Raw genomic sequence first — 55,507 nt, 5'->3', positions numbered from 1 at the left:
GTCTCGCCGGGTGGCTCGCCATCACGCTCGTTGCTGCGCATGCCGTGCGCTCGGCCGCGGCGCTGGCGAATATCGGCGGCAACATGACCTTTGCCGATTTCAACAATCTCCAGGCCATGATGGTGCTGGTGCTGGTGTTCCTGGCGATGTCGTGGAATTTCGGATTCCTCCTGATGGCCATCGATCGCCTGCGCGGCGAAGTCGCCGAACTCGCACTGGTCGACGATCTCACCGGCGTCGCCAATCGCCGCCATCTGGTGCAGCGTCTCACCGAGGAATGCGCGCTGGCGCGCCGCACGCAAAAGCCGTTCGCGCTGCTGGCGATTGATCTCGACGGCTTCAAGGAAATCAATGACGGCCACGGCCACGCCGCCGGCGACGATTGCCTGCGTCACTTCACGGTGATGACCCAGAGCAAGCTGCGCCCCGGCGATCTCCTGGCGCGTTCCGGCGGCGACGAGTTCAGCATCATCCTGCCGGCGACGACGCTGCATGAAGCGGCAAACATCGCGCGCCGCATTCTGGATGTGTGCCGCATCGACGCCGCAGGCTGTGCGCCCGGCGAGATTCCGATTGCGGCGTCCATCGGCGTGGCGCAGTGGCACCCGCAGGTCGGGCAGTATCCGGAGCGACTGATCGCGGCGGCGGACCAGGCGCTCTATGCCGCCAAGAACGACGGCAAGAACCGCTTCGCCCTCTGCGATCTCGAAGCGCCGTCGATGGTGCCGGCTCTCAACATGGACGAAGCCATCGACCGCGCCCGCAAGCTGGCCTAGGCCGAGCCGCTTGAATCGGCAAGTCACCGGGTCTGCAATTACAGGTTGACGATCTGTCGTGAATCGCGCGACGGTGCTCCCTTCAGTATCTGACGGGAGTTCGACATGGCCCTCAAAAAGCTGAGCGAGTTGCGCACCGACAAGAGGCCGACGCTCCAGGAGCTAGCTGGCTTTCCCATCATGGTCAGTTGGTTCAGTCCCGGGTTGCTTCTTAAACTTCTCGGCAGGGTCATCGTTGCGGATGTCTTTGGCCAATATGCCGACCGGCGACTGATCGAGGCCGCGCTTGATACGGCGGAAAAGGATTTGGCAAGCGGCGACGATATTTCGGCGTCTCTGGTTCCCGATGCGGAAGGGGCCATCTGGATCGATTTTGTTGCCGACATCGGTGATGGCTTCGACTCGACTTACGCCGTCGCGTATCTGCTCGCGCAACAGAAGCTCACGCTGGCGGGGAACGTTCTGCCAAGAGGATCCGCACTCATCATGGGCGGTGATGAGGTCTATCCGACAGCGACGCGTGACGAATACAACGTCAAGACTCGCGCGCCCTATCAGTTCGCGTTTCCCAAACAGGGCAGCATGGCATCAAGACCCAAGGTGCTTGCCATTCCGGGAAATCACGATTGGTATGATGGACTGGTGAATTTCCTTGCATTTTTCTGCCGGGAGAAGTCGTCCTCCATCGGCAATTGGCAAACCGTTCAACGCCGAAGCTATTTCGGCGTGAAGCTGTCCAGCCAGGCATGGATATGGGGAATCGACATCGCTCTGGTTGCCGATATGGATCAGCCGCAGGCTGATTATTTTGTCGCGATCGCAAAGGCGATGCCGCAGAACGCCATTGTGATTTTGTGCAGTGCTGAACCAGGTTGGTATGGTGCCGAACAAAAGACACCCTCGTTCCGAACGCTGAGCTATGCGGCGTGGATCGCCGAGAATGCCGGGAAATCAATCAGGATATCGCTGGTGCTCTCCGGCGACTCGCATCACTACAGTCGATATTCCAGCGATTTCGGCACGCAATATATCACGGCTGGTGGAGGTGGAGCCTTCCTGCACGGGACACATCATCTCCCCGACACGATCCATGCCAAATGGCTTCGCCAGGATGACGCGACATTGTCATTGCGGCGATGCTATCCTTCGAAAGAAGAAAGCAAAAAGCTGGTCACTGGAAACCTCAAATTTTCCGTTCTTAATCGCGGCTTCTCGTTATTTCTCGGAACGATCTATGGCGCTTTGGGGTTCACGCTCTCCCTGGTGCCGCGCTGCGATCTGGCCGTGATCCTGTTCGCTATCCTTGGGGCAGGTTTTATCGGCTATTCCGGCTATCAAGCCATGTTCTCCAGAAAAGTAGTTCTTCTGTCATTGCTCCATGCCGCGTTTCATTTTGCAGCCATGCTGGGGTTGACGTGGCTTTGGGTAAAGTTCGATGCGGCGCTGTTCTCCTTTCATACGGCCGGGCCCTGGTGGGCTTGGCTGATTGAAATGAGCGTGTTGATGGCTGTCATAGGAGGCGGGTTGGCGGGACTGATATTCGGGATCAATTTGATGCTCACCTGCCGCTACGCCGACATGAATCACAATGACGCATTCAGCGCGATGAGGCTCAACTCATTCCGCAATTTTCTACGGATCAGAATTCTGGGTAATCAAGTGACTGTCTATCCCGTTGGGCTCGACCAGGTGCCACGTCGTTCCGACTGGCGGGACAATCCCGATCCTGAGAGCAAGGCCACAACGTCATACTTCGTTCCGAACGAGGAGTTCAAACCGATCCTTTTGGAGCCCGCGATTGTCATCCAGGGTTTTGACGTCGACCCAGCGGCCACGGCCGTTAAACAGCCGTCGGAATTGCCAAAGGTGTAGCGCCAGCGTCTGACCGTCGTGAAGGTAGGCGAGCCAGCGGGAACCTCAGTTCATCGTCTTGTCGTGGGTGATGTCGATGATCGCGCCGGGCAGGCGGACGGGGCGGCCATGTCCGTCCAGCGTGCAACTGCCGCGCGCGAGAACCCAGCTGATCCGGTCGTTCTTGATCAGGCGACACTCGCACTCAAAGATGCCGCCTGATCGCATCGCGGCCGCGACCGCCGCGTGCACCCGGTCAACGTCATCGGGATGGACCGCCGCGAGATAGGCCATGTTCGGCAGACCGCGCGCGGCCGTTTCGGGATCGACATTGAAGAAGCGGGCAGCCCCGGCATCGAGATAATTGCGGTCGTTGCTGATGTCCCAATCCCAGAAACCGGCGATCAGTTCACGGGCGGCGAGCCGGCGCGGCATCGGCATCTCGAACGCGTCGTCTTCGGCCGTGGTCTGGTAGGCCTCTGCTGCCGCGAGCCGTAGGATGTAGGAGAGAAATTCGTGCTTCCGCTCCCGGGCGAAGCTTGCAATATCGAGGCACACGTCACCCAAGGGTCGTCGCATCGCTCATCCCCACCCGTTCCCGGCGGGGGCAGAATATAGCGGGCTCCTTGCAATTCAACCGGTGGTTGGAGAATTTCTGCGCAGCAAATATGGGGATCGCGGTGGATCGCCCGATGAGGCGTGACGCGATGCCGCTTGCAGAGTTGGCGCCTGTCCCCCATGTCATGGCCATGATGAGCACAGGTCAATCAACCACTTACGACGCCGGCCGCCCGCGCAAACCGGCGTCCGCGCATGGTCCGATCATCGATCAGGATGGTTTTGAGGTTCGGCCCGAGCAACTTCGGCCGGATCTGCAGGGCTTTCGGTTCGACTTCGGAGTGGGCGCCAATCCGTTTGCCAATCTCACGCGCGAGCAACGGCTGGCGCGGCTGGATGCGCTGGCGAAACTGCTCGACGTCGCCTTCATCGTACCGGGCACCAAGATCCGCTACGGCATCGATGGTCTGATCGGCTTGATTCCGATCGTGGGCGACATCATCACCACGGCGATCTCGCTATGGGTGGTGCGCGAGGCGCGGGCGCTCGGTGCGCCGTGGCATCTCACGGCGCGGATGCTGGGCAATGTTGCGGTGGACGGCGCTGTCGGCATCGTGCCGTTTATCGGCGATGCGTTCGACGTGATGTTCCGGGCCAATGTCCGCAACGTCAGAATGCTGCGCAAGTGGCTCGAAAAACAGCCCAGACTCTAGTTCAGAGTCCGGGCTGCGATCGTCTCAATTCGTAAAGCTCAAGCTGCGTCGGCGTCGTCGGTCGCAGGCTCCTCGGCGCGCACGCGGCGCTCCAGCGGGAAGTCCTGGCTCTCATAGAGCGAGCGGATGCCGCTCTGGTCGAAACGCGCTTCCTCGACCTGCAGATAGGCGCCGTTCAGCGAGTCAGCCGGCAGCTCCTCGATCGCGAACTGGACGGCGGCGGCGGCCGTATCGAAACGACGATAGGCGAAACCGGCACGCTTTTTCTTGCGGATCGCGGCGGGGAAGAGTTCGGCTGCGGTGTTGTAGCTGAAAGCTGCCATGGTCGGGGACCTCATCTGAATACGCAACGAAACGACGCTTCATTCGCAATGCAGCCGATCCGGCGGCGCGCGGAACATCATTTCAGGACAGACCCCAATATAAGCACGTTTTGGCCGATTGCGACACCTGCGATACAGCATGATGAATCGCCGTGCGCAGACGGTATTGCCGTAATAGCTTTGTGATTTAAAGAGCTTAGCGCGCGCTTAAGGCATGGGCAGCGGCGCGCGCGGCGCAATATTTGCCTATTGTCCGGTCACGTCCGGCAGCGGCACGATTTTCAGGGGGGTGGTATAGGGCTCGACCCGCAGTGCCTCAGTCGACATAAGCCCCACTTGCCGCAAAGGCGCCTGCTCCAGCGCCCCGGCCTCAGCCTTGCGCACGGCGTATTGCCAGGCCGTCAGCGTACCCTTCTGGACCAGATGCTTGGCGACGCCGCCGGCGTTCTTGGCTTCGAAAGTGGAAAGCTGGTCATCGTTAATGCCGATGATGATCTCGTCCTTGGCCGTGATCACCTTGAACAGCGACACCTTGTCGGTCGCCAGTGCGGGGTGGGACACCAAGCTTTCGAGAATGAGACCCGCAAGGGCAATGCCGAGCAACAAACGGTTTGAACGGGTAGACATCTTGGTACTTTCTTATTCTTCTTCGCGAACGTGCATGCCGCTGAGGCATGTTCAAGTAACAGGCAATAGGCGAAGCCGCTTACGGACAAGTATTGGACAGAAATGCCCCGCGAGACTTCGATGAGTCGCACGGGGCACTGAAACAGTTCGATACCGGATACGTATTTATTTAGGCTGAAGTTTCAAGGCCGCAGAGTTGATGCAGTATCGCAATCCCGTGGGTCCGGGGCCGTCGTCGAACACATGTCCGAGATGACCATTGCACTTGGAGCACAGCACTTCCGTGCGGATCATGCCGTGGGTCACATCGCGTTCTTCGTCGATATGACTTTCTCGTGAGGGCTGCGTGAAGCTCGGCCAGCCGCAGCCGGAATCGAACTTGGCGTCGGACTCGAATAGCGTCTGGCCGCAGCCGGCACAGACGAAGGTGCCCGGCGTATGGTCATGTTCGTACTCGCCGGTGAACGGACGCTCCGTCGCCTTTTCGCGCAGTACCGCATACTGCATCGGGGTCAGTTCGCGGCGCCATTCGGCTTCGCTCTTTTCGACCTTGCCGGATGTGGTCTTGGTATCGGTCATTTGTTCTCCTTCCCGATCGGCCGTGGCCGCGAATGCTCAGGTCAGTTTGTGACCTTCGACGCACTCACCAGCGTCGGCTTCTCGATATAGTTCTGGGCAAAGATCTTCTTCAGGTTCTCGACCTTCGGAATATCGTTATAGGCAATATAGGGCTGGTTCGGGTGCAGCGTCAGGTAGTCCTGATGATAAGCTTCCGCCGGATAGAAGGCTTCAAGCATTCCGAGCTTGGTGACGATCGGCTTCTTGTAGACCTTCGCGGCATTGAGCTGGGCGATATACGCTTCTGCCACCTTCTTCTGCTCCGGCGTCGTTGCGAAAATTTCCGACCGATATTGCGTTCCCGAATCCGGGCCCTGGCGATTCAGCTGGGTCGGGTCGTGTGCCACCGAGAAATAGATCTGCAGGATCTTGCCGTAGCTGATCTTCTGCGGGTCGTATTTGATCTCAACCGCTTCGGCGTGCCCGGTGGAGCCGGTGCTCACCGCTGTGTAATTGGCCGAGCTCTTGGAGCCGCCGGCATAGCCGGACACAGCGTTAACGACGCCTGCCGTGTGCTGGAACACGCCCTGGACGCCCCAGAAGCACCCACCCGCAATCACCGCAGTCTGAATGCCGGTCGCGGCCGGCGTGTCCGCTGCGGGTGCGGGAATGATGACAGCCTCTTCGGCAGCAAAAGTGGGGGCCACGATGGCGGTTGAAATCGCCAATGCGCTGGCAAAGGCGCAGAGCGAGAGGCGGCTGAACAGGGAGCGGCGCATAGCAGGTCCTCTTGGATGATCGATGGCCGGATATCGGCAGTCTAGACCGGAGCCCGCGGTTCGCAATCGGCATTTCCGGTCGGCACATCGGAGATACGGAGAAGGATCTCGCGTGTTACGCGAGACCGCACACGAGTTCGTGAGGATCTGGATGGCAGGAAAAAGCCGCGGAACATGCGTCCCGCGGCTTTCTGATTGACTATGCGTTAACCGCCTATGGGCAGGGATAACGATTGCCGTCGTTGTTCAGATAAGTGCCTGACGCCGGATCGTAGGAACGATAGCGCTGCGCGCAATAGGCTGCGTTCTGCTGAGCTGCCGCGTTGGCCTGGCTAGCCGCAATCGCGCCCCCGATGATGGCGCCTGCTGCGAGGCCGCCGACGACGGCACCAGCGCTGGGTCCGCGGCGATAGTAGCCAGGACCGTAGCCGTAGCGTGGGCCATAACCGTAGCGGCGATAATACTGCACGTTCTCGGTGGCCGACGGTACGGCACTGGCGAGGCCGGGCTGACTAAGCAGTGGCGCTGATGTTGCCGGCGCCGAAAACGCCAACGCACTCGCACCGATCATCGTGGCCATCGTCAGGATTTTTGCGGGATGCATATCGAGCTCCTTATTATGCGTAAGTGGCCCAAACGTTCGGGCGGGCATCTTGTTCCACGAGGCCTGGTGAGCCGAGACGCGTCAGATCAGCGCATGCGATTGATAGCAAAATACGCGCGTTAAACCACGATGCTCAAGCGCTTCGCGGCACGGGTGATGCCGGTGTAGAGCCAGCGGGCGCGGCTCTCCTGAAATGCAAAGCTCTCGTCGAACAGAACGACGTCGTCCCATTGTGAGCCCTGGCTCTTGTGCACGGTCAGCACGTAGCCGTAGTCGAATTCATCGTAAGGCTTGCGTTGCTCCCATGGCAGCGTCTCAACACCGCCGGAGAAACAGTCCGCGCGCACCGAGACCTTGGTGACCTTGCCGCCGAAATCCTCATCCGGCGAAATCCGCATGGTGATGATCTGCGACTTCGAGGCAGCGCGCGCCTTCACACGCCACAGACCGCCGTTGAACAGCACCTTCTTGCGATTGTTGCGCAGGCAGACCAGCTTGTCATTGGCCACCGGCAACAGGTCCTCGATGCCAAGTTTCTGCCGCACGCGCATATTGTACGCGCGGCGCGTGTTGTTACGGCCGACCAACACCTGATCGGCGGCCATCACGCGGTCCGGATCGAGTGCCTTGCGCGACACGATTTCGCTCAGACCGTATTGCCCGGGCTGTAGCGACCGACCCTCGCGGACGTCCATCGACATGCGCACGATCGGATCGTGCTCGGCCTGACGATGCACTTCGGTCAACATTACGTCGGGCTCGGTCTCGGTGAAGAAGCCGCCACCCTGGATCGGAGGCAACTGCGCGGGATCGCCGAGCACCAGCAGAGGGCAGTCGAATGACAGGAGATCGCGGCCGAGTTCGGCGTCCACCATGGAGCATTCGTCAATGACGATCAGCTTGGCCTTCGAGGCCGGTGCATCGTCCCACAGTTCGAAATTCGGCTGCTCCTCGCCGCTCTCGCGGGCGCGATAGATCAGCGAGTGAATCGTGGACGCGCCGTCGCAGCCCTTGTTGCGCATCACCAGCGCAGCCTTGCCGGTAAAGGCTGCGAATTTCACCTCGCCGTCGACATTGTCGGCGACGTGCCGCGCCAATGTCGTCTTGCCGGTACCGGCAAAGCCGAACAGCCGGAACACCTGCGGTGTGCCGTTGCGGCCTGGCTTCGCCTTCAGCCAGTCGTCGACGGCTTTCAGCGCGGCATCCTGATGCGGGGTAAAGGTCGGCATTGCGTCTCTGGAAAGCGGTGCGCAGCCATTTTGCCGCGACTCAGCGGGGAAAGCTAACCATTCGGGCGTCTGACGCAAGCCGGAGACCCCCAAGTTGTGTGCGCCAACGTGGCCGGTTGCTCATTGTCGTTCCATGACGCAGTTATTAGGCTGCTTGAGCCCAGGGAGCCCATTTTTGGAACGCAGACTGCTTCAGATCGCACTGGCGATTGTCGGCCTCGTGGCCATCCTGTTCGGCCTGACCGGCGTGCTGTTCGGCACCAGCCTCTCAGGCGTCAGGCTCGGCGTGACGATGGAAGGCTATGTGCGCTTCATCAAGGGCGTGCTGGTGGCGGTCGGGCTGATCTACTGGTCGGCGATCCCGCAGATCGAAAAACGCTTTGAGCGGATTTCGATCGTGACCTTCATCCTCGTGTTCGGCGCTGCCGCGCGTCTACTGGCCGTGCTCAGTCATGGCTTTCCGACCGTGGGACTCCTGATCAGTCTGATCGGCGAACTCGTGGTCGTCCCGATGATCTGGCTGTGGCTCCGCCATCTCGTGCGGCGGGGTGCGGTCGCATGAAGCGGATCGGCATTGGGATCGTCTATGTGATCGGCGCGATTTCGATCGGTTATCTCGCGCTCTACGCCTATGCGATGTTCACCCGGCAGGAGCTGACGCCGGGTGATCCGATCAAGATTTTTCGCAAGCAGGACGCGCCGAGCTATTCGCAGGGCGCGTCGTTGTCGTTCTTCGCGTAATTACATCGCGCCCATGGCCGCACGATAGTCGCCGGCGCCTGCTCCCGCCGGTGTGATCGGCAACCCGCCATCGGCATATTCGTTGAGCTTGTTGCGCAGCGTGCGGATCGAGATGCCGAGAATGTTGGCCGCATGGGTGCGGTTGCCGAGGCAATGCTTCAGCGTCTCCAGGATCAGATCGCGCTCGACGTCGGCTACGGTGCGGCCGACCAGCGCGCGGGTGACCGTTTCGGCGGCCATGGTTGCATGCGCGACGGCAGGCGGGGTCTTGGCGAGGTCGAGACGATCGCCATCCGGGGTCAGGATGGCATCCGCGCCGATCTCGTCGCCGTTGGCCATCAGCACCGAACGGTGGATCGTGTTTTCGAGTTCACGGACGTTGCCCTGCCAGCGATTGGCGGTGAGCACGCGCCGCGCCTCGGCGGAGATCGGACGCACCGGAACGCCATTGGCGTCGGCATATTTCTTGGCGAAATGTTGCGCCAGTTCGAGAATGTCGGCCGGGCGATCGCGCAGCGGCGGGATCTTCAGGTTCACGACGTTGAGGCGGAACAGCAGATCTTCGCGGAACGTGCCTTCGCGTACGGCGTCGGACAGGTTGCGGTTCGAGGTTGCGATGATGCGAATGTCCACCGGCACCGGCTTGGTGCCGCCGACGCGGTCGATGACGCGCTCCTGAATGGCGCGCAGCAGCTTCGACTGCAGCCGCACGTCCATTTCCGAGATTTCGTCCAGCAAGAGCGTGCCGCCGGTGGCTTCCTCGAATTTACCGATACGGCGTGCGATCGCGCCGGTGAAGGCACCCTTCTCGTGGCCGAACAGTTCGGACTCCAGGAGATGCTCGGGGATTGCAGCGCAGTTGATGCTGATGAACGGCTTCTTGGCGCGGTTGGAGCGGGTGTGGACGTAGCGCGCCAGCACTTCCTTGCCGGTGCCCGATTCGCCCGTGATCATCACCGACGCATCGGAGCCGGCGATCTGCTGTGCCAGCTTGACCACCTTGCCCATCATCTCGTCGCGATAGATCAGGTCGCGGGAGTCGTTGGCGACGGCGGCCAGAACGGCGGCGATCAGTTCCGGATCTGGCGGCAGCGGGATGTATTCTTTGGCGCCGGCATGGATCGCCGCCACCGCAGCGCGGGCATCGGTGGTGATGCCGCAGGCGACGATCGGTACATGGATGTGTTCGGCTTCCAGCCGCATCACGAGGTCGCGGATGTCGAGGGCGACATCCACCAGCAGGAGATCCGCGCCCTTGCCGCCGCGCAACACGCCCATCGCCTGATCGTGGCCTTCGGCATGAACCACGGAGGCGCCGTTATCCATGGCGATCTTGGTGGCGGTGGTGAGTTGGCCCTTGAGGGTACCAACGATGAGAAGCCGCATGGTGATCTCCTGTTATATCCTGGTCGCACCTTTGAGGCGCCGTTTATCCCGAATTAGCTGCGTTCAGCCTTGATGATTTCAGTCATGGTGACGCCGAGCTTTTCTTCGACGAGAACGACTTCGCCGCGCGCCACCAGGCGGTTGTTCACGTAGATGTCGATCGCTTCGCCAACGCGGCGGTCGAGTTCGAGCACGGTGCCGGGCCCGAGCTTCAGCAATTCGCCCACACCCATCTTGGAGCGGCCGAGCACGGCCGAGACCTGGACTGGAACGTCGAAAACCGCTTCGAGATCGGCGGCAATACGCGTGACCTGTTCTTCGTCAGCATAGCCCACGTCCCCCATTGCGCCGGGATCGGTGGCATTGAGATCGGGAAGCGGCACCTGTGGATCGCTCATATTCTAGTCCTCACAGCCCTGTCAGGCCTGATTGCGCGACGCCATGTAGCGTCCGACGAGTTCGTTGATCTTGGCGTCGATGGTTGCGCGCTCCAGCACGACGCCGCCATCCGCCCATTCGATTTTGCAGTCGCCGTTCTCGATATCCGGCTCGGCGAGGATGACGAGGCGACCGGCGAAGCCGCTTTGTTTGGCCTGTTTCTCGATGCGTTCGCGTGCTTCGTCATAGAGCTGGTCGTTGATGCGCACCACGAGATGCGGCGTCGACACCAGATTCTTGAAACAGTCGTGGACCAGGGCCATGACTTCGGTGAGCGGCTCAACGGCGATCAATTCACTGCAGAGTTTGCGTGCCACCGACACCGCGACATCGACAGCTTCGGTTTCCATCTTTTCTTCGATGGCCCCGAAGCGCGACGAGATCGAGGAGATCGCAACACCGATCTGTTCCAGCGCCAATGCGGCGCGACGGTCGCTTTCAGCCTTGGCTTCGCGCTGGGCCGCATCGAATCCGGCGCGATAGGCCTGGGCTTCGGCGTTGGCAACCTTCTCCGCGATCTCGGCGGGCGTGATCGCGGGCGCACGCGTCTTGTCGGGCGCTGCGAAGTCCATATCGAACAGAAATTTTGCGGGGGCGGCCATCAATACACCAGCTCGTCGTCGGCGCGGTTCTTGGTCAGCACGATTTCGCCCTTGGCGGCGAGATCCTTGGCGAGATTGACGAGTAGTGCCTGGGCCTCGTCGACGTCGCGCAGACGGACCGGGCCGAGCGCGGCCATATCGTCGGTCAGCATCTTGGCGGCGCGGGACGACATATTGCCCATGAAGAAGGCGCGAACTTCCTCGTTGGCGCTCTTCAGTGCGATACCCAGCTTGTCCTTGTCGATGCTGCGCATCAGGGTCTGTGCCGAGCCGGCATCGAGCTTGATGAGGTCGTCGAAGGTAAACATCAGCGCCTTGATGCGCTCGGCCGCCTCGCGATTGTCTTCTTCCAGCGAGGTGATAAAGCGCGTTTCGGTCTGGCGGTCGAAGTTATTGAAGATTTCCGCCATGACTTCGTGCGCATCGCGACGACGGGTCTGCGAGAGGTTCGACATGAACTCGACGCGCAGCGTCTGTTCGACGCGCTCGATGACTTCTTTCTGCACCGCTTCCATCTTGAGCATGCGGTTGATGACGTCGAGTGCGAGATCCTCGGGCAGGATGCCGAGCACGCGTGCCGCATGCTCTGGCTTCAGCTTCGACAGCACCACAGCGACGGTCTGCGGATATTCGTTCTTCAGGTAGTTAGCGAGAACCTCTTCCTGCACGTTGGAGAGCTTTTCCCACATGTTGCGGCCGGCGGGGCCGCGGATTTCTTCCATGATACCGCTGACGCGCTCGGACGGCAGATACTGGGTCAGCAGACGCTCGGTGGCATCGAAAGTGCCCATCAGGGCGCCGGAGGCGGACATCCGTGACACGAATTCGAGCAGCAGATCTTCGACCGTCTCCGGCTCGATGGTGCCGAGCGATGACATGTGGAGTGAAAGCTCGCGCACTTCGTCGTCGTCGAGCTGCGCCCAGACCTTCCCACCATATTGTTCACCCAGCGCCAGCATCAGGATGGCTGCGCGCTTCGGGCCGCTCAGTGGCTTTGCTGGCGCACGGCCGCCTTGGCGCTGTGCGAGCGATGCTACGACGCTGGCGATGTCGCTGCTGTTATCGCCGGTGGTTTGCGGAACGGATGCCATTCAGATCACGCCGGTTCCTGCAGCCATGCGCGAACAATGGCTGCGGTTTCGTTGGGGTTACGATCGGCCAGTTCGCCCACGCGATGCACGGATTGCGCGTGGACCTGACCCTGGATGGTGGCGACGTCGATCATGTTGGGGCCGCTGGCGGGAATGACGGTCTGTCCGTCAGCGCTGAGGGCGACACCGTCGGGAAGAACGAGAGCGTTGGCTGCAGGGAGCGCCGGCACGGGCTCAGAGGCGAGGACGCGGCGGACCAGCGGGCGGATGACCATGAACATCACGACCAGACCGAGCAGCATCATGACCGCGAGTTCGATGACGTGCATCACGTCATCCTTGGTGAATTGCATCATGCCGAGCAGACCGGTCGGCTCCGGCGTCGGAACGACAGTTGGGCCCTCGGCGAATTTCAGGTTGACGACCTCGACCTGATCGCCGCGCTTCTGGTCGAAGCCAATGGCCGAACGGACCAGCGCTGCGATGCGATCGAGTTCTTCCTTGGGGCGTTGGGCGTAGACCTGCTCGCCCTTCTCGTTCTTGCTGTAGCTGCCGTCGACCAGTACCGCGACCGAGATGCGATTGACACGGCCTGCTTCGGTAACTTCGGTCTTGGTGACGCGGGAGATTTCGTAATTGTTGGTTTCTTCCGACTTCTTGCTTTGATCCTTCGCCGTCCCCGTGTTGCCGGCCGCCTGATTGCCTGGCAGTTCGTTGTTGACGGTGACTTGGCCATCCCGCTCGCCGACGGCGGAGGATTCTTCGCGGCTCTGGCTGGAGCGCAAGACCCGGCCTTCCGGGTCGAATTTGTCGGAGGTCTGCGTGACCTTGTTGTAGTCGAAGTCGGCTGTGAGCTGGACCCGGGCCCGGCCTGCGCCCACCACCGAGGAAACGATCGCTTCGACCTGGCTCCGCATCCGCTTTTCGAAGCCGGCGCGGCGTTCGTCGCCGGTGGCGCCTTCCATGGTCGCGTCGGCGGCGCCGTCGGCGAGCAGTTGTCCCGCTTCGTCGACGATCGAAACCCGGGCCGGCTTCAGGCCGTTGACGGCCGAGGCGACGACATGGCGGATCGCCCGGACCTGCTGCGGGTCGAGGGCGCCGCGGACGCGGACGACGATCGAGGCCGAAGGCTCGGGAGCTTCGCGGGAGAACAGGGGGCGTTCCGGCAGGACGAGGTGAACGCGGGCGAACTGTACCCGGTCGATCGCCCGGATGGTTCGCGCCAATTCACCTTCGAGGGCGCGTAAGTGATTGATATTTTGGACAAAGCTTGTTGTTCCGAGAGCGTCCGACTTGTCGAAGATCTCGTAGCCGACGCCGCCACCCTTGGGCAGGCCGCCTTCGGCCAGCTTCATGCGCAGGCGAGTCACCTTGTCCTTCGGCACCATGATGGCGGCACCGTCGTTCTTCAGCTCATAGGGGATGGCCTGGCGTTCCAGGTCCTTGATGATCGCCGAGGAGTCCTCGACGCTCAGGTCCGTGAACAGGGTGGTCATCTGCGGCGTGGTGACCCGCATGATGACGAAAGCAAAGAAGCCGATGAGTGCGGCGGTCACCGCAACCATCGCCATCAGGCGCGCCGCGCCGAGACCCTTAAGGAAACTTAGAAGACTCTGCACGAACCAGCCCCTGAGATTCGGCCTCAAAGACCGACTGGGCAAATTTTGCCGGGGTATGGTTTCGATATGGTTAACGGCGGTTAACGGGTGGCAAAAATATGGCCAAATGACGAAAACCGGCTTCCCATGAGGGAGCCGGTTTTCATCGAATTGGAGATATTAACGATTCGTTTACTGACGATACTGCTGGATGCGGGTGGTCCGCAGTCCTGCCAGACCGTGCTGGTCGATCGAGAACTGCCAGGAGAGGAATTCGTCGACTGTCAGCGTATAGCGGCTGCAGGCTTCCTCAAGGGACAGAAGGCCACCGCGGACGGCGGCGACAACTTCGGCTTTGCGGCGGATGACCCACCGTTTGGTTCCGGGCGCGGGCAGATCCGCAATTGTTAACGGACTGCCGTCAGGCCCGATGACGTATTTGACCCTCGGGCGATGGGGTTCTGTCATGGCGTACTCACAAACTCTCAACCACTGAACTCACTTCAACAATCTACGCCCAGCGACTTAAAATTTGCCTAAGCCTACAACTCCAATGCGAATAGAACTGGATTTGGTTCGAAATAATCGTCACGAGGAGATGATGCGGCGCAGCGTCAGGTTGTTTGTGTGGTTGGCGTCGAGGGAGTCGTTGGCGCCGTCGTCGGACGCACCACACGCTTGATCTTGTCGACGGTATAGTTGGTGCCGTTGATCGAGAGCAGGGCGGGGCTCGCTGACAGATCGACGGAATCGACAACGCCCTGGACTTCCGTGGAGATGGCGACGTCGCGACCGTTGTCGTCCTTGCCCGTTGCCGTCAGCGTATAGGCCCCTTCGGGATACTGAACGCCGTCATTGCCTTTGCCATCCCATACGAAAGTGCCGTTGCCGGACTTCAACGTATACTTGCCGGTGTAGACAACGTTACCAGCTGAATTCGTAATGTTGACGGTGGCTGTAGAGTCTTTGTCGGCGAGCAGATTCCATGTCGCCGACGTCTTGAATTGCGCCGTGCTGCCATCGACGGCGACGTTGTTGCCGACATAGATAAGCGCCTGCGTCGCTTCCGTAGCTTTGCCAAGATCGACCAGGGCTTTCAACTGATCGTTCGACTTGAGCTGCTGTTCGACGCCCGCGAACTGCACCAGCTGCTGCGTGAACTGGTTGGTATCGAGCGGATCGAGCGGGTTCTGATTCTGCAGCTGCGTCGTCAGCAGTGTCAGGAAGGTCTGGAAATTATCGGCAATGCCGGTCGTCGTCGAGCCGGAGCTGCTGCTCGAGTTCGATACCGGTGTGGTACCGGATACGACAGGGGGTGGAGTCGTTGCGTCAACTGCCATGGTTCACTCCTCAGATACTGATATCGACGCCGCTGCTGGATCCCAGCATGCGGCCATAACCGCGGCCCGCAGCAATCGCAGGCACGGACTCGTCTTCATGGATCACAAGGCGCTGGGCATTGCGGCCCGAATTCTCGCCACTATTTTGTTGCTGGCCTTGCGACTGATCGCGCAGGCTGAATTGTAGTCCGCTGTCGTTGGTCTTGAGGCCGGCCTGTTCGAGTGCGCGCTGCAGTTGCGGTGCATCCTGGCGCAGCATGGTCAGGGTTTCCGGCTTCTCGACGGTGAGATGCGAGGTGACATTGCCATGCTTGTCGACTTCAAGCCGGACATCGATACGGCCGAGCTCGGCAGGGTCGAGCCGGATGTCGAAGCTGCTCTTTCCCGATTTGGCGTTCTGCGCGATCTCGACGGCGACGCCGTTCAGAGGCACTGGCGCGTTGGTTGCGACCGTGGCGGTCAATTGCGGGGTCGCAGCGGCAATCGGCGTCGGTGTGGTCTGCAACGGTTGCTGCTGCAAGCTATTGGTGGTCGGCGCAGCTACATCCGGTATTGCAGCCTGGGCGGTGTGTTCGGTACGACGCTCATGGGCAGCGCCAGCCGCAGGCTTTGCAGCTTCCGGTGCAACGGCGGTCGGGTCGGTTGCTACGCCATCGACGGGTTTGTCGCCCGGCTTGGCGTCCTTGCCGACTGTTGCCGCTGCGGCCGCGTCGACTGGCTGCGTGGACGTCGTCGTGGCCGCCTTCGTCTTGTCTTCTGATTTGACCTCAGCCGTTGATCCCGTTGTGGCATCGGCTGCGCTGGTCTTCTTCGTGCCGGCTTTGCCGCCCGCGGGCGTCGCGGATGCGATTAGTGCCGCGAAATTCGCTTCGGCTTCCGGGGGCGTCGTTGCAGGCGCCGCTTCGGTATCAGCCGTTGCAGCTTCGGTCACTGCCGTCTGGGCTTTCAAAACGGCTGCAGCGATGGCGAGAGGCTGTGCAACGCCGGTGGTTTCTGGCGCTGTCGGAGCTACTGCAACATCGGTCGTGGCCACGGGCACGGGGATCGCAACGGCGACGGCGGCGACCGCGACGGGCTTCTCGGTTGAGCCCGTTGCATCGACATCGGTCGTTGCGGTCTTGTCGGTATCCTTGGACGAGGCGTCCTTGGTGTCGGTCTTGTCGCCCGTCTTCGCGTCGGCCTTGGAATCGGCCTTCGTGTCGCTCGGGTCGCTCTTCTTTGCCTTGCGGGAGTCCTGCGCGGCATCGGCTGCCTGGGTGTCGCGGTCACGTGCATTGGCGGCCGCGGTGTCGGCGCGATCGTCGGACTGCCGTGTGCGGTCATTGCTCGAGGAGCGCGTGTCGTCGCGCCGTGCGGGTGCTGGCAGATCAGGCTGGGCTGCCGCGGTGCGGTCGCTATTAGCGCTGGCAACGGTGTTGCTGTCGACCAGCGAGCCGAAGCTGTCGGCATCCGACCGCTGATCGTCGCGGGACGAATTCGATCGTGCGTTCTGAAACGAGACGTTTGAGACGATATCGGACGTGACGCTAACCACGGGCGGCCTTTCCAGAAGAGTTCTATCCTCCTTTCAGCAAGGACCGGGCCACCTCTCGTTTTATAAAAATATCTATATAAATCAGTATGTTGTAATTCGGATGGAACCTCCGTGGGGACCGTCGCGGCATTATCTTTTCTGCCCGGCGGCAAGAATTGCCGTTTCCGGCGAGGCGCCGTGATTGATTGAGCGCAAGGCGGCCTATATTAAAGTGCCATATCCCAACCCATTGTCGGACCGACCTTAAGTTCCGGGATTTGGCTCCGTTTTCCTGATCGCGACGGTTTGCAGCCAGCGCGGTCGCATCAGTGACCGAAACCATGCTCAACAATCTCGATCTCGAAGGCCGTCCGCAGGACACCAGGGTCGTGGTCGCCATGTCCGGCGGCGTCGACTCTTCGGCGACGGCTGCGCTGTTGAAGTCGCAGGGCTACGACGTCGTCGGTATTACGCTACAACTCTATGATCACGGCGCCGCCACCCATCGCAAGGGCGCCTGCTGCGCCGGCCGTGACATCCATGATGCCCGCGACGTCGCCGAGCGGATCGGGATCCCGCATTATGTGCTGGATTACGAAAGCCGGTTCCGCGAGTCCGTCATCGACAATTTCGCCGCGAGCTATGCCTCCGGCGAAACGCCGGTGCCGTGCATCGAATGCAATCGTTCGGTCAAGTTCCGCGATCTGCTGGCGACCGCGCGCGATCTCGGCGCGCAGGCGCTGGCGACCGGGCATTACGTGGCCTCACGCCGCCTTGCTGACGGCTCGCGTGCCATGGTCTGCGCTGCCGATGCCGATCGCGACCAGAGCTATTTCCTGTTCGCGACTACGCAGGAACAGCTCGATTATCTCCGCTTTCCGCTCGGCGACATGAGCAAGCCGCAGACCCGCGAACTGGCCCGGCAGTTCGATCTGTCGGTCGCCGACAAGCAGGACAGCCAGGACATCTGCTTCGTGCCGTCCGGCCGCTACACTGACGTGATCGAGCGTCTGAAGCCGAATGCGCTCGAGCCGGGCGAGATCGTCGATATGGACGGCCATGTTATCGGCCGCCACGACGGCATTATCCATTTCACCATCGGTCAGCGCCGCGGCCTCGGTATTGCAGCGAGCGCGCCGCTCTATGTGATCAAACTCGATGCCGTCACCCGTCGCGTGGTGGTTGGCCCGCGTGAGGCCTTGCGGATGCACCGCATTGTGCTGCGCGACGTCAACTGGATCGGCGGCGGCACGCTCGATCGCGCCGTTGGCAATGGCCTCGAGCTGTTCGTCAAGGTTCGCTCGACCCGTGGACCACAGCCAGCCTGGTTGCGTGCTGTGAATGGCGGCTACGAGATCGAACTGGTCGGCGGCGAAGAGGGCGTGTCGCCCGGCCAAGCCTGTGTGTTCTACGACGCGCCGGACGGGCAGGCCCGCGTGCTCGGCGGCGGCTTCATCAAGAGCGCTGCGGCGAAAAGCCCTGTCAGCACCTCCCCCCGCGATGCTAATGTCCCCGCCGTCGCAGCGATGCGTGTGTAAGAGTTCAGGGTAGGGGCATGGCTGGCGATATCGACCGCGCGGGGGTCGCGAAGGCTTACGGGCGCTGGGCGCCGATTTACGATCTCGTTTTTGGCAAGGTGTTCGATAGCGGTCGGCAATCGACCATTATCGAGGCCGATCGCATTGGCGGCCGCATCCTTGATGTCGGCGTCGGCACGGGTCTGTCGCTGGTCGATTACGCCCGCACCACGAAGATTTGCGGCGTCGATATTTCCGAGCCGATGCTGCGCAAGGCGCATGAGCGCGTCCGCACCCACAATCTCACCAATGTCGAAACGCTGGCGGTTATGGATGCGAAGAACCTCGCATTCCCCGACAATCATTTCGATGCTGTGGTGGCGCAATATGTCATCACTGCCGTACCCGATCCGGAAGCGACGCTGGACGATTTCATCCGCGTGTTGAAACCAGGCGGCGAGCTCATTCTCGTCAATCACATCGGCGCTGAAAGCGGTCCGCGCAAGATTTTCGAACTGGCCTTTGCGCCGCTGGCGCGCCGTCTCGGCTGGCGACCGGAATTTCCGTGGAAGCGGCTGGTGGACTGGGCAACGGTCCATGGCGGGATCACACTGGCCGAGCGGCGGCCGATGCCGCCGATGGGGCATTTTTCGCTGATCCGCTACATTAAATCCTGACTGTGGAGCGCGGACCGGAACCTCCGTTCGCGCCCGCGGTTGGCTCCGGATGCAGATCAAACAGTCGCTCGTCATCGCAGGTCTAGTCATCGCCGGTTCCAGCGCCACCTTCGCGCAGGCGCCGCCGACGCCTGCCACGCCTCCCGCACAGACCGCGCCGCCATCGGCAGAGCGCGCAAATGCCAATTGTGCACCCACACAAACGACCCCACAGGGGACGATTGCTCCGAGCGGTACGACGACCGGCCAGAGCCCGGAGCCGTTGGGCGATAAACTCGCGAAATCAGATGGCGTTCTGTGCCCGCCGAGCAATGTCGATCCCGCGATGCGGGCACGCGCGCCGAATTCGGATAGCAGCAATACGCCGGTGATTCCCCCGCCCGGCAGTCCCGGTGGCGATCAAAGCGTTCGGCCGAAGTAAGCCTTAACGAGTTCGTCAGGCGCGCGGCACGGACACAGGCCGCGCGTCACGCGTTTGAGCTGCGAGACGGATACCGGCGTTAGCCGCACCAAATCCCTGATAGTTGCGGCGCTCGACAATCTCGAAGAAGAAGCGCTCATCGAAGCTCGGCGTGTAGATCTGGAAGAATTCGCCGTCGCCTTCGCGATCATACAGGATCTGGTTGTCGCGCAGCGCAGCCATCAGCTCGGCATCGAGCCCATATTTGGCTTCCACGTCATCGTAATAATTGTCGGGAATGCGCAGGAATTTGGCGCCGCGTTTGCGCATATCGGCCACAGCGGCAAAGATATTGTCGCACAAGAACGCGATATGTTGCACGCCGGAACCGAAGAACTCCGAGATGAAGCGGTTCGACAGCGTGCGCGTTGCGGATGATCCGTTCAGGATGATGCGCAGCGACTGATTGGCTGATATCAGCGCCTGGCTTTGCACGAGGCCGACCGGATCCGGAATTTCCATCTGCGGCAGGCGCTGCAGGTCGAGAATGCCGGTGTAGAACAACAGCCATGACAGCATCTCGTCATAGGGCATCGATTGCGAGATGTGATCGACGACGGATAGATGGTCTGTACCGGCATTGCTCTGCAGCGGCTCGAAATCTACGTCCCAGTTCTTGCCGGCCGCTTCCAGGAAATAGAGAAGACTTCCGCCGACGCCGTGGATCGCCGGGATTTCCAGTTCGCCCGGTCCGACTGGCTGATAGAACGTCCGCGCCTGCAAGGCTTCAGCACGCGCCATGGCCTGCTTGGTATTGCCGACGTCCAGTGCGATGGCGCACACGCCGGGGCCATGCGTCACGTAATGTGAATGCGCGAAACCGTCCGGCTCTGAATTGATCACGAGTTCGATGGCGCCCTGCGACCAGCGTTCGACGTCCTTGCTGCGATGCGCGCCGGTCTTGTGAAAGCCAAGCTGGCTGAGCAGCGTCGCAAGGTCTGTCGCCTTGGTCTCATTGACGGCGAATTCGATGAAGCCGACGCCGCGGGTCGATGTCTTCGGCTGCAGGGCGTCGGCCGGTGTCTTTGCCAGTTGATCCTGCAACAGGATCAGTGAGCGCAATCCGTCAGTGGCTGTGCGAACAGCAGAGCCTGCGCGGAACTGGTCGTTGAAAATCTCGAGGGACCACGCGCCGCTATAGCCGGTGGCTTGCACCGCTTCCATGAACTCAGCCACGGGCAGGTCGCCCTGACCGGGAAAGCAGCGAAAATGCCGGCTCCAGGACAAGACATCGAGGCCCAGCTTCGGCGCGTCGGCGAGCTGCACCAGAAAGATCTTGTCCGCCGGGATGGATGCAATGGCACTGACGGGAAATGCCGGGGCCAGTGCATGGAAGCTATCGAGGATCACGCCGATGGACGGGTGATTGGCGCGGCGCACGATCTCCCAGGCATCGCGATAGTCGTTGACATGGGCGCCCCAGGCCAAGGCCTCGAAGCCGACACGCATGCCATGCTGCGCGGCGAGGTCTCCAAGCTCACGAAAATCCGCTGCGGCGCGGTCGATACCGCCGAGCGAGGCCGGCGAGATGTTGCTGCAGATCAGCATCAAGTCCGTCTGCAACTCTTTCATCAGGTCGAACTTGCGCGCCGCGCGCGCGAAGTTGCGGCTGCGCTGCGGCTCCGGCATGCCCTCGAAGTCGCGGAAGGGCTGGAAAGCGCAGATGGTCAGGCCGAGGTCGCGGCACATCTGGCCGACATCCCGCGGGCTTCCGTTGAAAGAGAGAAGGTCCGCTTCGAAGATCTCGACCTCGTCGAAGCCGGCAGCAGCGATGGCGCGGAGTTTTTCGTCCAGTGCGCCTGATAGCGAGACGGTGGCGATTGAGAGCTTGGTCATGCAGCCTGCTCCACGATCTGGCCGGGCGAGACGCGCATGCCGGTGCGCGCTGCTTGCTGTACGGCTTCAACAACAGCGAGCGTACCCATGGCATCCTCGACGGTAATAAAGGGCGCTTCGCGACGGGCGATGATGGCGAGGAAATGCCGGAGCTGTTCGGCCAGCGGATCGTCATTCGCCGCGACAAGATCGGTGCGGGCGAGCGGCGTGAACCAGCCGCTGGCATCGGGATAGGACCACAGCTCCATGGTCGGCACGGAGAGCGAGCCCTTGGTGCCGGCAAACAGATAGCAGGGCTGGTTTTCGCGGGCGTAGGCGGTGTTTTCGCCGGACGACAATTCCCAGCTCCATGGCGCCGGTGTGGCATCGGACACCGTCACCGTGCCGAGCGCGCCATTGGCGAATCTCAGCAGCAGCGCCGCAGTATCTTCGACCGCGAAGCCGCGCGCTTTGTTCGAGGTCAGCGCCTGCACGTGGACGATCTCGCCGCAGATGAAGCGTAGATTGTCGAGGTCATGCACCAGGTTGATCAGGACCGGACCGCCACCCGGCTCGCGTCGCCAGGCGACGTCGAAATAATCGTCGGGCTTCTTCAGCAGCCACAGCCCGACCACGGCGGTGAGTTGACCGATCTGCCCGGCAGCAATCGCGTCACGTATCGCCTTGATGCGTGGATTGTGACGGCGATGATGGCCGACCAGCACCGGCACGCCGGAACGCCTGGTAGCCCGAAGCAACTCCTGCGCCGCCATCACGGTGTCGGTGACCGGCTTTTCCACCAGCGCCGGGATGCCGTGTTCGATGCAGTCCAGCGCCATCGCCAGATGCAGCGCGTTCGGGGAAGCGACAATCAGGCCGTCGGGCTGCGCTTCTTCAAGCAGTTCGCGATGGTCGGCATACCAGTCGATGCCGCGCGCCGACGCGAATGCTTTCGCTTCGGGCGAGGGGTCGGCGATCCCCGCGACGACGCAATCCCTTGAGGCCTCGATCAGCTCGACATGCTTGCGGCCGATCGCACCTGCGCCCGCCACGCCGATCCGCATCGTGCTCATGCCGCGGTCTCCGTCATGGCGCCGCCGAGGAACAACTGTCCGATACGGGGGTCGTTGAGCACGCGGTCGGCCTTGTCCATCAGACGGGTCTGGCCGAGCTCCAGCACGATGCCGAAATCGGAAATCTCCAGTGCCGAGCGTGCATTCTGCTCGATCATCAGGATCGAGACGCCGCGGTCACGCAGCTCCTTCAGAATATTGAACGTTTGCAACACCATCAGCGGCGACAGCCCGATGGAAGGTTCATCGATCAGCACCAGCTGCGGATTGAGCAAGAGGCCGCGGGCGATTTCGAGCTGCTTCTGCTCGCCGCCGGATAGCGTCGAGGCCTGTTGCTTCGCCTTGGTGCGCAACACTGGGAATTTATCGAGCGCAGCCTCGATGCGCGCGGGCAGGTCGGTAATGTCGCGGCCGGCGGCGACGGCACCAAGTTCGATATTGTGACGGACCGTGAGTTCCGGGAAGATGTTGCGGCCTTGCGGGACATAGCAGATGCCTGCCGTCAGCAGTGCGCGCTGGCTGAGACCGGTAACGTCCTTGCCCTTGAATACGACTTTGCCTTCGCGCAGCTTCAGCAGACCGAAGATCGCCTTGAACACCGTGGACTTGCCGGCGCCGTTTGGCCCGATGACGGTGGTGATGGACCCAGCCGGCACCGAGAAGGTGGTGCCATTCAAGATCGTCATCTTGCCGTAGCCGCCGACAAGGTTCTGAACGTCCAGGATTGCATCGCTCATGGCACTATCCTCAATGTCCAAGATAGGCTTCGATCACGGCAGGATTGGCGCGGATTTCGTCCGGTCGTCCCACCGCAAGAACCTTGCCTTCGGCCATCACCATCACGCGTGTGCAGAGCGACATCACGAATTCCATGTTGTGCTCGATGACAACGAAAGTGGCGCGCTTCTCCCGGTTGATCGCCGCGAGGCGATCCTTGAGATCCGCGAGCATGGTCAGGTTGACGCCGCCGGCAGGCTCGTCGAGCAGCACCAGCCGCGGTCCGCCCATGAAGGCCATTGCTGCATCGAGTAGCTTCTGTTGGCCGTAGGAGAGGCCACCTGCAGGCTCGTTGGCGAGATGGTCGAGCTTGAAGAAGCCGATCATCTGGTTGGCAGCCTCGGTCAGTCCGGCGTCGGACGGGCCGATCAGGCGTGACAGCATGTTGCCCTGATGCTCCTGCCCGGCAAGGATCAGGTTCTCGCGCACCGAGAGCTTTGGGAATACCTGCAGGAGCTGGAAGGTGCGGCTGACGCCAAGGCCGTTCAGATCTGAAGGTCGCATACCGGTGACCACCTTGCCGTCGACCTTCACTTCCCCGGCGCTCGGCGTGAGCTGGCCGAGAATGCAGTTGAACAGCGTGGATTTGCCGCAGCCATTGGGGCCGATCAGGCCGAGGATTTCGCCTTCCTGGACATCGAACGACACTCCGTTGACGGCGTTGATGCCGCCAAAGCTCTTGCGGATATTGCTGACTTCGAGAACCACGCTCATGGCGTCACCTCCAGCTTGGCCTTCGCAACGGCGCGCTGGGCCGAGGCCGCCTTTGTCCGGCGTTCAGAGATGAAACGGTCGAGGATGCCGAGAATGCCAGTAGGTGAGTAGATCAGCAGCAGAATCACCGCGATGGCATAAAGCATGAGGTAGTAGCCCTGCGTGAAGCGCAGCCATTCAGGCAGCAACACGGCGATCATCGCGCCAAGGAACGGCCCGAAGAAGAAACCGGAGCCGCCGACGATCACCATCATCAGGAGGTCGAGTGACAACGACAGATGGAACGGCACGGGATCGACATATTGGGTCAGCGGCGCATAGAGCGTGCCGGCGACACCGCCGAGTGCGGAGCCGATAGCAAAGGCCATCAGCGTATAGCGCCGTGTGTCGATGCCGAGCGAGAGAGCACGCACGGGATTTTCGCGCAGTGCGATGAAAGCACGGCCCCAAGGCGAACGGATCAGCCACCAGACGGCTAGCGAGACGATGCCGAGAGAGCCCAGGCAGACATAATAGAACGGCAACGGCCGCCGCGTCGGATAGCCGAAGAGTTCGGGGCGAGGGATGTTGCTGATGCCGTAAATGCCCTTGGTCAGCCAGTCCTCGTTGCGGAAAACAAGGAAGGCCAGCGTCGAAAAGGCGAGGGTGACAAAAGCCAGATAGTGGTGCTGTACGCGCAGGGCTGGATAGCCGAGGATCCAGCCGATAACGAAACACAGCACGATGGCGACGCCGAGCGCTCCAATCAGCGGCATGCCGCTGGTGGTCATGATCGCCGCGGTATAGGCGCCGATGCCGACAAAGGCGCCCTGCGCCAGCGAGACCTGCCCTGCATAGCCCAGCGTCAGATTGAGCCCCATGGCGGCGATGGTCATCACGGCCCACTGGCTCAGGATGAACAGACCGTAGCGGTTGAAATTCATCGGAACGATGATCAGCGCGGCAATGACAACGATGCCGAAGCCGATCTTGAGGGTCTTCGCCGCGGTCATACGGTGCGCTCCTCGGGCCGGCCGAGCATGCCCTGCGGCCGAAACAGAATGATCGCGATCAGCAGAACCAATGGCACGGCGGCGCGATACTGGGTGGAGACATAGGCGGCTGACAGATTGTCGACGACGCCGATCAGCAGGCCGCCGGCAATGGCGCCGCGAACCTGGTTGAAGCCGCCGACAATGGCGGCGATGAATGCGGCCTGGCCAAGCACTTCGCCGTTGGAGAACTTGGCGAGATAGATCGGCGTGATGAGCAGCGAGGCCAGCGCGACCAGAAACGCGTTGATCAGGAAGGTCAGCAGGATCATGCGTTCAACGGGCACGCCGATGATGCGCGCGACGGTCGGGTTTTGCGCGGCAGCCTGCATCTGGTGACCGATGGAGGTGCGGTTCAGCAGCGTCGTCAGGCCGAGCACAGCGAGAATCGCCAGCACCAGCACGCCAATGCTCTGCAGGGCGACGACGCGGCCGAAAATCGTGACGTCACCGCCCGGGATGATCGATGGAAATGGTGAGGCTTCGGCACTCCAGAATTGCTTGGCGGCTTCCTTGATGCCGATGGCCAGGGCCATGGTCGCAATCGCCAGCGGCAGCACGCCATGGCGCAGCATTGGATCGACCAGCAACATCTTGAAGCCGAGGCCCAGCAGCAGCAGCGACAGCGCGATGCCAATCAGGATCGCCAGCCAGAACGGTGCACCGGCATGCATCACCGCCAGCATCAGGAAGGCCGGCAGCATGACGAATTCGCCCTGCGCGAAATTGATGGTCTGTGAGGTCTGCCACAGCAGCGTGAAGCCGACGGCGACGATCGCGTAGATCGCCCCGGTGGCAAGACCTGCGATAAGGAGATCGAGAAGGTTGGACATGTGGTTCTCCAAATGGCCGGCAGCTAAAGCACCGGCCGCGCGCTCCCTCGCCCCGCTTGCGGGGAGAGGGCTGGGGTGAGGGGTTCTTGCAAGTAAAACACTTGCTCCCCCTCACCCGAAGCCTCGCTTCCGCTCGGCTCCGACCTCTCTCCGTAAGCGGGGAGAGGTTAAGTACGCGTGGCCTCAGTTACCGAGCTTTGGCAGCACCTGCTTGACGACCTGCTTGCCCTCGACGATCTCGACCAGGAAACCCTGTCTATCGATGTCGCCATTGGCGTCGAAGGTCGCGTCCATCAGGATGCCCGGCTCCTTGGCGGCGGTGATTGTGAAGCCGTGCAGGGCATCGGCGAAGCCCTTGGAATCGACCTTGCCCATCTTCTCGGTGGTGGCCTTGATCATGTAGATCGCGAGCCAGCCCTTGAGGCCGTTATGGTCTGGGACGTAGTTGTACTTCTTCACGAACTTGTCGCGGAACGCCTTGATCAGTTCGACCGGCGCGTCGGTGGTGAGGCCGACATGGCCGCGCGCGCCATTGGCCGCGTCGCCGGCGAGTTCGACGACCTTCTGTCCGACCAGCGTGGTTTCGCCGACCAGCGGCACAGTGATGCCCTGGCGTTTCAACTCCTTGAGTATGCGCGCGCTCTCTTCTTCGTTGACGTAAACGAAGACTGCATCCGGCGCTGCCGACTTGATCTTGTTGACATCGGCCGCGAAGTCGGCCTGGCCGGCTTCGGTGGAGAGATCGGCCGCGACTTTGATATTGTACTTGGCGAATTCCTTGCTGATGGAATCGCGCCCGCCTTTGCCGAAGTCGTTGTTGACCCAGACGATGGCGACAGACTTCGCTTTCAGTTCGTCATTGATGTATTTGGCGACCTTGGGCATGGACGACTGCTGACCAAACGACGTCCGGAACAGAAACTTGTTGCCGGCCTGGGTCAGTTCGGCGGCTTCGCCGCCCATGATCTGCGCGATGCCGGCTTCAGCCGCGAGCGGCGCAGTGACCTTCACCGAACCGGAATAGCCGGGCCCGAGCAGCACATAAGGCTCGGCGTCCAGTGCCTTCTGAACCTGGGCGCGGGCGACACCGGGGTTGGACTGCGAGTCTGCGTGGGTCACTTCCAACTTGCGGCCGAGTACACCGCCCTTGGAATTGATTTCTTCGATCGCGAGATCGATGCCGTTCTTCCAGTTGGTGCCGACGGTAGCGCCGCCGCCGGACAATTCGGCGACATTGGCGAGTTTAATAGGGGCTCCGGACTGCGCGATGGCAGCACCGGTCAATACAGTCGCGAGCAGGGCGCTCGCCAAAAACACTGGCTTCATGGAATCCTCCTGTTGCTATTGTTGTGTTTGTGGGCGCGGCCTTATGAGCGGCCGCTTCATTCAGGCTGCGTTTGGTGTCGGGTACCTTTTGACCATGACGGCGTCGAAAGCAATTCCCATTTCAGTCGGTGAAGGCGCAAATCCTGTAAACAACTCAAAGGCATCGGCGGCCTGGTAGATCGCCAGATCGCGGCCGGTCATGACCGGCGCGCCTTTGGCCTTGGCCGCGTTGAGCAGCGGCGTCCACAGCGGGGAGTACACCGCATCCGCAACCCACGCTTCCGCATGCAGCAGCGCATCGGGCACCGGCGTGCCGCGGTTGGGCAACATGCCGATGGGGGTGCCATTGACGATGCCGACTGCACCGCGAACGGCGTCATCGACGCTGTCCACCACGCGGATGCTTTGCCGGTTGTGGAGCAGGGAAACGAGATGCCGGGCCTTGGCCGTGTCCGTATCGAAAATCCGGATCTCCGAAACGCCGAGATCCGCCAATGCAAAGGCGATGGCCTTGCCGACGCCGCCGGTGCCGATGACCGCGACCGGGCCGTGGTTGGAATTGGCGACCAGTTGCTTGGCGGCCCGTGCAAAGCCCGTGGTGTCGGTGTTGTGGCCAGTCAGCCTGCCGTCGCGGACCACGACCGTGTTGACGGCGCCGATGGCCTTGGCCCCGGGCGAGAGCTCGTCGAGCAGATCGACCACGGCTTCCTTATAGGGGAAGGTCACGTTTATGCCGGCAAAACCGAGGCGACGGACGCCGTCCAGAACGGCGCGCAAATCGCCGCGGTCGGCACCGGCGATCTCGATCAGCTGATAGTAACAGCGTGCACCCATGGCGTCTGCGGCCCGCTCGTGCATCGCCGGTGACGCTGAATGCGCGATCGGCGCGCCGAGCAGGCCGGTGAGGAAACGTTGGCCCGTCGCCGGGGTATGGGGCGTCGAAGAGGTCATGAACGGATGGCCAATACTGTCAATCATCATCAGAAACAGGACAGAAGATAGCGCGGCGGCGATCTAACACAATTACCCTGTTATACAACAAACATAACATGATGTTATTTTTTACGGACGCGCGAGGCCGGCTTTGCAGCGGCAATCTTGTGAGAGCCGACTGCACGCATCTCGGTGCGCAGGCAGTCGATGAAATGCTCAATATGCAGTGACAGCGGCGCGCCGCGTTTCACCGCGACATAGGTATCGAACCGGGTGGGTTCGACGATGCGGATCACCTCGACGCCGGGATAGCCGCCATGGGCCACCGTGAACTGGTCGATAACCGCGATGCCCAACCCTGCCTTCACCAGGGCACAGACCGTGGTGCCAAATCTCGCCCGGATGGTGATGTCGTATTTGAGTTTATTGCGGGCGAAGATCTCCGCCATGATCCGACCGTAGGGATCATTGGGATCGATGCCGATGAGGGGATACCGGATGATCTCCTTGGCCGACACCTGCTTGCGACCTGCGAGTTCGTGTCCCTCCGGCACGATGCAGAACAATTCGCCGGATGCCAGTGGCATGAAATCGAGCCCGGGATGTTCGAGCCGATAACTCATGGCGACGCAGTCGCCGCGACCGAGCAGCAGATAGTCGATCGCCTCCTCAAGCTTCAGAATGTTGATGTCGATCCGTAGGCCGGGATAACGCCGCCGCACCTGTTCGATGGCGCGTGGCACCATCACCTGCGAGATACTGGGAACCGATCCGATGCGCAGTTCCGACAGCGTTCCATGGCCGATTTTGGAGATGATCTCGGTGAGATCGTCGACTTTCTTATAGACACCGTTGATCTGCTCGAAAATATTCTGCGCTTCAGGGGTCGGGAAGTAGCGTCCGTTCTGGCGCTGGAAGAAGCGGATGCCGAGCGACTTCTCGGTGTATTTGACCAGGCGGCTGATGCCGGGCGCGGACACATTCAGGAGTTTGGCAGCGCCGCCAATGGTGCCCGTCACCATGACGGCGCGGATCACTTCAACCTGGCGTAACGTCATCATGCGCAAGAACTCTCGTTATGCTGAATGGCGCGGATGGTGCGCCAGAATGCGCGCTCGTCTGCCCTGGATGGACATGGTCCGACCGCGTCCTGCGAACCGGGTAGCATCTTCCCGAGAGATTATCAGAACACATCTGAATTGATTCAATTTTTACCGACAGTTCGCAATCGAATTAACGCAAGTTGTAGGAGTGGATTGTAGAAGGGGCGCATTGGTCTATTTTCAGGTCAGCCCAGATTCGTCGTTTCCGCCGTTGAGGTCCTATGCGCGTCGCTGTCGTCCACGATTGGCTCTACACGCTGGGCGGTGCCGAGCAGGTGCTGCGCGAGATATTGCAGTGCTATCCGGAAGCGGACGTTTTCACGCTGTTCGATGTGCTGACGCCGGAAGATCGCGCCAAGATTGGCTTCAAGAAGGCGCGTACCAGCTTCTTGCAGAAGATGCCGTTCATCCGCAAACGTCATCGGTCATACTTGCCACTCATGCCGATCGCGATCGAGCAGTTCGATCTGTCAGGTTACGACCTGGTTATTTCCAGCAGCTATGCGGTGGCCAAGGGCGTGATCACCGGCCCGAACCAGCTTCATGTATCCTATGTGCATTCGCCGATGCGTTATGCGTGGGACTTGCAGCACGCTTATCTGAATGAAAGCGGTTACACCGCTGGCATCAAGAGCGCGTTGGCGCGGGCACTGCTGCACCGCATCCGGATCTGGGACGTGCGCACGGCCCACGGTCCGGACGCCATGCTGGCGAACTCCAATTTCGTCGCCAAGCGGATCAAGAAGGTCTATGGCCGCGACGCCAAGGTCATCTACCCGCCGGTGACCATGTCGAAGCTGCCGCCTGATCTGCCTACCGGAGACCACTTCCTCGCGGCAAGTCGTCTGGTGCCCTACAAGAAGATCGAAGCCGTGATCCAGGCCTTTGCCGAACTGCCGGATCAGAAGCTGATCGTCGCAGGCGACGGGCCGGATGCGGAGCGACTGAAGGCGATCGCCGGCCCGAACGTGACGTTTGTCGGCTTTGTCAGTGATGAGAAGCTGCGCGAATTGATGGCGACGGCGCGTGCCTTTGTCTTTGCCGCCGAGGAGGACTTCGGGATTATCGTTGTCGAAGCGGAATCCGAGGGTGCGCCGGTTCTGGCGTTCGGCCGGGGCGGCGCGCGCGAGACGGTTTCGGCCTCTCCTGAATTGCGCACCGGCATGTTTTTCGATTCCAACGAGCCGAAAGCGATTGCGGAATGCGTTCGTGCCTTCGTGGCGAATGAAAGCTCATTTTCGCGTGCTGACTGCCGGATGCAGGCCGAGAAATTCTCGGCCGAGCGTTTCCGCAACGAACTGATGTCATTTGTGAACGACCACATGCGGACATTCAGCGGTGAGCGGCGGCGCAATCGCGATGGCAGTTCGCCGGATGCGGCGGGCTTCAAGCGGCGTTGGAGCGATGCCAAGGATTCCGCCCGAAGCGAATAGGCATCTGCCGTTACGATGACGCCCGCGACGCGGGGCCTTTGTAATCCGGAAACCGCGACAGCATGGCGGTCTTCAGGAACTTGAAGTGCGAGATGCTGACTGTAAGGTCGCGCAACCGGCGCTGGCCGTTTGAAATTTCGGTCTCGAACAGGTCCAGGTGATCGCTGTCGAGCTTCTCCCGCGTCAGATACTCATCGTCCCCATTGCCGAAGGTCACGGCCGCGCGCGCCAGCACATCGTCGACGCGGCGGGTGAGGCCGGCCTGCTCGGCTTCGGCATTGCTGAGTGCGCTATCGAGGGCCGAAAGGACGTAATCCAGCCGCTTGCGATCAGTTTCGGCATCGCGTTCAGCCGAACGCGCCCTGAACTCACGCTCGCCGACAAGGCTGCGAAGATAGTTCTGGGCACGGGCCCGCAGGAACATCTGGAACATGCCGTATCCGGTCCAAGCGCGCGCGGCGGTATGCCGCGCAATGGCGCAGCTTGGCCGATTATGGTGATCAATCGGTTAAGAAATCGGATACGTGATCAGGCAGGCTTGCAGAACATCGCGATCGCCAACTCGATCCGCGTGTTGAGCATGCGCCGGTTGAGGCGATAGCTGTTATCCGCCATCAGCCTGAAGTGATCATTGGCGAACACGATTCCGAGCAGCATTTCGGAGACCTGCTTGATGGGCTGATCGCGCAGCTCGGAGCGGAGTGTCACGCGCTTAAGGGCCTCTACCACGTCCCGGGCGCCCAGTTCGAAGATGACCTCGGCGAAGATGCCGGCGATATCCGGGGAGAGCAGGCGCTCGCTGATGATCAGCCGATGCAGCGCGATCTCGTCGGGCGCCAGCGCTATATCGACAATTCGCTTCAGGGATAGCCTCAACTGGTCGATCGGCGTGCCTTTGGCTTCCGCGTGACCAAAGCGGACTTGCGGCAGGCTGCGCAGCAGCATCGCGCGGAACAGCTCGCTCTTGCTGGCGAACATCTTGTAGAGCGTTTTCTTCGACATGCCGGCGGCGCCAGCGATGTCATCCATGGTGGTCGCCGCGAAGCCCTTCAACGTGAAGGTGGCTTTGGCCACCGTGAGCAGATGCTCGGTGCGTTCGTCGGATGGTGAAGCCGAAGTGCTCGATGCGGCAGGACCCGCCGGCGGCAGACGCGTTGCCTGCGACAAAGTGCCATCGCGATTCTTCCTCGCACTTGCTGGTGCAACCATTGCGCATCGATCCTGTTAACCGAGGCCGTCTCACAAACGCTTGAGCAGCGACTTCCCCAGCAGTATAGCGCTTGACTTCCCGAAAGGAAACTACCAAGTTTCCTGCACGGAAACCGAAGAGTTTCCACATATTTCCAACGGCGACGTCGTCCGCGATTTGCGCGGATGCCGGACGCCGTTTTGCATTGGTGAACTGATGATGAGTCTTGGATTGGTGCGCCCTTTCGCCCTGGTTGGCCTGCTGGCGCTCGCGGGATGTGGCGAAGCGAAGAAGGAAGCTGCGACTCCGCCGGCGCCTGAAGTTGGCGTCCTGGTTCTGAAGACGCGGGAGGCGCCGGTCTCCACCGTGCTTCCCGGCCGGGTCAATGCCTATCAGGTCTCGGAAGTGCGGCCGCAGGTTACGGGAATCCTGCAGAAGCGAAACTTTGTCGAAGGTTCGGAAGTGAAAGCAGGCGATCTTCTCTATGAGATCGACCCGGTTCAATATCAGGCTGCGCTCGAAAGCGCGGAGGCTGCGGTTCTGAAGGCGCAAGCCAATCTCGTGAGCGTGCGGCTCAAGGCCGAGCGCAAGACGCAGTTGCTCAAGACCAATGCTGCCAGTCAGCAGGATGTCGACGATGCCGTCGCCACCTTCAAGCAGGGCGAAGCCGATCTTAAAGCTGCCGAGGCCAATCGCGATACCGCGGCAATCGCGCTTGACCGCACGAAGGTAACCGCCTCGATCTCAGGTCGCATCGGAAAGTCGTCGATCACGCCGGGTGCCTTGGTCACCGCGAGCCAGGCCAGTGCGCTGACCACGATCCAGCAACTCGATCCGATCTATGTGGATCTCGATCAATCGACCTCGGAAATGGAGCGGCTGCGCTCGCAGCTTCAGAGCGGCCGGTTGAAGCAGCCGGATGGTCGTGTCCAGATCGAGCTGTTGCTGGAGAACAGCAAGACTTACGACCAGAAGGGCAAATACAGCTTCACCGATTCCAGCGTGAATGAGGCGACCGGTTCGGTCAGCACCCGCGCCATCTTCGCAAATCCAAACCGGGCGCTATTGCCTGGCATGTATGTGCGTGCGCGCGTTGTAGCCGGTGTCGATCCCACTGCGATCATGATCCCGCAGCGTGCGGTGTCGCGTAATCCGCTCGGGCAAGCGACCGCCATGTTCGTCGACAAGGACGGCAAGGTCGAGCAGCGCATTATCGAAGTCGCTCAGGCGATCGGCAACAACTGGCTTGTCGAACGCGGCGCTGCCTCGGGTGATCGCGTGATCATCGACGGATTGCAGAAGGTCAAGCCGGGCGCCAATGCCCGGACTGTCGAGGTGACCGTCGATCCCGCCACCGGCCTGACCCTCAATCCCGGCAAGCAGGCTGACGCGGGCCCCGACGCTGCGCTCGCGGCCCGCAAGGAATAACGGGCATGTCGCATTTCTTCATCAAACGGCCGATCTTTGCCTGGGTCCTTGCGATCCTGATCATGTTCGGTGGCCTGCTGGCGATTCTCGGGCTGCCGATCGCCCAGTACCCGCAGATCGCACCGACGGTGATCACGATCTCCGCGACCTATCCGGGCGCCAATGCGCAAACGGCGGAGAACTCGGTGACCAAGGTCATCGAGCAGAACATGACTGGCGTCGACTATCTGCAATATATGTCGTCCTACTCGACCTCGACCGGCACCGTGCAGATCTCGATCACCTTCAGCAACGAGGCCAATCCCGACATCGCGCAGGTGCAGGTGCAGAACAAGCTGCAGCTTGCGATGCCGCTTCTGCCGCAGGTCGTGCAGCAGCAGGGCCTGCGCGTGGTGAAGTCGTCGTCGAGCTTCCTGATGGTTCTCGGCTTCGTCTCCGAGGACGGCAGCATGACCGCCAGCGACATCGCGGATTATGTGGCGAGTTCGATCAACGAACCGATCAGCCGCGTCTCCGGTGTGGGTCAGGTGCAGTTGTTCGGTGCCGAATATGCGATGCGGATCTGGCTCGATGCCGACAGGCTCGCAAAATACAATCTGATGCCAGGTGATGTGACCGCGGCCATTCAGGCGCAGAACACCCAGGTGACCGCCGGCCAGCTCGGCGGTCTCCCGGCGGTCGATGGACAGCAGCTCAATGCGACGATCACGTCACAGAGCCGGCTGCAGACCATCGAGCAATTCAACGACGTCATACTGCGGACCAGCACGTCTGGCCAGACGGTCCGCATCAAGGATGTCGCTCGCGTCGAGCTCGGCTCCAAGAGTTATGACGCCGTAGCGCGCTACAATGGCAAGCCGGCGGCGGGTATGGGCATCAGTCTGGCGACCGGCGCCAATGCGGTGGCGACGTCGGAGGGCGTGAAGGCACGCATCAATCAGCTCACGGTGAATATGCCGCCGGGGTTGAAGGTGATCTATCCCTATGACACGACGCCATTCGTGAAACTGTCGATCGAGAAGGTCGTTCACACGCTGTTCGAGGCGATCGTGCTGGTCTTTATCGTGATGTTTGTATTCCTGCAGAGCTGGCGGGCGACCATCATCCCGACTATTGCCGTGCCGGTGGTTCTGCTCGGCACCTTCGGCGTACTGTCGATTGCCGGATATTCCATCAACACGCTGACCATGTTCGCGATGGTGCTCGCCATCGGCCTGCTTGTCGACGACGCCATCGTCGTGGTGGAGAACGTCGAACGCGTGATGGAGGAAGAGGGCCTGTCGCCGCGTGAGGCGACCGAGAAGTCGATGCACGAGATCACCGGCGCACTGGTCGGCATCGGTGTCGTGCTGTCAGCGGTGTTCATTCCGATGGCCTTTTTCAGCGGCTCTGTCGGCATCATCTATCGGCAATTCGCACTCACCATCGTGTCGGCCATGGTGCTGTCGGTGCTGGTGGCGATGATCCTGACGCCGGCGTTGTGCGCGACGATTCTGAAAAAGCCCGAGAAGAGTCATGGCCAGAAGCGCGGTTTCTTCGGCTGGTTCAATCGCACTTTCGATCGCACCGCGAGTGGCTATGAAAAGACCACGGGCGCTGTGGTACGGCGGCCCGCCGCTGCCTTGATCGCTTTCGTCGCCGTTGTCGCCGGCATGGTGCTGCTATTCGTCCGGTTGCCGAGCTCGTTCCTTCCCGACGAAGACCAAGGCACGCTCATCTCGCTGATCCAGCTGCCGGTGGGCGCCACCGCCGGCCGCACGCTCGACGTGATCAAGCAGGTCGAGCACCAGTTCATGGAGAATGAGAAGGATACGGTGCAGGGCGTGTTTGCGGTGCGCGGCTTCAGCTTCGCCGGGCAAGGCCAGAATGTGGGCCTCGCATTCATCAGCCTGAAGCCGTTTGCGGAACGTGCGGATCACGCGAAGTCGGCACAGGCCATCGCCGGACGTGCGATGGCAGTTTTCTCGAAGATTCGTGATGCGATGGCCTTCACCGTGTTGCCGCCGTCGCTGCCGGGCTTCGGCAATGCCAGTGGCTTCGACTTCTATCTGCAGGACTCCGGCGGTGCCGGCCACGAGGAGCTGCTAAAGACCCGCAATCAATTGCTCGGACAGCTTGCAGGCGACAAGCGTGTCGCGCAGTCGCGGCCGAACGGACAGGATGATACGCCGCAATTCAATCTCGATATCGATCAGCCGAAAGCCACGGCGCTTGGCATCAACCTGACCGACCTCAACACGACGCTCTCGGCGGCGTGGGGCGGCTCTTATGTCAACGACTTCATCGACCGCGGCCGCGTGAAACAGGTCTACGTGCAGGGCGACGCGCCGTTCCGGATGGGGACGACCGATATCGGAAGATGGTATGTGCGCAACGGGTCGGGCTCGATGGTGCCGTTCACAGCTTTCGCGAGCGAGAGATGGAGCTACGGCTCGCCGCGCCTCGAGCGTTACAATGGCGTGGCGGCCGTGCAGATCCAGGGACAGGCGGCACCCGGCACCAGTTCGGGCACCGCGATGACCGCGGTCGACGAGCAGGTGAAGAAACTGCCGGCCGGCTACACGCATGAATGGACCGGACTGTCGTTTCAGGAGCGGTTGACCGGCAGCCAGACGCTTTATCTCTATGCGATTTCGGTACTGATCGTGTTCCTCTGCCTCGCGGCCCTCTATGAGAGCTGGTCGATCCCCTTCGCCGTGATGCTGTCCGTGCCGATCGGCATCCTTGGAGCGCTGGCGGCGGCCACGATGTTCGGGCAGGCCAACGATGTCTATTTCCAGGTCGGTCTACTCACGACGATAGGCCTGTCCGCGAAAAACGCGATTCTGATCGTGGAGTTTGCTATCGAGCAACAAGCGGCGGGCAAGTCGCTGGTCGAGGCGACGTTGCACGCTGCACGGCAGCGTCTGCGCCCGATCCTGATGACTTCGTTGGCCTTTGTTCTCGGCGTACTGCCCCTGGCGATGGCGACCGGCGCAGGTTCGGCCAGCCAGAATGCCATCGGCATCGGCGTCGCGGGCGGTATGGTCACCGCGACGGCGCTCGGCATCTTCTTCGTGCCGGTGCTTTATGTGTTGGTGCAGCGCCTGTTTCCGGGCCGCAAGAAGGACGAGAAGGGCCACGCACAGGAGCACGCAGTGGCATCGCCCGCGGAGTAGCCGCGTCATGCCGGACATTCCGCCCGGCTTATAGCGGTCACCGGGGAATTCCGGCTATCCTCCCGAAAAATGAGAGGGATGGAAAAAGATGCCGCTGTCTTCGGGCGACCGCCACGGGATCGACGACCTCAGCGGCAAAGCGAGTGCCGCGCGGTTTGCGGAAACAATTCGGCCGCGGCTGTCGGTGCCTTTGATCGCAGCGCCGATGTTTCGCGTGTCAGGCCCGGAACTCGTCATCGCCGCGTGCAAGGCTGGCGTGATCGGTTCGTTTCCGACGGCCAATTGCCGAACCGATGATGAACTCGATGGCTGGATAGCGCGCATTCTCGGCGCGCTCGGGCCGGACGACGCGCCGTTCTGTCCGAATCTCATCATTCGTCGCGAGACCTTGCAGGATGATCTGGCGACGGTGATCCGGCATGGCTGCGAGATGGTGATCACCAGCGTCGGACCGCCGGATGCGGTCGTCGGTCCGCTGCATGAGGCAGGCTGTATGGTGTTTGCCGATGTCGCTTCGATCCGGCATGCGAAGAAAGCCATTGCAGCGGGAGTCGATGGGCTCGTCCTGCTGACGGCGGGTGCCGGCGGGCAGACCGGCTGGGTCAACGGTTTTTCGTTCGTGCGTGCGGTTCGCTCGTTCTGGGAGGGGCCGGTCGTGCTGGCCGGCGGTGTGTCGGACGGGCAGGCGGTGTTTGCCGCCGAGGTGCTGGGCTGCGATCTCAGCTATATGGGCACCAAGTTCATTGCCACCGAGGAGAGCATGGCAGTGGACGAGTACAAGCGGATGCTCGTCACGTCCGAGCTCGACGATGTCCTGCTGTCACGGGCTTTCACCGGCCTGGAAACCAATACGCTGGTTCCCTCGATTGTCGCAGCGGGCCTTGATCCGAAAGATCTGCCGACGGACATGACCAAAGAACGCGCCGATGCGCTCTATGGCCGGCAAGCGACGTCCGGGGTCAAGCGATGGCGCGACGTCTGGAGCGCAGGCCACTCTGTCTCAGGTGTTGCTGCAATCGAGCCCGTAGCGACGCTGGTCGCCCGCACGCGCGATGAATATGAGACGGCACGCTCAGCGCCGCGCCGTTCACTCGGGAACTAGCTCGTCAGATGCACGGCTGGGTTGCGGCGCGATATCGTATTCGCGGTAGCGGCTGCCAGTCTCATTGTTGTCATAACGGCTACCACGCTGCCGATTCACACGCTAAACCACACGCCATCCCCGCGCGCCTGGGGGCCGATCTGCTCGGCGCTCGACCGCATCTCTCCCGCCTCATCGCGCGATCTGCGCCAGGCGGCTTCGTACCGATAGAGGACTCTCATGCGTGATTTCATGGCCGTTGCCCGTTCCGTCGCCGTTGCCGAGCACGGGATGGCCGCAACCTCGCATCCGCTGGCGACGCTGGCTGCAGTGGAGATGCTGAAATCAGGCGGCAATGCCATCGATGCGGCGCTGGCGGCGGTCGCCGTGCAATGCGTGGCCGATCCCGCGATGACGGGCATCGGCGGCGATTGTTTCGCCCTCTATTCGCCGAAAGGCGGCGCGCCGATCGCGCTGAACGGCTCCGGCCGTACCCCGGCCAAGATCGATTCCGAGAAATATGCGGCGTCCGGCGCCCGCGACATTCCCGAGACCTGTGTCGAGACCGTCACCGTGCCCGGCGCCATCGATGCCTGGTGCACACTCAGCAAGGATCACGGCTCGAAGCCGCTGGCCGACGTGTTTGCCGCAGCCATCGATGCGGCCGAGAACGGCTTCCTCATCACGCCGCGCGTGTCCGCCGACTGGGCCAAATGGCGCCGCAAGCTGGAACTGCATCCCGACGCGACCGCGCAGTACCTGCCGGGCGGCCATGCCCCCGCGATCGGCGACAAGCGCGTCCAGCCGGCGCTCGCTGCCACGCTGCGCCGGGTCGCGCGCGAGGGCCGTAACGGCTTCTACCAAGGCCAGGTGGCCGACGACATCATCACCACGCTGCGCGCCGTTGGCGGCGTGCACGAGGCCGATGATTTCAATGAGCAGCGCTCCGACTATGTGACGCCGATCTCGGCCAATCATCACGGCTATGATGTCGCCGAATGCCCGCCAAACGGCCAGGGACTCGCCGCACTGATGATCCTGCGCGTGCTGGCCGGCTACGACATGGCCAATCTGAGCGAGGCCGACCGCATCCATGTGCTCGCCGAGGCGACCAAGGCGGCCTATCGCACGCGCGATGCCTATTTCTGCGATCCTGCTTACGGGCAGGTCGATGTCGAGCGCTTCCTGTCGGACAAGTTCATCGGCGACCTCCGCGCCAAGATCGACATGAAGCACGCTTCGCCGGAAGAGCATTGGGACTCGGTCATCCACAAGGACACCGTCTATCTGACCGTGGTCGACCGCGATCTCAACGCCGTGTCACTGATCAATTCGCTGTTCGGCCCGTTCGGTAGCGGCATCTATGCGAAGAAGTCCGGCGTCCTGCTGCATCACCGCGGCTGGAGTTTCCGTGCCAAGCCCGGCCACGTGAATTCGCTTGGCCCGCGCAAGCGGCCGATGCACACGATCATCCCGGGCATGCTGATGAAAGACGGTCGCGCGGTGATGCCGTTCGGCGTGATGGGCGGCCATTATCAGGCCACCGGCCATGCCCAGTTCATATCCGATGTGATCGACCGCAAGATGGACATCCAGGCCGCTGCCGAGGCGCCGCGCTCGTTCGCGACCAACAACCTGCTGCAGCTTGAAAAGACCATCCCGGAAGCGGTGCGCAACGATCTGGCCGCCCGCGGCCATACGCTGCAGATGATGGATACCGGCATCGGCGGCTGCCAGGCGATCCAGATCGATTACGAGCGCGGCGTGCTGCTCGGCGCCTCGGACCACCGCAAGGATGGTCTCGCGCTCGGCTTCTGATCGATCAGGACAAGGCGCGATGGCGAGCTTCAGGTCCCATCGCGCCGTGACTGGTCCGGAGTTCGCCAGTCTTCTACTCGATAAGCTCGAATTCTCTGCATCCAGCGGAAGAGGCTCTGCGCCTGGCGGACAAGCGTGCGATTGGTAACTGCCGGTTAACTCAGTTAGATTTTGACCGAGTTCGCCGATGAAAATTTCAGACTTTGGCGGTATCGGGTGCTTCGGGGAGAAGCGACGTGGTCAAATTCTGGAGATCAATTTTCGTAGGCGTTCCGGACCATGTCCGGATCGAACTCATCGACATGCTCTTCCAGACGCGTGTGCCGCTTTCGATCGCCGGCTTCACACTGGCCATTGTCTCGTGTCACGTCGCCATTAGTTCTGCGAATCCATGGTTCTACGGGTTGAGTGCAGCCGGAGTGATCGTCACGATCTTCCGCGTGGCCACCGAAGGCGTCTATCATCGCAGTAAGGGTCAACGCAGCTTCACAATCGCCGCGGCCGAGCGATGGGAGCGGCTTTACGCGTGGAGCAGCTACGTCTTCGCAGGGCTGATCGGAATACTCGGCGCAGCAACCTTCTGGGCGAAGAATCCGGCTCATCAACTCCTGGCGACCGCGTTGGTGTTCGGCTATGCGGCCGGCATCGTCTGTCGGATTTCCGTCCGGCCGGGGATCGCATTGCCTGCCTTGATGCTGGTCGCCTTGCCGACGGCGTTCGCGGCGCTCGCCCGCGTCGATAGCAATCTGGCTTTCTATGCGGTGATCCTGATCGCGTTCCTGCTCGGCAGCTTCGAGACCGTGCGTTTCATCTATCGGCAGAATATCGAGCAGATCTCGCTCAAGCACGAATTCTCGACCCTCGCGCGGCACGATGCGCTGACGGGCCTGGCCAATCGGCTTGGCTTTCAGGAGCGCCTCGCGATCATCGCCGCGCGCGCCAGGGCGGTGGGCTGTCTCATTGCCGTTCACAGCGTCGACCTCGATCGGTTCAAGGAGGTCAACGACGTGCATGGCCATCCCGTAGGCGATGCGCTGCTGCAGGCGGTCGCGAGCCGGCTCAGCGGAATTTTGCGCGACGGCGACTTCGCGGTGCGCATGGGCGGTGACGAATTCGTCGTGGTGCAATCCGTCGTTGGCAATCGCGAGGAGGCAATGTTGCTGGGCCGCCGCATCATTCGGACGCTCTCGGAGCCGTTCATCATCGATGGCCTGGAACTGACGGTTGGCGCCAGCGTCGGAATAGCCATCGGCCGCGAGGGTGACGATCCCTGCGATCTCACACCTGCTGCCGACAGGGCGCTTTACGCATCGAAAGCCAGCGGTCGAAACCGTGTGACGTTTGCCAAGCCGGTGGATGCCGAGACAATCGCGCGGGCAGGCTAACGTCGAGGCAATGAGCGTGGGCTGACCCGCGCCAGACGAATTTCCGGCAGATCAGAAAAGCTGACAGCGCACCGACGGGATCGGTGGGCGCGGGGTTGACAGGCATGAAGATTGTAATGTTATAACATTACAAATAAGAAGAGCCTGATGTCCCGTACCCTCAAAAGACTGTTCGATCTCGATGCAAAAACTCCCCGTCACAGTCTTGTCCGGCTTCCTCGGGGCTGGAAAGACAACTTTGCTAAACCATGTGCTGAACAACCGTCACGGCCTGAAAGTGGCGGTGATTGTGAACGACATGAGCGAGGTGAACATCGATGCGGCCCTGGTTCGCGATGGCGGTGCCAACCTGTCGCGGACGGATGAGAAGCTGGTCGAGATGACCAATGGCTGCATCTGCTGCACGCTGCGCGACGATCTGCTCAAGGAAGTGCGGGCGCTCGCCGAAAGCCGGCGGTTCGATTACCTGCTGATCGAATCCACCGGAATTGCAGAGCCGCTGCCGGTGGCCGCGACTTTCGATTTCCGCGACGAGAACGGCGACAGCCTGTCGGACGTGGCACAGCTCGACACCATGGTGACGGTGGTCGATGCGGTGAACCTGTTGAAGGACTATTCCTCCACCGACTTCCTGCAGGACCGCGGCGAGGCCCTCGACGGTGACAAGCGGACGCTGGTGGATCTGCTGGTGGAGCAGATCGAATTCGCGGATGTCGTGGTGCTCAACAAGGTCAATGACGCCACGCTTGAGCAATGCAACAGCGCGCGCAAGATCATCTGTGCGCTCAATCCCGATGCCGATATCATCGAGGCAAACTTTGCCGATGTGCCGTTCGACCGCGTGCTCGATACCGGCCGTTTTGATTTTGAAAAGGCGCAGCAGCATCCGCTCTGGCACAAGGAGCTGTATGGTTTTGCCGACCACGTGCCCGAGACCGAAGAATATGGCGTGACGAATTTCGTCTATCGCGCGCGGCGGCCGTTCGATCCCGTGAAGTTTCAGGCCTTTCTGCGCGAGAGCTGGGCCGGCGTAATCCGTAGCAAGGGGCATTTCTGGCTGGCAACGCGGCCACAATGGGTCGGCGAACTCAGCCAGGCGGGCGCCATCGTGCGTACCGAAGGCATGGGATTCTGGTGGGCCAATGTCCCCGTCGATCGCTGGCCGGACGATCCTTATTGGCGGCAGTCGCTGAAGAAGAACTGGAACGAGATCTATGGCGACCGGCGACAGGAGATCGTCTTCATCGGTTCCGACATGGATGAAAGCGATATCCGTCGTCGGCTCGATGCCTGTCTCGTGCCTAGCAAGCCCGGCATGGATATCGCCGGTTGGGCCAAGCTCGCCGATCCGTTTCCGGCCTGGAAACGGGCCGACGAGATGGCATCCTCGTGACGCGTCAAGTCGCCGTCAGCGGCGCGTGACGCAGCACCTGGAAGCGCGACGTCGCAGATGTCTGGTGGAACAGGCCGATGCGGTCGATCCGCAGTGAGGTGAGATCAAGTGTCGCGAACCGCTGCTGCAGCATCGCCAGTACCGCGGCGCTGCGCTCGGGTGCAAGCCGTCCGGTCAGCGTCATGTGAAAGCGGAAGTCGTCGCGCACATAGGGATAGCCGAAACGATCCAGCTGCTCGACCTGCCGCGGCGTCAGGTTCTCCGGTTTGCGGCGCGCGCGATCGTTGGGCGTCATCGGTGCGCGGAACACCTCGAATCCCTCAACGCAGGCCTGAGCCAGTGTGGAAAGTTCAGCAGAGGGGGCATCCGGCACCACAGCCGTGAAGCCGCTGATGATACGAACCACAGGCGAGATTTCCGGGATGGCGCGGGGCATTCGCGCGAAGTCATCGAAGGCTGCGATTAGGTCGGCTTCGGTGGCTTCCGCCGCCAGCGAAAATGGTGCCTTCAGCGTGGCGTGAAAGCCGTATTTGCGCGGATCCTTGATGACAGCCGGCCAGTCCGGCGCCTGCATGATGAGGTCGCCGGGAACCAGCACGTCATTGCCGGTGAAGGGATCGTAGCCGAGGATTTTAGCGCCGAAGCGGGAGAGGGCGCTGTCGGCATCGGGGGCGTAATAGATCGCGTAACGCGGGAATTCATTCATGGCCGCACCATAGAGCATGATCCCGAAAAGTGGATGCCGGTTTTCGGGAACGATCATGCTCAAGTAAGAGAGGAGCCGCGTTACGCCGCGGCAATAGCTTTGCGTTGCATGGCACGCGCCGGCTGCAGGCGCGTGGCATCGGTGAGATGCACGAGCTTGCCCTGTGCGATCACGGCGACGATGCGGGGACGCATTGCGATGCTGTCATCGACGAGCAGCAAATCAGCGCGGCGCCCGCCCGCGATCTCGCCGCGGTCGGTGAGCCCGGCAGCCTTGGCCGGTGCGGACGAGATCAGCGTCCAGGCCTGCGGCAGTGACAGGATACGATCCTCGACCAGTCGGAATGCGGCCAGCAATTGCGCGGGATAATAATAGTCCGATGCGAGGATCGAGCAGAGGCCCTTGGCGATCATGTCGGACGCCTTGGTCCAGCCGGTATGGCTGCCGCCGCGCACCACATTGGGCGCGCCGAACACGATGAAATCGCCGGCATCGGCGGCGGCTTGTGCGGTTTCCACGTTGATCGGGAATTCGGCGATATTGACGCCGAGCCTGCGGAAGTCATCGCGCATCGTAGGCGTTGCGTCATCATGCGAGAGCGTCGGCACGCCGGCAGCGCTCGCCGCTTTGGCGAGGCGGGCAATCGAGGCAGGCACCTCATCGGCGCGCGACAGCACGCGATCGACCAGCTGGTCGAAGGCATCGCTGCTGAGCCCGGTACGTTCGACCATCCGCGCGCGCTTTGCCGGCTTTGAGATGCCGGCGATGTCCATATGATCGTTGAAGGCGAGCAGATCGATGCGGCCGGCCTGCAGCCAGCCGACGATCTCATCTTCGGCGTCGAGATTGAACGTTTCCTGCCGCAGATGGAAGCGCGTGTCGGAGGCGAGCTTCGGCCGCAGCGTCTCGATGGCATCCAGCAGCTTGCGGGCGTTCTCCGCGCCGCGCAGGCCCGGCTCCCAGGACCACGTGGTGCCGTGAAACACTGTGGTGATGCCATTGGCGATGGCCTGCCGATCGCTGTCGATCAAGGCGACATCGACCGGGAAGTCGACGCCGGGGCGCGGCATCAACTGCCGCTCGAAGGCGTCGCCATGCAGGTCGACGATTCCCGGCAGCACCAGCAGATCGGAGGCATCGAGGCCGAGCGCGCCATGGGGCGCATCCGATCCGATGTCCGCAATCACGCCATCCCCAATCTGCAGCGAAGTCTCGGCGATGTCCTGGCCGAGCAAAGTGCGTCCGCCGTCGATGAAAAGTCCAGTCATGTCACTGCCATCCGCCTGGGCGCCTTGACGCCTTTATACTTGCTCAGGAAATCCTCGACCGGGAGCTTGCGGAAATCCGGTAGCGCCTGTCGTAGCATCTCGTGGTCCCAGTTCCACCAGGCGAGGTCCATCAGCCCGTCTTCCACGGCTTCCGAAAATCGTCGCCGCACCGGCCGCGCCGGATTGCCGGCGACGATCGTATAGGGGGCGACGTCCTTGGTCACGATGGCCCCGGCGGCGATCACCGCGCCGGTGCCGATATTGCGGCCGGGCAGCACGATGGCGCCATGGCCGAGCCACACATCGTGGCCGATAGTGCAATGATGTTCGCGTCGCCAGGCAAAGAAGTCGGCGTCGTCGCTTTCGCCGGGGAAGTAGGCACTGGCGCGATAGGTGAAGTGCGCCTGTGTCGCCCGGTGCATCGGGTGATTGCCGGGATTGATCCGGATCATCGCCGCGATCGAGCAGAACTTGCCGATCGTCGTGTAGGTGATCTGGCCGTCATTCACGACATATGAATAGTCGCCCATCGCCACTTCGTTGAGGATCGTGCGCGCGCCGACTTCGGTATAGGCGCCGAGCTCGGTATCGACGAGTTTCGCGGTGGGATCGACCGCTGGCGTGAGCGAGAGTTGTTTTCCGGCCATGTGACGCTCGTGCGACGGAAGAGGAATCGGTGGGTGATATATTAGAGTGAGCGCTGGCGCGCGGGCACCTCTTCGGTCGGTTTCGTGACGGTGTCGTGACATCAGCATGAATTCGGGCGTGTTTTTCCCGCAACGACGATAACCCGTATGCGCAGGGCACATGTCACATCATTGTTAAACGCGGGCGTTACCGGTGGCGATGTCTATTGTCATTGGAGTGCCTCATGCTGGTGGTGGATAAGCTGACGTGCCGTTTCGGCGCCAAGGCAGCCGTCGATAACGCATCGTTCGAGATCAAGCCCGGCGCATTCGTCGGCGTGATCGGTCGTTCCGGTGCCGGCAAGTCGACCATGCTGCGCATGATCAATCGCCTGTGCGAGCCGACCGAAGGCCGTATCGTATTTGATGGCGTGGATGTTACCGCACTCAAGGGCCGCGATCTGCGCAAGTGGCGCGCGCGCTCGGCGATGATCTTCCAGCAGTTCAATCTCGTCGGCCGTCTCGACGTGCTGACCAATGTGCTGATGGGCCGTCTGGCCGAGATGCCGCAGTGGCGCTCGCTGACCCAGATGTGGCCCGAGGACGACCGTGCGCTGGCGATGTCGGCGCTGGAGCAGTTCGACATGGCGCAATACGCCTCGCAACGCGCCGACCAGCTTTCCGGCGGTCAGCAGCAGCGCGTCGCCATTGCCCGCGCCCTCGTGCAGCAGCCCGACATCATACTTGCGGACGAGCCGATCGCATCATTGGATCCGCGCAATACCCGCATCGTCATGGATGCACTGCTGCGGATCAACAAGCACTTCGGCATCACCGTGATGTGCAACCTGCATTCGCTCGATCTGGCGCGGACCTATTGCGATCGCCTGATCGGCATGTCCGCCGGCCGCGTCGTGTTCGATGGCGCGCCGTCCGCGCTCACCGAGCATATCGCCCGTGAACTCTACGATCTCGAAGCCGATGAGGTGATGGGATCGGCGCATATGCCGACGCCTGTCCGCGTTCCCGAATACGGTGTTGCTGCCGTCGCGTGATTGCAGTGCGTTGAAATTATCGCGGTGACGTCATCGTAACGATGGCATCGCCGCGATAGACGCGCCTTCTACCAAGAAAAACGTTTCACCTCAGATCAAAACAGGGACTGTCATGATCAACCGTCGCTCCATTCTGCTCAGCGCTGCGGCGCTGGCTTTCGCCGCCACCTCGGCCTCGGCCCAGGATTACAAGGCCAAGTATCCGGAACTGACCTTCGCCATCATCCCGGCAGAAAACGCCTCGGGCGTCACCGAGCGCTGGGCGCCCTTCGTCGCCTATCTGTCGAAAGAACTCGGCGTGAAGGTCAATTTGCGCATCGCCAATGACTACGCAGCCGTCATCGAAGGCCAGCGCTCCGGCAACATCCACATCGCCAGCTATGGTTCGGCCTCGTTCGCGCGCGCCCGCCTCACCGGCGTCAAGACCGATGCCTTTGCCAACGACATCAACATCGATGGCTCGACGGGCTATTACTCGGTGTTCTTCGTCAAGGCGAACAGCGCTTACAAGACCATCGATAATCTGAAGGGCAAGAACCTCGGTCTGGTCGATCCGAATTCGACCTCCGGCAACAACGTGCCGCGCTTCGAGCTGGACAAGATGGGCATCTCCGATGCCGACACCTATTTCAGCAAGGTCGTGTTCACCGGCAGCCACGAAAATGCGCTGCTGGCGCTGTCGCAGGGCACCGTCGATGTCGCCGCCAACCAGTGGACCAACGACAACGACTCGACGTTGCAGCAGATGCTGACCAAGGGCATGCTGAAGAATGCCGACGGCACGCCGATGAAGAAGGAAGATTTCCGCATCATCCACAAGTCGGCCCCGATCATCAACGGCCCCTATGCCTATAGCTCCGACCTGCCGGAAGAGCTGAAGGTCGCCATCGCCAAGGCCTTCGTCGATGCACCGACCAAGGACAAGGCGGCTTTTGATCGCCTGTCGGACGGCCAGAAGAAGGGCTTCCATGCCGCGACCACCAAGGATTGGGACGCGACCATCGACCTGATCAAGTTCGTCGACGCGCTTCGTAAGAAGAAGGCGTCCTGATCGCCAGATCATTGAAGGGAGCCGGATCAGCAATGGTCCGGCTCCTTTTCTGTGTGGAACGCTGCGGTTTCTTCCCTCGCCCCGCTTGCGGGGAGAGGGTGGCTTCGCGAAGCGAAGACGGGTGAGGGGGAGCCAGCAAGTGAAACACTGGCTCCCCCTCACCCGAAGCCTCGCTAACGCTCGGCTCCGACCTCTCCCCGCAAGCGGGGAGAGGTTATCCTGAGCGCAGCGACCTGACTGTATGTTACTTTCATAGGCACAACCTTTCATGTCCGCCGCCGTTTCCATCCTTCCGGCTCCGCAGCTCGCTGCGCTGAACGACGCCTATCGCAAGGCGGTGGCACGCCGGCGGTTGCGCACGCTGTTCGTTGTGGTGGCTTGCTTTGCAGCGCTGTTCGTCGCGGCGCTGGGCGCCGAGGTTAATCTCAGGACCTTCATCGAGAAGATCGGCAACTTCGGCAGCTATTTCGATCGCATCTTCACGCTCGAAGCCGGCACCCGGGTCTGGACAGATGTCAATGAATGGTTCTGGGGTTGGAAGAAGTGGCTGTCGCTGCTCGGCGAGACCGTGCTGATTAGCTATGTCGGTACGCTGATCGGCGCCGTGCTGGCCTTCGGGCTGAATTTTCTCGCGGCCGAGAACACTGCGCCCTCAGTGCCGCTGCGCTTTGCCGTGCGCCGCTTCATGGAATTCTGCCGGACCGTGCCGGATATCGTGTTCGCGCTGATCTTCGTCATCGCCTTTGGCCTCGGCCCGATGGCCGGCGTGTTGGCCATTGCGATCCACTGCGTTGGGGCGCTCGGCAAGCTCTATGGCGAGATCGTCGAGAATATCGACATGAAGCCGGTGGAAGGCATTCGCTCGACCGGAGCGGGCTGGATCGACTGCATGCGCTTTGCGGTGCTGCCGCAGGTCGCGGCCGGATTTGCGAGCTACACGCTGCTGCGCTTCGAGATCAATGTGCGTGGTGCCTCCGTGATGGGCTTCGTCGGCGCCGGCGGCATCGGCCAGGAACTCGTCGTTGCTGTCAGAAAGTTCTATTATTCCGACGTCAGTGCGATCCTGCTGATGATCATCGTCACGGTCTTCATCATCGACATCGGCACGGGCTGGCTGCGCGGCCGTCTGTTCGGCAAGGAAGCCAGATCATGAGCAGGCAGCCTGACGTCAATACCCCCGCGTTGCGCGGGCGCTATCCTGATGTCTTCAACCGCCCGATGGCGTCGCGCGCCGGTGTGCCCGCCATCCTGGTCGCGGCGCTGGCGCTTTTCATCTTCGGGCTCAATGAACTCGATTTCTCGCCGGCGCGGATGTGGACCGGCCTGCGCGAACTTGGCTGGATCACGATGATGATGATCCCGCCGGATCCCGGCTCGTCACTGCCTGCCTATCTGCACGCGATGGGCGAGACGCTGTCGATCGCGCTGCTTGGCACCACCCTTGCTGCAGTGTTCGCGCTGCCGGTCAGTCTGCTCGCGGCACGCAACGTCATTCCGTCCGCCTGGCTGCGCTTTCCGGTCCGGCGTTTTCTGGATTCGATTCGCGGCGTCGATACGCTGATCTGGGCGCTGGTCTGGATCAACGTCGTCGGTCTCGGCCCGTTTGCCGGCGTGCTGGCGATCGCGATTTCGGATTTCGGCGCCTTCGGCAAATTGTTTTCGGAAGCCATTGAAGCCGCCGACAAGAAGCAGGTCGAGGGCATCCGCGCCTCCGGCGGCAGCGCACTGCACGAGATTCGTTTTGGCTTGATGCCGCAGGTTCTGCCTGTCATCGCCGGACAGGTGCTGTATTTCATCGAGTCCAACACCCGCTCCGCCACCATCATCGGCATTGTCGGTGCGGGCGGTATCGGTCTTCAGCTCGCCGAGCAAATCCGCGTGCTGGAATGGCAGAAGGTCTCGTTTCTGATCCTGATGATCCTGGTCGCCGTGGCGGCAATCGACTGGATCTCCAGCCGATTGCGCTTTGCCATCATCGGTCGCCGCGCGGTGGCCTAACAACACATTCTGTCATGGCCGGGCTTGTCCCGGCCATCCACGTCTTTGTATGCGGCCAAGACGTGGATGCCCGGCATGGCGCCGGGCATGACGAGTTCTAGTTAGATCCAGGGTGGATTAGTTGATCACGCCGCCGTCTTGTGCCGTTCCTGTTCGGCCTTGAACAGTTCGAACTCTTCAGTGACCGCGCGCACGATGCTCGGGCGTTCGCGCAGGCGCTTGTGATAGGCCTTGATCGCCGGCCAGTTGTTCAGATCGATTTCCGGCAACACCATCGTCCAGTTTAGCACCGTGACAAGATAGGCGTCGGCGACGCTGAACCTGTCGAGCAGGAAGTCGCGTCCGGTGAGATGGTTTTCGAGATAGGTCAGCCGCGACAACCCGCTTTGTAGTGCATAGGCCTTCATCTCCGGGGGCGCCTTCTTGGCCAGCAACGGGACGAACAGCCCCTTGTGCAGTTCCGTGCCGATGAAGCAGAGCCACTGCTGCAGCCGGCTGCGGTCGATGCCCGAACCCGCGGCGATGGGGGAGTGTGGAAACCAGTCGGCGACATGCTGCAGGATCGCAGCATTCTCGGTGAGGATGACGCCATCGTCGGTGCGCAGCGTCGGCACCAGACCGAGCGGATTCACGTCGCGGAAATCCGAACCGTCGTTGCGCACCTCCTTGTTCAGTGGATCGACCTCGAAGAACCGGGCATCGGCGCCGGCTTCGGCCTCATACAGCGCGATGCGAGTGGCCATCGAACAGGCCATCGGGGAGAAATACAGATCCATGGAAGCCTCCTTGAGATAGCGGACTGTTGCGACCGGTCCGCCGGTTGATTTTCGTACCGTCTCGCATAATATAACTCTGGTCAAGGGATTTAATGCGAAATGGTACAAAAAAAGAAAAAGCCCGTCGTCGTGGCGAAGCCGGAGGTGGCCACCGAGCCGAAGCGCCGCGGCAGGCCACGCGCCTATGAGCCCGACGTGGCGATCGGTCAGGCGCTGGCGTTGTTTCGCAAAGGCGGTTATGCGGCGACGTCGCTCGACGATCTCAGCGAAGTGACCGGCATGAACCGGCCGTCGCTCTACGGCGCCTTCGGCGACAAGCGCGCGCTCTATATCAAGAGCTACCAGCGCTATCGCGACGACTACACCGTCCGGGTCATCGCGATCTTCAAGGCCGATATCGACATCCGGGAGCGGCTGCGCCGGTTCTTCGACGCGGCACTGGACATCTACACCACAGGCGATACCGCGCCGCGCGGCTGTTTTGCTGTCATGACGGTGGCGTCCGACGCTATCGCCGATCCGGAGATCGGCGCGATGATGCGCGAAAATTTTGTCGAGCTCGATGACGCCTTTGGCTGGTGTTTCAAGACCGCCGTCGCGCGCGGCGAATTGCCGGAGACGATCGATGTTCCCACGCTGTCGCAGATGGCGTCCGGGATACTGAATATGCTCTCGATCCGGTCCCGTGCCGGTGTTCCGCGCGCAGAGCTGGAGGCGTTCCTGCTGAAGGCGGTCGGCCTGTTATGCCGGTCCTCCGCATGACGTGTTCCACGTCGCCGCGCTCCCAACAATAATTTCCGCTAACCTGTCGGGATCGCACGATGCCGACCGTCTTTCATCCAAGGAGACCCCATGCTTTACGCCATCCTCTGCTACCATGATGAAGCCGTTGTCGGCGGCTGGTCGAAGGACGAAGACGACGCCGTGATGGCGAAGCTCGCCGTTGTGCACGGCAAGCTCGCGCAGCAGGGCCGGCTCGGTCCCGTTGCGCGACTGCTGCCGACCACCGCGGCGACAACGTTGCGCAAGGACGAGCCGCCGGTGGTGCTGGACGGCCCCTTCGCTGAAACCAAGGAACAGTTGCTCGGCTTCTATGTGGTCGAGGCAGAAAATCTCGACGGCGCGCTGGAGATTGCGCAGGACCTCGGCCGCGCCAATCCCGGCGGCGCCTATGAAATTCGCCCGATCGGCGTCTTCCACGGAGCGTTCCAGCCATGACCGATGTCGCCTGGATCGATGCGGCGCTGACCTCGGCGCGTCCCCAGGCGCTTGGCGCGTTGCTGCGCTATTTCCGCAACCTTGATACCGCGGAAGAGGCGTTCCAGAACGCCTGCCTGCGCGCGCTGAAGACCTGGCCGCAAAATGGGCCGCCGCGCGATGCCGCGGCCTGGCTGATCATGGTCGGTCGCAACGTCGCTATCGACGATATCCGCCGTGGCGCGAAGCAGCAGCCGCTGCCGGAGGACGACCACGCGATATCCGATCTGGACGATGCCGAGAGCGAGCTCGCCGAGCGCCTCGATGGATCGCATTATCGCGACGACATTCTGCGGCTGCTGTTCATCTGCTGCCATCCGCAACTCCTGGCGACGCAGCAGATTGCGCTGGCACTGCGGATCGTCTCGGGCCTGACGGTGAAGCAGATCGCCCGCGCGTTCCTCGTCTCGGATGCCGCGATGGAACAGCGCATCACCCGCGCCAAATCTGCCGTCGCCAAGGCCAATGTGCCGTTCGAGACGCCCGGCGCGCCGGAGCGCAGCGAGCGTCTCGCTGCTGTGGCCGCCATGCTCTATCTGATCTTCAACGAGGGCTATTCGGCGTCAGGCGAAAGTATCGATCTGCGCGCGCCGTTGTGTGAGGAGGCGATCCGCCTGGGACGATTGCTGCTCAAGCTGTTTCCGGCCGAGCCGGAGATCATGGGCCTGGTAGCGTTGATGCTGCTGCAATATGCCCGCTCGGCGGCGCGTTTCGATGCCAATGGTGCGCTGGTGCTGCTCGACGATCAGGACCGCACGCTGTGGAACGGCAAGATGATCGCCGAAGGCCTGGCGTTGATCGACAAGGCGATGCGCCATCGCCGCACCGGCGCCTACCAGATCCAGGCGGCCATTGCCGCGTTGCATGCGCGTGCGGCGAAGCCGGAACACACCGACTGGGCACAGATCGACCTGCTTTATGGCTCGCTGGAAATCCTGCAGCCGTCGCCGGTGATCACGCTCAACCGCTCGGTGGCGGTTTCGAAAGTGCGCGGTCCCGAAGCCGCGCTGGAGATGATTGCGCCATTGGCCGCAAAGCTCTCGAACTATTTCCACTTTTTCGGCGTGCAAGGCGCATATCTGATGCAGCTCGGCCGCAACGATGAAGCGCGGGAAAGCTTCAACCGCGCCATCGCGCTGGCCAATACGTCGGCGGAGGCGGATCACATCCGGATGCATCTCGATCGGCTGATGCTGGAGAGCAAGCCGCCGAACAGTAGCCGCAAACGAAAGACGGGCGAGACGCTTTCTGCTCCCTCCCCCCTTGCGGGGGAGGGCCGGGGAGGGGGGTAACCACAAGCGATGGCGTGTGTGGCACCCCCCTCCTGGCGCTGTGCGCCACCCTCCCCCGCAAGGGGGGAGGGAAGAAAGTACACCGCGAATAATTTCTATGGCGGTGTCGGATTGCGTCGATGCCGCTCGTCTTTGAGACATCGGCAGCTATTCGAACACAGGACCATTTCATGCCCGTTTCCCGTACCGCGCTCTGGATCGGCCGCATTCTCAGCGGCCTCGTCATTCTCTTTCTTGTGATGGATGGCGGGATCAAGCTAGTGCCGATCAAGGAGGTTACCGAGACCATGCAGCAGCTCGGCTACAGCGGCAGTATGGCGCAGGCGCGCGGCCTTGGCGTTCTCACGCTGCTCTGCGCATTGTTTTACGCGATCCCGCGCACGTCCGTTTTCGGCGCCATTCTGCTCACCGGGCTTCTCGGCGGCGCGATGGCGACGCATCTGCGCGTCGACAGCCCGCTGTTCACGCATCTGTTGTTTGGCTTTTACATCGGCGTGATGGCATGGGGTGGGCTGTACCTGCGCGATCCCCGTTTGCGCGCGATGATCCCGATCCGACCCCAAAGTCTTTAACCGGAGGAAAGAGCGATGCAGGTCAATCCCTATCTTCACTACAACGGCAATTGCGAAGAGGCCCTCAATTTCTATGTGAAGGCAATCGGGGCCAAGATCGACGTCATCATGCATGTGGAAGGCTCGCCCGCGGCGGAACAGATGCCGCCGTCGATGGCCAAGAAGGTGCTGCATGGCCAGATCTCGGTCGATGGCGAGGTCATCATGGCCTCGGACGCGCCGCCGGATTATTTCGAGAAGATGCAGGGCATGTCGGTCTGTCTGCAGATCCAGGATCCTGCAGATGGCGCCAAGGTCTTCGCGGCATTGTCCGAGGGCGGCACCATCAAGATGCCGTTCGGCGCCACGTTCTGGTCAAAGGGATTTGGTATGTGTGTCGACAAATTCGGCGCGCCCTGGATGATCAACTGCGCGATGGAGTGATTGGGCAACGTACGCTCTGTCTAACCTCTCCCCGCACTTGCGCGGGGAGAGGTCGCCGCGTCTTCGCGGCGGGTGAGGGGCGGGGCGCGATGCCAACCGCTTGATTGGCGTGTAGAGCTCGCTTCCGCTACAAGGCGCCCCGTCAGATCATTGGTGTTGTGAGAGGCTGTGCCTTGCTCCTCATCCCAGCCGGCGTGTCACGATCAGCGATCGAAGATGCGTCGCGGCCACGTTGAACAAGAAAAGAAAATCCCATGTCCGCCTTTACCCGCAACGCCGTCGTGCTCGGCCTGCTCTCCGCCGTCGGTCCCTTCGCCATCGACATGTATCTGCCGGCGCTGCCGGCGATCACCGCCGATTTGCACACCACGACCTCGGCGACGCAGATGACGCTGATTGCGTTCTTCATTGCTTTCGGCCTGTGCCAGATCGCTTATGGCCCGCTGTCCGACGTCTATGGCCGCAAGGCGCCGCTCTATGCGGGTCTGACGCTGTTCATCGCCGGCTCGATCGGTTGCGCGCTGGCACCGGGTGTGGCCTGGCTGATCGCGTTCCGTTTCGTCCAGGGACTCGGCGCCGCCGCCATGGGCGTGATCCCGCGCGCCATCATTCGCGATCTGCACACCGGCCCTGAGGCGACGAAACTGATGGCGCTGGTGATGCTGGTATTCTCGGTATCGCCGATACTCGCGCCGCTCGGCGGCAGCGCGTTGATCGTGCCGTTCGGCTGGCGTGCGGTGTTCGTCGCAACGACCATCGCAGCAGTCATTGCTCTTGTGCTGGTGGCCTCGCTGCTGCCGGAGACGCGCCCTGCGCATGAGCGCATCTCGGGCAGCGTGCGCAATGTGCTCGGCAGCTTCGGCGAGCTTTTGCGCGACTGGCACTTCCTCGGGCTCACCTTCATCGGTGGTCTCGGCATGGCGAGCTTCTTTGCGTTCCTGGCGACGTCGTCCTTCGTCTATATCGGGCACTATGGCCTGACGCCGACGCAATACAGCCTGGCTTTCTCGGTCAACGCCATCGGCTTCATCGGCGCCTCGCAATTCGCGGGCTATCTCGGTGGCCGCTTCGGCATGGGCCGCGTGGTGATGGCGGCGGTGTCGGCCTATGCGTTTTTCGCAGTCGTGCTGCTGGCGCTCACGCTGGCCGGTTTCACCAGCCTTGCCGTGCTGATCCCGCTGCTGTTCGTGTCCTTCGCCTTCCTCGGTCTGGTGATCCCGTCGACCATGGTGCTGTCGCTGGAGAACCACGGCCCCATCGCCGGCATCGCCTCCGCCCTGGGCGGTACGCTGCAGATGGTCACCGGTGGTCTGATGATCGGCGTGTCCGGCCTGTTCTTCGATGGCACCTCGCTGCCGATGGTGGCGACCATCGCCTGCACGGCGGTTGGTGCGCTTGTCGTCAGTATTGCCACGCTGCGCCCGCGCGAACTTTCGCCGCAGCTCGCGGAGTAGTAAAACTGCTAGGCTGAGCGCCGACAGGGTCGAGGTGAGGATGGGACGAATGTCGTTCGGCCTGACATTTGCGGCAGCGATAGGCTCCGGCCTGATGGCCGGGTTGTTCTTCGTGTTCTCGGTCACGGTGATGACCGCGCTCGGCAAGCTGCCAGCGCCGGCCGGTATTGCCGCGATGCAGTCGATCAACAGCACGATTCTCAGCCCGCTGTTCCTCACCGCTTTTATGGGCACGGTGCTGCTCTGCGTCATCATCGCTGTGATCGCGGTACTGAACTGGTCGCATCCGGCGTCACCCTATCTCGTCACGGGTGCACTGCTCTATACCGTCGGTACCTTCCTCGTCACCGTTGTCTTCAACGTGCCGCTGAACGACGCGCTCGCTGCCGCACCCGCCGACAGCGCCGAGACTGCAAGTCTGTGGACGCGCTATCTGTCGGTCTGGACCGGCTGGAACCACGTGCGCACGGCGGCATCCACCGGCGCGCTGGCCTTTTTTATGCTGGGGCTCCGCGTTCTCTAGAGCGTTTTCGAGCGAAGCGGGTGCCAGGTCTCAGAACCGATACGTCGCGGTGCTCAGCAGCGTGCGGCCCATGCCGTAGAAGCAGTCGCCGAATGACAGACAGGTGGCGATGTTGCGGGTGTCGGCAATATTGGTCGCATTGAACTGCAGCCGCCACGGGCCGTTGTCCCAGCGCACCATGGCATCGAACAGCGTGTAGTCGGGCGTGCGGAGCAGGTCGATGCCGTCCCAGGATTCGCCGATATAACGCACACCGGCGCCGACGGTGACGTCAGGCAGGCCGAGCGAGGCCAGGCGATATTTTCCCCACAGAGACGCCTGCTGCTGCGGCACGCTGGCCACGCGCTTACCGGCATTGTCGCCGGACTCGATCCGCGCGTCGGTATAGGTATAGGCGCCGATGAGGTCGAGATTGGGTGTGACGCTGGTCAGCACTTCCAGCTCAAGGCCCTTGATCCGCACCTGGCCGGTCTGGATCGAGAAGACGCCGGGTCCGGAGGACAGCCGGTTGCGCTCGGTGGTGTCGTAGATAGCCGCATTGATCGCGGTGCCGGAAAACGGATTGTACTTGACGCCGACCTCAAACTGCTCGCCGCGCACCGGCTTGCAGAACCCGCTTTCGCAGGTGTTGGCGC

General features: G+C 61.8%; 57 protein-coding genes (2 of these 57 cut by a window edge). 26 read left to right on the top strand and 31 right to left on the bottom strand.

Annotated elements, in window-relative coordinates; all coding sequences use genetic code 11:
- A protein-coding gene (locus tag BLW80_RS20885; RefSeq protein ID WP_093759448.1) for a GGDEF domain-containing protein crosses the window boundary here: on the top strand, window positions 1–776 show its 3' portion. 454 nt of this gene lie to the left of the window's left edge; only the last 776 of its 1,230 coding nucleotides appear in the window; the start codon falls outside the window, past its left edge; it ends in the stop codon at window positions 774–776.
- Between the two features lie 105 nt (window positions 777–881).
- A complete protein-coding gene (locus BLW80_RS20880; protein ID WP_093759447.1) occupies window positions 882–2,648 on the top strand; it encodes a metallophosphoesterase in 1,767 nt (588 codons plus the stop codon).
- Between the two features lie 45 nt (window positions 2,649–2,693).
- On the opposite strand, the gene BLW80_RS20875 is transcribed toward BLW80_RS20880, so the two are convergent.
- Complete coding sequence (locus BLW80_RS20875; protein WP_089262075.1) at window positions 2,694–3,206, bottom strand: PAS domain-containing protein; 513 nt, start codon at window positions 3,204–3,206, stop codon at window positions 2,694–2,696.
- 173 nt (window positions 3,207–3,379) lie between these two features.
- On the opposite strand from BLW80_RS20875, the gene BLW80_RS20870 reads away from it, so the two are divergent.
- Window positions 3,380–3,898 (top strand): DUF4112 domain-containing protein, encoded by a 519-nt coding sequence (locus BLW80_RS20870; protein ID WP_502688627.1) that lies wholly within the window; start codon window positions 3,380–3,382, stop codon window positions 3,896–3,898.
- A gap of 38 nt (window positions 3,899–3,936) precedes the next feature.
- Here BLW80_RS20870 and BLW80_RS20865 read toward each other — a convergent pair whose 3' ends face one another.
- The 6 genes from BLW80_RS20865 to BLW80_RS20840 all read right to left on the bottom strand — a co-directional run bounded on the left by BLW80_RS20865 (window position 3,937) and on the right by BLW80_RS20840 (window position 8,018).
- Window positions 3,937–4,221, bottom strand: a complete 285-nt coding sequence (locus tag BLW80_RS20865) for a hypothetical protein (RefSeq protein WP_068733430.1) — start codon at window positions 4,219–4,221, stop codon at window positions 3,937–3,939.
- Window positions 4,222–4,467: 246 nt separating this feature from the next.
- Entirely contained in the window at window positions 4,468–4,848 is a 381-nt protein-coding gene (locus BLW80_RS20860; protein WP_139285870.1) for a hypothetical protein, read from the bottom strand.
- 165 nt (window positions 4,849–5,013) lie between these two features.
- On the bottom strand, window positions 5,014–5,427 hold the full coding sequence (msrB, locus tag BLW80_RS20855) for a peptide-methionine (R)-S-oxide reductase MsrB (protein ID WP_093759446.1): 414 nt from the start codon (window positions 5,425–5,427) through the stop codon (window positions 5,014–5,016).
- A 41-nt stretch (window positions 5,428–5,468) separates the two neighbouring features.
- Complete coding sequence (msrA, locus tag BLW80_RS20850) at window positions 5,469–6,185, bottom strand: peptide-methionine (S)-S-oxide reductase MsrA (RefSeq protein ID WP_093759445.1); 717 nt, start codon at window positions 6,183–6,185, stop codon at window positions 5,469–5,471.
- A gap of 214 nt (window positions 6,186–6,399) precedes the next feature.
- A complete protein-coding gene (locus tag BLW80_RS20845; RefSeq protein ID WP_093759444.1) occupies window positions 6,400–6,789 on the bottom strand; it encodes a BA14K family protein in 390 nt (129 codons plus the stop codon).
- A 119-nt stretch (window positions 6,790–6,908) separates the two neighbouring features.
- Window positions 6,909–8,018, bottom strand: a complete 1,110-nt coding sequence (locus tag BLW80_RS20840; protein ID WP_093759443.1) for an ATP-dependent DNA helicase — start codon at window positions 8,016–8,018, stop codon at window positions 6,909–6,911.
- Window positions 8,019–8,193: 175 nt separating this feature from the next.
- Between BLW80_RS20840 and BLW80_RS20835 the strand changes: the two genes are divergently transcribed.
- Complete coding sequence (locus BLW80_RS20835; protein ID WP_158596755.1) at window positions 8,194–8,580, top strand: DUF4345 domain-containing protein; 387 nt, start codon at window positions 8,194–8,196, stop codon at window positions 8,578–8,580.
- Window positions 8,577–8,759, top strand: a complete 183-nt coding sequence (locus BLW80_RS20830; RefSeq protein ID WP_093759441.1) for a hypothetical protein — start codon at window positions 8,577–8,579, stop codon at window positions 8,757–8,759. The genes BLW80_RS20835 and BLW80_RS20830 overlap by 4 nt, the downstream gene beginning before the upstream one ends.
- Here the strand turns inward: BLW80_RS20830 and flbD are convergent, their stop codons facing one another.
- The 8 genes from flbD to BLW80_RS20790 all read right to left on the bottom strand — a co-directional run bounded on the left by flbD (window position 8,760) and on the right by BLW80_RS20790 (window position 16,748).
- Window positions 8,760–10,145 carry a sigma-54-dependent transcriptional regulator FlbD gene (gene flbD / locus BLW80_RS20825; protein WP_068733445.1) on the bottom strand — a complete coding sequence of 462 codons (1,386 nt, stop codon included), beginning with the start codon at window positions 10,143–10,145 and terminating at the stop codon, window positions 8,760–8,762.
- Window positions 10,146–10,198: 53 nt separating this feature from the next.
- Window positions 10,199–10,543 (bottom strand): flagellar motor switch protein FliN, encoded by a 345-nt coding sequence (gene fliN / locus BLW80_RS20820; protein WP_089262063.1) that lies wholly within the window; start codon window positions 10,541–10,543, stop codon window positions 10,199–10,201.
- Window positions 10,544–10,564: 21 nt separating this feature from the next.
- Window positions 10,565–11,185 (bottom strand): FliH/SctL family protein, encoded by a 621-nt coding sequence (locus BLW80_RS20815; RefSeq protein WP_093759440.1) that lies wholly within the window; start codon window positions 11,183–11,185, stop codon window positions 10,565–10,567.
- Window positions 11,185–12,276: a flagellar motor switch protein FliG gene (gene fliG / locus BLW80_RS20810; protein ID WP_089262059.1), complete on the bottom strand. Its 1,092-nt coding sequence runs from the start codon at window positions 12,274–12,276 to the stop codon at window positions 11,185–11,187. The genes BLW80_RS20815 and fliG overlap by 1 nt, the downstream gene beginning before the upstream one ends.
- A gap of 5 nt (window positions 12,277–12,281) precedes the next feature.
- A complete protein-coding gene (gene fliF / locus BLW80_RS20805) occupies window positions 12,282–13,895 on the bottom strand; it encodes a flagellar basal-body MS-ring/collar protein FliF (protein ID WP_089263612.1) in 1,614 nt (537 codons plus the stop codon).
- A gap of 171 nt (window positions 13,896–14,066) precedes the next feature.
- Window positions 14,067–14,342, bottom strand: a complete 276-nt coding sequence (sciP, locus tag BLW80_RS20800) for a CtrA inhibitor SciP (protein ID WP_002714638.1) — start codon at window positions 14,340–14,342, stop codon at window positions 14,067–14,069.
- Between the two features lie 146 nt (window positions 14,343–14,488).
- Entirely contained in the window at window positions 14,489–15,214 is a 726-nt protein-coding gene (locus BLW80_RS20795; RefSeq protein ID WP_089262057.1) for a flagellar hook assembly protein FlgD, read from the bottom strand.
- Window positions 15,215–15,224: 10 nt separating this feature from the next.
- Window positions 15,225–16,748: a flagellar hook-length control protein FliK gene (locus BLW80_RS20790; RefSeq protein ID WP_170849747.1), complete on the bottom strand. Its 1,524-nt coding sequence runs from the start codon at window positions 16,746–16,748 to the stop codon at window positions 15,225–15,227.
- A gap of 320 nt (window positions 16,749–17,068) precedes the next feature.
- Here BLW80_RS20790 and mnmA point away from each other — a divergent pair, with 320 nt between their 5' ends.
- The 3 genes from mnmA to BLW80_RS20775 are packed head-to-tail and all read left to right on the top strand — an operon-like array spanning window position 17,069 to window position 19,342.
- Window positions 17,069–18,265, top strand: a complete 1,197-nt coding sequence (gene mnmA / locus BLW80_RS20785; RefSeq protein WP_093760021.1) for a tRNA 2-thiouridine(34) synthase MnmA — start codon at window positions 17,069–17,071, stop codon at window positions 18,263–18,265.
- A gap of 17 nt (window positions 18,266–18,282) precedes the next feature.
- Window positions 18,283–18,921 (top strand): class I SAM-dependent methyltransferase, encoded by a 639-nt coding sequence (locus BLW80_RS20780; RefSeq protein WP_089262053.1) that lies wholly within the window; start codon window positions 18,283–18,285, stop codon window positions 18,919–18,921.
- Between the two features lie 49 nt (window positions 18,922–18,970).
- Window positions 18,971–19,342: a hypothetical protein gene (locus BLW80_RS20775; protein ID WP_093759438.1), complete on the top strand. Its 372-nt coding sequence runs from the start codon at window positions 18,971–18,973 to the stop codon at window positions 19,340–19,342.
- Window positions 19,343–19,357: 15 nt separating this feature from the next.
- Here the strand turns inward: BLW80_RS20775 and BLW80_RS20770 are convergent, their stop codons facing one another.
- The 9 genes from BLW80_RS20770 to BLW80_RS20730 form a co-directional block, all read right to left on the bottom strand.
- Entirely contained in the window at window positions 19,358–21,217 is a 1,860-nt protein-coding gene (locus BLW80_RS20770; protein ID WP_093759437.1) for a bifunctional sugar phosphate isomerase/epimerase/4-hydroxyphenylpyruvate dioxygenase family protein, read from the bottom strand.
- The gene (locus tag BLW80_RS20765; RefSeq protein ID WP_093759436.1) at window positions 21,214–22,269 is read right to left on the bottom strand and encodes a Gfo/Idh/MocA family protein; all 1,056 of its coding nucleotides are present in this window, start codon (window positions 22,267–22,269) and stop codon (window positions 21,214–21,216) included. The genes BLW80_RS20770 and BLW80_RS20765 overlap by 4 nt, the downstream gene beginning before the upstream one ends.
- A complete protein-coding gene (locus BLW80_RS20760; protein WP_089262047.1) occupies window positions 22,266–23,006 on the bottom strand; it encodes an ABC transporter ATP-binding protein in 741 nt (246 codons plus the stop codon). The genes BLW80_RS20765 and BLW80_RS20760 overlap by 4 nt, the downstream gene beginning before the upstream one ends.
- A 10-nt stretch (window positions 23,007–23,016) precedes the next feature.
- A complete protein-coding gene (locus BLW80_RS20755; protein ID WP_092139245.1) occupies window positions 23,017–23,760 on the bottom strand; it encodes an ABC transporter ATP-binding protein in 744 nt (247 codons plus the stop codon).
- The gene (locus BLW80_RS20750; RefSeq protein ID WP_093759435.1) at window positions 23,757–24,752 is read right to left on the bottom strand and encodes a branched-chain amino acid ABC transporter permease; all 996 of its coding nucleotides are present in this window, start codon (window positions 24,750–24,752) and stop codon (window positions 23,757–23,759) included. The genes BLW80_RS20755 and BLW80_RS20750 overlap by 4 nt, the downstream gene beginning before the upstream one ends.
- Complete coding sequence (locus tag BLW80_RS20745) at window positions 24,749–25,624, bottom strand: branched-chain amino acid ABC transporter permease (protein ID WP_093759434.1); 876 nt, start codon at window positions 25,622–25,624, stop codon at window positions 24,749–24,751. Before BLW80_RS20745 ends, BLW80_RS20750 begins: the two co-directional genes overlap by 4 nt.
- A gap of 183 nt (window positions 25,625–25,807) precedes the next feature.
- A complete protein-coding gene (locus BLW80_RS20740) occupies window positions 25,808–26,950 on the bottom strand; it encodes an ABC transporter substrate-binding protein (RefSeq protein WP_093759433.1) in 1,143 nt (380 codons plus the stop codon).
- A 60-nt stretch (window positions 26,951–27,010) separates the two neighbouring features.
- A complete protein-coding gene (locus BLW80_RS20735; RefSeq protein WP_093760019.1) occupies window positions 27,011–27,901 on the bottom strand; it encodes a shikimate dehydrogenase in 891 nt (296 codons plus the stop codon).
- A 104-nt stretch (window positions 27,902–28,005) separates the two neighbouring features.
- On the bottom strand, window positions 28,006–28,944 hold the full coding sequence (locus tag BLW80_RS20730; protein ID WP_068733475.1) for a LysR family transcriptional regulator: 939 nt from the start codon (window positions 28,942–28,944) through the stop codon (window positions 28,006–28,008).
- Between the two features lie 263 nt (window positions 28,945–29,207).
- Between BLW80_RS20730 and BLW80_RS20725 the strand changes: the two genes are divergently transcribed.
- A complete protein-coding gene (locus BLW80_RS20725) occupies window positions 29,208–30,419 on the top strand; it encodes a glycosyltransferase (protein WP_093759432.1) in 1,212 nt (403 codons plus the stop codon).
- Between the two features lie 10 nt (window positions 30,420–30,429).
- On the opposite strand, the gene BLW80_RS20720 is transcribed toward BLW80_RS20725, so the two are convergent.
- On the bottom strand, window positions 30,430–30,852 hold the full coding sequence (locus BLW80_RS20720) for a hypothetical protein (protein ID WP_093759431.1): 423 nt from the start codon (window positions 30,850–30,852) through the stop codon (window positions 30,430–30,432).
- A gap of 95 nt (window positions 30,853–30,947) precedes the next feature.
- Complete coding sequence (locus BLW80_RS20715; protein ID WP_093759430.1) at window positions 30,948–31,628, bottom strand: TetR/AcrR family transcriptional regulator; 681 nt, start codon at window positions 31,626–31,628, stop codon at window positions 30,948–30,950.
- Between the two features lie 214 nt (window positions 31,629–31,842).
- Here BLW80_RS20715 and BLW80_RS20710 point away from each other — a divergent pair, with 214 nt between their 5' ends.
- The 6 genes from BLW80_RS20710 (at window position 31,843) to zigA (ending at window position 41,871) form a co-directional block, all read left to right on the top strand.
- The gene (locus BLW80_RS20710) at window positions 31,843–33,036 is read left to right on the top strand and encodes an efflux RND transporter periplasmic adaptor subunit (protein ID WP_244528363.1); all 1,194 of its coding nucleotides are present in this window, start codon (window positions 31,843–31,845) and stop codon (window positions 33,034–33,036) included.
- A gap of 5 nt (window positions 33,037–33,041) precedes the next feature.
- Window positions 33,042–36,194, top strand: coding sequence for an efflux RND transporter permease subunit (locus BLW80_RS20705; RefSeq protein ID WP_093759429.1), 3,153 nt, complete (start codon window positions 33,042–33,044; stop codon window positions 36,192–36,194).
- A gap of 88 nt (window positions 36,195–36,282) precedes the next feature.
- Window positions 36,283–37,296, top strand: a complete 1,014-nt coding sequence (locus tag BLW80_RS20700; protein WP_093759428.1) for an NAD(P)H-dependent flavin oxidoreductase — start codon at window positions 36,283–36,285, stop codon at window positions 37,294–37,296.
- Window positions 37,297–37,515: 219 nt separating this feature from the next.
- Window positions 37,516–39,093 carry a gamma-glutamyltransferase gene (gene ggt / locus BLW80_RS20695; protein ID WP_093759427.1) on the top strand — a complete coding sequence of 526 codons (1,578 nt, stop codon included), beginning with the start codon at window positions 37,516–37,518 and terminating at the stop codon, window positions 39,091–39,093.
- Between the two features lie 236 nt (window positions 39,094–39,329).
- Window positions 39,330–40,478 carry a GGDEF domain-containing protein gene (locus BLW80_RS20690; protein WP_093759426.1) on the top strand — a complete coding sequence of 383 codons (1,149 nt, stop codon included), beginning with the start codon at window positions 39,330–39,332 and terminating at the stop codon, window positions 40,476–40,478.
- A gap of 181 nt (window positions 40,479–40,659) precedes the next feature.
- Window positions 40,660–41,871, top strand: coding sequence for a zinc metallochaperone GTPase ZigA (gene zigA / locus BLW80_RS20685; protein WP_093759425.1), 1,212 nt, complete (start codon window positions 40,660–40,662; stop codon window positions 41,869–41,871).
- A 4-nt stretch (window positions 41,872–41,875) separates the two neighbouring features.
- On the opposite strand, the gene BLW80_RS20680 is transcribed toward zigA, so the two are convergent.
- The 3 genes from BLW80_RS20680 to BLW80_RS20670 are packed head-to-tail and all read right to left on the bottom strand — an operon-like array spanning window position 41,876 to window position 44,492.
- Window positions 41,876–42,634 carry a DUF1045 domain-containing protein gene (locus BLW80_RS20680; RefSeq protein WP_349633111.1) on the bottom strand — a complete coding sequence of 253 codons (759 nt, stop codon included), beginning with the start codon at window positions 42,632–42,634 and terminating at the stop codon, window positions 41,876–41,878.
- Window positions 42,635–42,657: 23 nt separating this feature from the next.
- Window positions 42,658–43,845: an alpha-D-ribose 1-methylphosphonate 5-triphosphate diphosphatase gene (locus BLW80_RS20675; RefSeq protein WP_093759424.1), complete on the bottom strand. Its 1,188-nt coding sequence runs from the start codon at window positions 43,843–43,845 to the stop codon at window positions 42,658–42,660.
- Complete coding sequence (locus tag BLW80_RS20670) at window positions 43,842–44,492, bottom strand: LbetaH domain-containing protein (protein WP_093759423.1); 651 nt, start codon at window positions 44,490–44,492, stop codon at window positions 43,842–43,844. Before BLW80_RS20670 ends, BLW80_RS20675 begins: the two co-directional genes overlap by 4 nt.
- Before the next feature lie 224 nt (window positions 44,493–44,716).
- Between BLW80_RS20670 and phnC the strand changes: the two genes are divergently transcribed.
- The 4 genes from phnC (at window position 44,717) to phnE (BLW80_RS20650) (ending at window position 48,575) form a co-directional block, all read left to right on the top strand.
- On the top strand, window positions 44,717–45,526 hold the full coding sequence (phnC, locus tag BLW80_RS20665) for a phosphonate ABC transporter ATP-binding protein (protein WP_089262019.1): 810 nt from the start codon (window positions 44,717–44,719) through the stop codon (window positions 45,524–45,526).
- A gap of 112 nt (window positions 45,527–45,638) precedes the next feature.
- On the top strand, window positions 45,639–46,577 hold the full coding sequence (phnD, locus tag BLW80_RS20660) for a phosphonate ABC transporter substrate-binding protein (protein ID WP_093759422.1): 939 nt from the start codon (window positions 45,639–45,641) through the stop codon (window positions 46,575–46,577).
- Window positions 46,578–46,845: 268 nt separating this feature from the next.
- A complete protein-coding gene (gene phnE, locus BLW80_RS20655) occupies window positions 46,846–47,730 on the top strand; it encodes a phosphonate ABC transporter, permease protein PhnE (protein WP_093759421.1) in 885 nt (294 codons plus the stop codon).
- The gene (gene phnE / locus BLW80_RS20650) at window positions 47,727–48,575 is read left to right on the top strand and encodes a phosphonate ABC transporter, permease protein PhnE (RefSeq protein ID WP_093759420.1); all 849 of its coding nucleotides are present in this window, start codon (window positions 47,727–47,729) and stop codon (window positions 48,573–48,575) included. Before phnE (BLW80_RS20655) ends, phnE (BLW80_RS20650) begins: the two co-directional genes overlap by 4 nt.
- Window positions 48,576–48,700: 125 nt before the next feature.
- Here the strand turns inward: phnE (BLW80_RS20650) and BLW80_RS20645 are convergent, their stop codons facing one another.
- The gene (locus tag BLW80_RS20645) at window positions 48,701–49,351 is read right to left on the bottom strand and encodes a glutathione binding-like protein (RefSeq protein ID WP_093759419.1); all 651 of its coding nucleotides are present in this window, start codon (window positions 49,349–49,351) and stop codon (window positions 48,701–48,703) included.
- Window positions 49,352–49,450: 99 nt separating this feature from the next.
- Between BLW80_RS20645 and BLW80_RS20640 the strand changes: the two genes are divergently transcribed.
- The 7 genes from BLW80_RS20640 to BLW80_RS20610 all read left to right on the top strand — a co-directional run bounded on the left by BLW80_RS20640 (window position 49,451) and on the right by BLW80_RS20610 (window position 54,872).
- A complete protein-coding gene (locus BLW80_RS20640; RefSeq protein WP_093759418.1) occupies window positions 49,451–50,113 on the top strand; it encodes a TetR/AcrR family transcriptional regulator in 663 nt (220 codons plus the stop codon).
- 90 nt (window positions 50,114–50,203) lie between these two features.
- Window positions 50,204–50,569, top strand: coding sequence for a YciI family protein (locus tag BLW80_RS20635; protein WP_092139199.1), 366 nt, complete (start codon window positions 50,204–50,206; stop codon window positions 50,567–50,569).
- Window positions 50,566–51,900 (top strand): RNA polymerase sigma factor, encoded by a 1,335-nt coding sequence (locus tag BLW80_RS20630; RefSeq protein ID WP_093759417.1) that lies wholly within the window; start codon window positions 50,566–50,568, stop codon window positions 51,898–51,900. Before BLW80_RS20635 ends, BLW80_RS20630 begins: the two co-directional genes overlap by 4 nt.
- Before the next feature lie 170 nt (window positions 51,901–52,070).
- Window positions 52,071–52,472 carry a DoxX family protein gene (locus BLW80_RS20625; protein WP_244528361.1) on the top strand — a complete coding sequence of 134 codons (402 nt, stop codon included), beginning with the start codon at window positions 52,071–52,073 and terminating at the stop codon, window positions 52,470–52,472.
- Between the two features lie 15 nt (window positions 52,473–52,487).
- Window positions 52,488–52,895, top strand: coding sequence for a VOC family protein (locus BLW80_RS20620; RefSeq protein ID WP_068733526.1), 408 nt, complete (start codon window positions 52,488–52,490; stop codon window positions 52,893–52,895).
- 254 nt (window positions 52,896–53,149) lie between these two features.
- A complete protein-coding gene (locus BLW80_RS20615; protein WP_093759415.1) occupies window positions 53,150–54,349 on the top strand; it encodes a multidrug effflux MFS transporter in 1,200 nt (399 codons plus the stop codon).
- Window positions 54,350–54,389: 40 nt separating this feature from the next.
- Complete coding sequence (locus BLW80_RS20610) at window positions 54,390–54,872, top strand: anthrone oxygenase family protein (protein WP_093759414.1); 483 nt, start codon at window positions 54,390–54,392, stop codon at window positions 54,870–54,872.
- A 30-nt stretch (window positions 54,873–54,902) separates the two neighbouring features.
- Here the strand turns inward: BLW80_RS20610 and BLW80_RS20605 are convergent, their stop codons facing one another.
- Window positions 54,903–55,507: the 3' portion of a TonB-dependent siderophore receptor gene (locus BLW80_RS20605; protein ID WP_093759413.1), read on the bottom strand. Its footprint extends 1,642 nt past the window's final position; only the last 605 of its 2,247 coding nucleotides appear in the window; the start codon falls outside the window, past its right edge — the gene reads right to left on this strand; the stop codon is at window positions 54,903–54,905.

Source organism: Tardiphaga sp. OK245, assembly GCF_900108575.1.
Classification (GTDB): Bacteria; Pseudomonadota; Alphaproteobacteria; order Rhizobiales; family Xanthobacteraceae; genus Tardiphaga; species Tardiphaga robiniae.
The sequence above is the reverse complement of the archived record's forward strand: the minus strand, read 5'-3'. Positions and strand labels throughout refer to the sequence as shown.

Coding starts and splice junctions, on each gene's coding strand:
- BLW80_RS20880 (WP_093759447.1), top strand. CDS start 882: ATGGCCCTCAAAAAGCTGAGCGAGTTGCGCACCGACAAGAGGCCGACG.
- BLW80_RS20875 (WP_089262075.1), bottom strand. CDS start 3,206: ATGCGACGACCCTTGGGTGACGTGTGCCTCGATATTGCAAGCTTCGCC.
- BLW80_RS20870 (WP_502688627.1), top strand. CDS start 3,380: ATGAGCACAGGTCAATCAACCACTTACGACGCCGGCCGCCCGCGCAAA.
- BLW80_RS20865 (WP_068733430.1), bottom strand. CDS start 4,221: ATGGCAGCTTTCAGCTACAACACCGCAGCCGAACTCTTCCCCGCCGCG.
- BLW80_RS20860 (WP_139285870.1), bottom strand. CDS start 4,848: ATGTCTACCCGTTCAAACCGTTTGTTGCTCGGCATTGCCCTTGCGGGT.
- msrB (WP_093759446.1), bottom strand. CDS start 5,427: ATGACCGATACCAAGACCACATCCGGCAAGGTCGAAAAGAGCGAAGCC.
- msrA (WP_093759445.1), bottom strand. CDS start 6,185: ATGCGCCGCTCCCTGTTCAGCCGCCTCTCGCTCTGCGCCTTTGCCAGC.
- BLW80_RS20845 (WP_093759444.1), bottom strand. CDS start 6,789: ATGCATCCCGCAAAAATCCTGACGATGGCCACGATGATCGGTGCGAGT.
- BLW80_RS20840 (WP_093759443.1), bottom strand. CDS start 8,018: ATGCCGACCTTTACCCCGCATCAGGATGCCGCGCTGAAAGCCGTCGAC.
- BLW80_RS20830 (WP_093759441.1), top strand. CDS start 8,577: ATGAAGCGGATCGGCATTGGGATCGTCTATGTGATCGGCGCGATTTCG.
- flbD (WP_068733445.1), bottom strand. CDS start 10,145: ATGCGGCTTCTCATCGTTGGTACCCTCAAGGGCCAACTCACCACCGCC.
- fliN (WP_089262063.1), bottom strand. CDS start 10,543: ATGAGCGATCCACAGGTGCCGCTTCCCGATCTCAATGCCACCGATCCC.
- BLW80_RS20815 (WP_093759440.1), bottom strand. CDS start 11,185: ATGGCCGCCCCCGCAAAATTTCTGTTCGATATGGACTTCGCAGCGCCC.
- fliG (WP_089262059.1), bottom strand. CDS start 12,276: ATGGCATCCGTTCCGCAAACCACCGGCGATAACAGCAGCGACATCGCC.
- sciP (WP_002714638.1), bottom strand. CDS start 14,342: ATGACAGAACCCCATCGCCCGAGGGTCAAATACGTCATCGGGCCTGAC.
- BLW80_RS20795 (WP_089262057.1), bottom strand. CDS start 15,214: ATGGCAGTTGACGCAACGACTCCACCCCCTGTCGTATCCGGTACCACA.
- mnmA (WP_093760021.1), top strand. CDS start 17,069: ATGCTCAACAATCTCGATCTCGAAGGCCGTCCGCAGGACACCAGGGTC.
- BLW80_RS20780 (WP_089262053.1), top strand. CDS start 18,283: ATGGCTGGCGATATCGACCGCGCGGGGGTCGCGAAGGCTTACGGGCGC.
- BLW80_RS20775 (WP_093759438.1), top strand. CDS start 18,971: ATGCAGATCAAACAGTCGCTCGTCATCGCAGGTCTAGTCATCGCCGGT.
- BLW80_RS20770 (WP_093759437.1), bottom strand. CDS start 21,217: ATGACCAAGCTCTCAATCGCCACCGTCTCGCTATCAGGCGCACTGGAC.
- BLW80_RS20765 (WP_093759436.1), bottom strand. CDS start 22,269: ATGAGCACGATGCGGATCGGCGTGGCGGGCGCAGGTGCGATCGGCCGC.
- BLW80_RS20760 (WP_089262047.1), bottom strand. CDS start 23,006: ATGAGCGATGCAATCCTGGACGTTCAGAACCTTGTCGGCGGCTACGGC.
- BLW80_RS20755 (WP_092139245.1), bottom strand. CDS start 23,760: ATGAGCGTGGTTCTCGAAGTCAGCAATATCCGCAAGAGCTTTGGCGGC.
- BLW80_RS20750 (WP_093759435.1), bottom strand. CDS start 24,752: ATGACCGCGGCGAAGACCCTCAAGATCGGCTTCGGCATCGTTGTCATT.
- BLW80_RS20745 (WP_093759434.1), bottom strand. CDS start 25,624: ATGTCCAACCTTCTCGATCTCCTTATCGCAGGTCTTGCCACCGGGGCG.
- BLW80_RS20740 (WP_093759433.1), bottom strand. CDS start 26,950: ATGAAGCCAGTGTTTTTGGCGAGCGCCCTGCTCGCGACTGTATTGACC.
- BLW80_RS20735 (WP_093760019.1), bottom strand. CDS start 27,901: ATGACCTCTTCGACGCCCCATACCCCGGCGACGGGCCAACGTTTCCTC.
- BLW80_RS20730 (WP_068733475.1), bottom strand. CDS start 28,944: ATGATGACGTTACGCCAGGTTGAAGTGATCCGCGCCGTCATGGTGACG.
- BLW80_RS20725 (WP_093759432.1), top strand. CDS start 29,208: ATGCGCGTCGCTGTCGTCCACGATTGGCTCTACACGCTGGGCGGTGCC.
- BLW80_RS20720 (WP_093759431.1), bottom strand. CDS start 30,852: ATGTTCCAGATGTTCCTGCGGGCCCGTGCCCAGAACTATCTTCGCAGC.
- BLW80_RS20715 (WP_093759430.1), bottom strand. CDS start 31,628: ATGGTTGCACCAGCAAGTGCGAGGAAGAATCGCGATGGCACTTTGTCG.
- BLW80_RS20705 (WP_093759429.1), top strand. CDS start 33,042: ATGTCGCATTTCTTCATCAAACGGCCGATCTTTGCCTGGGTCCTTGCG.
- BLW80_RS20700 (WP_093759428.1), top strand. CDS start 36,283: ATGCCGCTGTCTTCGGGCGACCGCCACGGGATCGACGACCTCAGCGGC.
- ggt (WP_093759427.1), top strand. CDS start 37,516: ATGCGTGATTTCATGGCCGTTGCCCGTTCCGTCGCCGTTGCCGAGCAC.
- zigA (WP_093759425.1), top strand. CDS start 40,660: ATGCAAAAACTCCCCGTCACAGTCTTGTCCGGCTTCCTCGGGGCTGGA.
- BLW80_RS20680 (WP_349633111.1), bottom strand. CDS start 42,634: ATGATCGTTCCCGAAAACCGGCATCCACTTTTCGGGATCATGCTCTAT.
- BLW80_RS20675 (WP_093759424.1), bottom strand. CDS start 43,845: ATGACTGGACTTTTCATCGACGGCGGACGCACTTTGCTCGGCCAGGAC.
- BLW80_RS20670 (WP_093759423.1), bottom strand. CDS start 44,492: ATGGCCGGAAAACAACTCTCGCTCACGCCAGCGGTCGATCCCACCGCG.
- phnC (WP_089262019.1), top strand. CDS start 44,717: ATGCTGGTGGTGGATAAGCTGACGTGCCGTTTCGGCGCCAAGGCAGCC.
- phnD (WP_093759422.1), top strand. CDS start 45,639: ATGATCAACCGTCGCTCCATTCTGCTCAGCGCTGCGGCGCTGGCTTTC.
- phnE (WP_093759421.1), top strand. CDS start 46,846: ATGTCCGCCGCCGTTTCCATCCTTCCGGCTCCGCAGCTCGCTGCGCTG.
- phnE (WP_093759420.1), top strand. CDS start 47,727: ATGAGCAGGCAGCCTGACGTCAATACCCCCGCGTTGCGCGGGCGCTAT.
- BLW80_RS20645 (WP_093759419.1), bottom strand. CDS start 49,351: ATGGATCTGTATTTCTCCCCGATGGCCTGTTCGATGGCCACTCGCATC.
- BLW80_RS20640 (WP_093759418.1), top strand. CDS start 49,451: ATGGTACAAAAAAAGAAAAAGCCCGTCGTCGTGGCGAAGCCGGAGGTG.
- BLW80_RS20635 (WP_092139199.1), top strand. CDS start 50,204: ATGCTTTACGCCATCCTCTGCTACCATGATGAAGCCGTTGTCGGCGGC.
- BLW80_RS20630 (WP_093759417.1), top strand. CDS start 50,566: ATGACCGATGTCGCCTGGATCGATGCGGCGCTGACCTCGGCGCGTCCC.
- BLW80_RS20625 (WP_244528361.1), top strand. CDS start 52,071: ATGCCCGTTTCCCGTACCGCGCTCTGGATCGGCCGCATTCTCAGCGGC.
- BLW80_RS20620 (WP_068733526.1), top strand. CDS start 52,488: ATGCAGGTCAATCCCTATCTTCACTACAACGGCAATTGCGAAGAGGCC.
- BLW80_RS20615 (WP_093759415.1), top strand. CDS start 53,150: ATGTCCGCCTTTACCCGCAACGCCGTCGTGCTCGGCCTGCTCTCCGCC.
- BLW80_RS20610 (WP_093759414.1), top strand. CDS start 54,390: ATGGGACGAATGTCGTTCGGCCTGACATTTGCGGCAGCGATAGGCTCC.